We start from the raw sequence: 54,653 nt of genomic DNA on the forward strand, positions 1-54,653 counted from the left end.
ACCGACCCCGACCCCGCCGCAGCGAAAACCACCGGCCGGAAGGAACACCGGGCCTCGTGGGTGTTCGGGGCGGTTAGAACCGCCCGAAACACTCACGAGAGCCGCGGCAGGCGTAAACCGTGAGGTGGTCACCATGGCAAGCCCCGCTCCGCGCGGGCGGCCGCGCAAGCTCCCCGTCGGGGAGCAACGGGCGCGCGTGCTGCAGGCGACGGCGAAGGTCGTCGGGCAGCACGGGATGCAGGGCGCGACGATCGAGCAGATCGCGCGGGAGGCCGGCGTCTCCCGCCAGGCCGTCTACGAGCAGTTCGGCGACCGCGCGACGCTGTTCGCCGAGGTTGTCGCCGAAACCGAGGAGCGGGCCTTCGCCGCCATCGCGGGCCCGTCGGTGGCCGACCCGCAGCCCGGCCTGCGGGCCTGGGCGCGGGCCAACTACGCCAACATGGTCACCTTCGTCGCGGACAGCCCGGAGGCCTACGGGGTGCTCCGCGCGGCCGAGCGCGCGGGCGACCCCGCCCTCACCCGCCTGAGGGAGCGGCTGGCCGTCGTCTACACCGAAGCCAGCCGCAAGCGGTGGGCCGCGCACGGCATCGACTCCGGGCGCGCCGACCGCGCGCTCGTCACGCTCTTCTTCGCGATGACCGAGTCACTGGTCCAGGCCACCTGGGACGGCGCGCCGCCGGACCAGGAGGCCCTCATCGACCTGCTCACCGAGTTCACCGTCGGGGGCGTCGCCCGCCTGCAGGCCAAGGCGAGCGACGTCATCGAGCGGCTGCGCTAGACGACGGCCATCTCGGGTAGGGCGACCGAACCGACCACCCGGTTCCGCCCGCCGTGTTTGGCCGCGTAGACGGCCGCGTCGGCGGACGCCATCACCGCCTCGATGGACACCCCGTCGAGCGGGTACGCCGCGACGCCGATCGACGCCGTCTGGCGTTTGATGTCGACGGCCGCGCCTTCGTTGGTCGTGGTGCTGATGATCAGCTCGCTGACCCGTTGCCGGATCCGCTCCGCGGTGACGATGGCGTCCTCTTTGGAGGTCGCGGGCAGCAGCGCGACGAACTCCTCGCCGCCGAACCGGCCGACCAGGTCGTGCGCCCGGGTCTCCTGCTTGACGACGGCGGCGACCGCCTTGAGCACGTCGTCCCCGGCGAGGTGCCCGTAGGTGTCGTTGATCCGCTTGAAGTGGTCGAGGTCGATCATCATGGCGCCGAAGCTGCCCTGCTCACGCTCGGCGCGCGAGATCTCGCGCTGGGCGCCGTCCTGCCAGGTGGTGGCGTTGAGCAGCTGGGTCTTCTGGTCGGTGGTGGCGAGCTCCTCGAGCCGCTTGATCAGCACGGACCGCTGCAGCACGTACAGCGGCAGGATGACCAGCCCCGACAGCAGCGGCTCCTCGTTGAGCACCATCACCAGCAGCGCGCCGACGCACAAAGTGGACAGTTCGAGCAGGTTGTCGTCCATGGTGCCCAGGCACGACGCGGGGGTCGCGTTCTCGGGGTCGGCGAGGTAGAGGCCGAGACCGGTGAGCGCGGTGTTGACCGTGAAGAACGCGAGGCCGGCCAGCGTCACGGTCGCGACGCCGCTGCCGAGGGTCATGTGACCCACGACACCCCCGGCGAACGCCGACAAGATCATCGTCGTGGCGTTGGCGGCGACGCGGTGAAATTCACCCGGACGGGTGCCAGACCAACTACGGAACGCGAGATACACGTAGAGCACGAACCCGAGCGCGGCGACCAGCTGAGCCGGCAGCAGCAGGCCGGCGGGCAGCAGCCACACCGAAGTCATCGAGATGTAGGGCCCCTGGCTGAGGATGCGGCGCTGCCGCTCCAGCCGCCGGCTGACCTCCGTCTGGGTCACCGCCAAGGCTGTGAGCAGCGCAAACGTGCCAACCTGGGCGAGCGTGACCGGCACGGTCAACAGGGACACGGCCGTCCACGTGAGCATGACCGTGATGGCGGTCAGCGTGGCGATGATCCAGTCGCGGGGGCGTGTCCACAGTGCCCAGCCCCGCACGCGAGAAATCAAGTCTTGGCCGCCCTGTTCCCCCGATGTGACCATTTTTCCCCCAGCCCCTTGCGCGGATGTTCGGTGACAAAGTACTCACAGACAGTTTCAGACCGTTTGCCAGCTGTCCACAAGGGCAATCGGTGTGTACTTTTTCTTTGACACCGGAACGAGAGGTGGCCAGCGATGCGCGGCAAAGAACAGTGACCGCACAGCGCACCGCAAGGTCGCGCAGGTCGAGCCCACGCGCGGGGCATGTCAAGCATGTTCGGCGCGTGCGGCTTCTTTGTCGTTCCCTCGCTCCGGCTCGCCCGCCAGGGCCCGCGCCCACAGCGCCGCCAGCGGCAGGGTGAGCACCACTCCGACGATGCCGAATATCCCGACGGTCCCGTGCGGGCTCAGCTGATCCGCGAGCACACCGCCGATCAGCGGGCTGACGCCCATCATCGTGGTCAGTCCGGTGTTGGACAGGCCCATCACCTGCGCCCGCTGCTCGTCGGGCACGGCCAGCGTCAGTGACGCGGTCGCCTGCAGCAGGCAGACGGTCCCGAAGCCGCCGGAGACGATGAACAGCACGATCGACGCGACCGGCCCGGGGTTCAGGAAGCACAGCACCAGCGGCACCGCGCACAACGCCGAGAGCGGGGCGATCAGCTTCGGCCGCAGCCGGGCGGGGACCCAGCGCGTGTAGACGAACGTCGCGATGACACTGCCGATCGGGTCGGCCGCGAGCAGCAGGCCGATCGCCGACGGGCCACCGCCGGAGGCCGCCACGTACGGCGCCGCGATGCCCTCGTAGACCGGCAGGAGCCCCATCAGCCAGGTGAACAGCACCAGCGTGCGCAGCGGCGAGCTCGCGAACGCCGTCCGGCCGCCACCGCCGAGCGTCGCGAAGAAGGACTTGCGCTGCTCACCGCTCGCCGCGGCCGGCCGGGCGCGGACACCAAGCCGGATGAACAGGGCGGAGAGGACGAACGTCGCAGCGTCGATGACCAGCGCGACGTGCGGGTCGAGCGCGATCAGCAGCGCGCCGCCGCCGGCGAACCCGAGCAGCTGGGCGCTCTGCACGGTCATGCTGCGGATGCCCATGCCGACGACGAACCGGTCGCCTTCGAGCACCTGCGGCAGCAGCGCGAGCTGGGACGCCTTGAACGGCGGGTTCACCAGCGAGACGCCGCCGACCAGCACGCACATCAGCCAGAACGGCATCCCGGGCAGGGCGACGAGCAGGATCAGCGCGGCGCGCAGGACGTCGACCAGCACCATCACGGAGCGGCGGGGGAAGCGGTCGGCGAAGCCGGTGAGGAAGATGCCGCCGAGCAGGGACGGCGCGTAGGTCAGGGCGTACGTCAGGCCGGTCAGCGTGGCGGAGTTGGTCCCGGTGAACACCAGGATGGACAGCGCGACCCGGGCCAGCTGGTCACCGGCGATCGACAGCAGTTCCCCGAACCACAGTGCCCGGAACTCGGCGATCCCGAACACCTCGCGGAACGTGACCTGGTCCGGCGGTGCTGCCATGCGTTTTCTCCCGACCTCGTGCAGACCGCGCCCTTCTCATGACCGCCGGTGACGAGACGACCAGTCGGTCATAAGGCAGTCACGGTACGTGAGTTACCTCAGCCAGTGTCCCGTGACTGTTGGTGAATTCCTAGGTTCTTTCGCCGGTATCGAAGGTGTCACGGAGCTTTCCCGAACGGGTCAGACGATAGCCCGCAGTGTCTGACCGGTCGCCCAGGAGTCACCAATGGATCATTCCGCACCCGTTGGCGCAGGACCAGAGGCAAAAGTAGCCACCTCGCGCGGGGTGAGGTGGCTACCGGGGTGGCGGGACTAGCGCCGGTGCTTTTCGATCACTTCGATCGACGTGCGGACCTGCTCGAAGGTGGGCGGGGCCGCCCGGTTGAACACGACGGTCAGGGACCGGCGCGGGATGACCACGAACTCGACGTCGACCCCGGCCGCCTCCGAAGCGGCCTCGACGACGTCACGCCAGTGCTTCGGGTCGATCCCGTCCGGATCGGCCCATTCGTGGGCGAAGATCGCCCAGTTCCCCCTGAGCAGGGTGCCGACGACGTCCTGCGCGGTGTGGACGCGGTGCGGCGGGCCGATCTCACCGGCCAAGTCTTCCCGGCCGGGGACGTGCTGCGAAGGCCCGGGCGCCTGGGTGGACGAAGGACAAAAGCCACTCCTTTCACCGACGTGCGGGAGGCATTCGGCGCCGGTGCCGGTGCTGATTGGTCGCACCCGGAATTCCGCCCTGTGGGACGCCCTTCTCCTGCTCAGGCGCGGGCGTAGCTTCGGTTTTGTGGCCGATCTCCCGCCGTTCAGCCTCGCCGTCGTGGGCGCCGGACCCCGCGGGGTCGGCGTCCTCGAACGGCTCGGCGCGAACGCCGCGGAGCTGCTCGGCGGCCGCCGGCTCGAGGTGCACCTGATCGACCCGTTCCCGCCCGGGCCCGGCCGGGTCTGGCGCCACGACCAGTCGCCGCTGCTGCGGATGAACTCCATGCCCGAAGACGTCACGATGTTCACCGACGACTCGGTGAAGATGGCCGGCCCGGTGCTGCCCGGCCCGTCGCTGCTCGAGTGGGCGCGCCAGGTGCGGGACGGCGTGCTCGACGCCGAGGTGCCCCCGGACGTCGTCGCCGAGCTGACCGCGCTGGACAGCTTCGACTTCCCGACCCGGCGGCTGCAGAGCGCCTACCTGACCTGGGTGTACCGCAAGGTCGTCGCCGACCTGCCCGGCGAGGTCGACGTCGTCGAGCACGCGGCGCGGGCGGTGCGGGTCGACGGTGGTGCGGTGGAGCTGTCCGACGGCACGACGCTGCGCGCGGACGCCGTGGTGTTCACCGTCGGGCACCTCGACGCGGACCCGGACGAGCGGGAGCGGGAGCTGGCGGCGTTCGCCGCGGGGCACGGGCTGGCCTACTACCCGGCCGGGTACACCGCCGACGTCGACTACTCCGGCATCACCCCGGGCGAAACCGTGCTGGTGCGCGGGTTCGGGCTGGCGTTCGTCGACCTGATGCTGCTGCTGACCGAGGGCCGCGGCGGGCGGTTCGAGGAGCTGGCCGGCGGCGGCCTCCGCTACCACCCGAGCGGCGCCGAGCCGGTGCTGCACGTCGGCTCCCGGCGCGGGGTGCCCTACCACGCGAAGATCGGCTACCGGCTGCGCGGGAAACCGTTGCGGCTGCCCAGGTTCTTCGACGCGTACACGATGGACGAGCTCCCCGGCGCGGCCCTCGACTTCCGCGCGGACGTCTGGCCGCTGGTCGCCAAGGAGCTGGCCTGGGGGTTCTACAGCGAGCTGTTCACCGGGCACCCGGACCGGGTGCGGATGGACTTCGCCGTGTTCGCCGACGCCTTCGCGGACCTGGACTGGGACTCGCCGGGCATGCGCGACCTCGTCCAGCGGGCGGTGCCCGCCGAAGCGGACCGTCTCGACCTCGACCGGCTGGACCGGCCGATGGCGGGCCGCGAGTTCGGCTCGGCGGAGGAGTTCGGCAAGGAGCTGCGCGAGTACGTCGAGGCCGACCTGGCGCGGCGGGCCGACCGGGAGTTCAGCGCCGACCTGGGCGCGTTCATGGCGTTGCTGTCGGTGTACGCCCAGCTGCCCACATTGGTCCAAAAAGGACGGTTGAACGCGGCGTCGCAGGTGTCCGACATGGACGGCTGGTTCCACGGGTTCTTCTCCTACTACGCCAGCGGTCCGCCGCCGCGTCGGCTGGAGGAGCTGCTGGCTTTGCACGAAGCCGGCGTGGTCTCGTTCGCCGGCGCCGAGATGGCGGTGACGGCGGTGGACGGCGTGTTCGTGGCGTCGTCGACGAGCTACCCGGGCACGGTTTCGGCGCGGACGCTGGTCGAGGCCCGCCTGCCGGGCCCGAGCGTGACCCGCGCGGCGGACGGCCTGCTCCGGCAGCTGCGCGACGCCGGTGAGCTGGCCGAGGAGACGGTGGCCGACCCGGTGACGGGGGTTCTGCTGCCGTCGGGCCGGATCCACACGCGGGTGTCGGACTCCCGCCTGCTCGACGGGACCGGCCAGGCCCACCCGCACCGGTTCGCGGTGGGCCCCCACACGAGCGCCCGCTCGGCGGCGGCCTTCACCCGGCCGCGGACGAACGCGCTGTCGTTCCGGCAGAACGACGCCGTGGCACGGGAGATCCTGGCCCTCGTGAGTGGTAATTAGGGTTCTAACCCGAATTACCACTCACGACATCGTGGCGACCAGCTCGGCCAGCACCTGGTCCGGCGTGGGCATCGCCGCGATCTCCGCCGCCACCCCGCGCGCGATCTCGCGGGGCTTCGGGTCGTCCAGCAGCTCGCGGACCGCCGTCCCGATCGCTTCGACCGTGATCGCGTCGCCCACCAGCGCCTTCGCCAGCCCCGACCCCGACAGCGTCTCCGCGTTGGCGAACTGGTCGGCGCCCTGGGGCAGCACCAGCTGCGGCAGACCCGCGGCGAGCGTGGCGAGCACCGTGCCGGTGCCGCCGTGGTGGACCACCAGCCCCGCGTGCTTCAGCACCTCGCCCTGCGGCACGAACCCGGCGGCGTGCACCCGGTCCGGCAGCGGGCCGAGCACTGCCGGGTCGCCGGGACCGAGCGCCACCAGCACGTCGACGTCCAGCCGCGACAGCGCGGCGATCGCCCCCTGCAGGACTCCCGGGGCGCCGAAGACCACGGTGCCGAGCGTCAGGTACACAAAGCCGTCCGGCGGGAGCGGGGGCAGGGGGACGTCCGGGTCGAACGGCGTCGGGCGCATGCGGAACACCTTCGGCACCCCCGCGGTGCCGGGGTCACGGACGCTGTCGGGCCAGACGTCGACACACGCGTCACCGAGGACGGCGTTCGCGGGGGGCGCGCCCCAGAGCGGCGCCAGCCGTTCGGCCGCGACTTCCAGGATGGCCGGCGACATCGACCGCCCGATCACGACCGAGACGGCGGGGATGCCCGCGCGCCGCGCCGCGATGCCGGCGCCGACGTCGCTCATCTCGTAGACGACCAGGTCCGGACGCAGCTCGGGCAGCAGCGGGGCCAGGTCGTCGAGCAGCGAGCGCGGCAGCAGCTCGGCGAACATCGTGATGCCGACGTCGAGGAGGCCGGCGTCCTCGCCGTGCCGTTTCTTGGCTTCGGTCTCCGCCTCGCCGATGCCGATCCCGGCGCGGTGAACCTCGAAGCCGAGGTCACGCACCTGGGGCACAAACGCTTCGCCGGTGCCGAACACGACGTGGTGCCCGGCCGCGCGCGCCGCGTTCGCGAGGGGCACCAACGGGAACAGGTGGCCGTACGCCGGGCGGCACGAGAAGAGGATCCGCACCGCCCGAGCGTACCGGTCAGCCCTTCACGACCGGAGCGATTTGCTGCACCCACTGCTGCGGCGCCGACGTCCCGCCGGGCAGCGAGTTGAAGTACTCCCAGCCGTCGATCCCGCCGAAGTCCGAGTACTTCCCGATGAGGCTCCGGACCGTCGACTGCAGGGTCGACATGGCGACGTAACCACTGCAGTTCGCCGGGTTGGTCACGGTCCCGGCGACCACCTTGCTCGCGGGCACGATCCCGCGGCGGATGATGTTGTCGTAGCCGGACGTGCTGCTCAGGGAGCCCCAGCCGCAGTAGAACTGCGCGTTGAACCAGGAGATCTGCGCGCCGCGGTCGCGGTAGAGCGTGTCGTAGTTGAGGCCCGAGAGCCCGCCACCACCGCTGAGCTCGGTCGCCACCGGGGCGAGGGTGACGAGGAACGAGCTGCCGAAGTCCGCGCGCAGGGCGTCGATCAGCTTGTTCAGGGCGCCGTTGGACATGTGCTCTTCGACGTCGAGGTCGATGCCGGAGAGCGAGTACGTCCGGATGAGGTTCCGCAACAACGGGTAGTAGGTGTCGAACTGCGTTTCGAGCCGCTGGAAGCTGCCCGCCGCGGCCCCGCCGACAAAGGCGAGGACGTGCACACCCTGGCTGCGCAGGGTCGCGAGGTCCTGCCACATCCGCGTGAACTTGCTCGCGTTCGGCGGATCGTCGTTGAGGTGCACCACACTGTTCGTGTCGAGGTGGATCGCCCCGACGATGACGTCGGTGGCCCCGGCGTCCCGCAGCGGCAGCGGCGAGACGTAGGTGGAGCCGTTGTAGATGGTCTGGTAATAGACCACAACCCTGCGCCCGGCGGCGGCCGAAGCCGGCACCGCACCCGAAATCATCAGCACCAAGGCCACGAAGGCCACGCCGATCCTCCGCATGGTCCAGACCATACGTCACCGGCGGTGGTGGGAAAAGCACACACCGTCGATCCTGTCCGGTTCCTGTCTCAGCCGACCTCCTGGACCGACCGCCCGGGAATGGCGTCCAGCAGTTCCTTCGTGTACTCCGAACGCGGCTCGTGCAGCACCTGCGCGGCCGGGCCCAGCTCCACCAGCTCGCCCTCGCGCAGCACGCCGACCTGGTCCGCGAGCTGCCGGACCACCGCCAGGTCGTGGGAGATGAACAGGTACGACAGCCCCAGCTCCGCCTGCAGCTCGGCCAGCAGCCGCAGGATCTGGGCCTGCACCGAGACGTCCAGCGCGGACACCGGTTCGTCGCACACCACCAGGTCCGGCCGCAACGCCAGCGCCCGCGCGATCGCCACCCGCTGGCGTTGCCCGCCCGACAGCTCCGCCGGCTTGCGGCGCGCCATCGACGCCGGCAGCGCCACCTGCTCCAGCAGCTCGGGGACCCGGTTGCGCGGCAGCCCGAACGCCCGCAACGGCTCCGCGACGACGTCCTCGATCGAGAACTTCGGGTTCAGCGACGCGTACGGGTTCTGGTACACGATCTGCATCCGCCGCCGCAGCCGCCGCAGCTCCGGACCGGCCAACGCCGTGATGTCCCGGCCGTCGAAGGAAACCGACCCCGCCGACGGGGTCTCCAGCCGGAGCACCATCCGCGCCGTCGTCGACTTGCCCGAGCCCGACTCGCCGACCAACGCCAGCGTCTGGCCGCGGGGGACGTCGAACGAGATCCCGTCGACCGCGCGGATGCCGCCGTCGAACGTCTTCGCCAGGTCGCGCACCGAGACCAGCGGCTCGGCGGCCGGTGCGGGTGGTCGCAAGGCGCTCGTCATGCTCGGCGCCGCCGCGAGCAGCTGCCGGGTGTAGGCGTGCGTCGGCGCGCTCACCACCGAGGAACCCTGTTCGACCACCGAACCCTGCGAGAGCACCACGATCCGCGACGCACGATCGGCCGCGACGCCGAGGTCGTGCGTGATCAGCAGGATCGCCGTCCCCGACTCCGCGGCCAGCGACGTCAGGTGGTCGAGGATCCGGCGCTGCACCGTGACGTCGAGCGCGGACGTCGGCTCGTCCGCGATGATCAGCTTCGGCCGCCCGGCCAGCGCCGACGCGATCAGCACACGCTGCCGAAGACCACCGGACAGCTGGTGCGGGTACTGCCGCGCCCTTCGCGACGGGTCAGGGACGCCCGCGCGTTCGAGCAGTTCGATCGCCTGCGCGGACGCGGATCGCCGGTCCGCGAGGCCGTGGATCTTCAGCACCTCCGCGACCTGGTCGCCGACCCGGTGCACGGGGTTCAGCGAGACCGCCGGGTCCTGCGGCACCAGCGCGATCTCGCGCCCGCGCACCCCACGCCACTGCTTGTCCGACAGCGAAAGCAGGTCCCGGCCGTCGAAGGTGATCGAGCCGCCGTCGACGCGGCCGCCGCGGGGCAGCAGGCCGATCGCCGCGTGCGCCGTGGTCGACTTGCCCGAACCCGACTCACCGACGACGGCGACCACCTCGCCCGCGCCGACGTCGAAGCCGACGTCACGCACGGCCGGGACCTTCCGGTACGACACGGCCAGGTCCGCAATCCGCAGCAGGGTCATCGGTCTCCTCCGTCCAGCGCGCGGGACAGCCGGTTCGCGGCGAGGACCACCGCCGCCACCGTCAGGCCCGGGAACGTCGTCATCCACCAGGCCGTGGCCAGGAAGCTGCGGCCGCCCGCGACGAGCGAGCCCCACTCCGGCGTCGGCGGCGTCGCGCCGAACCCGAGGAAGCTCAGCGCCGACACTTCGAGCACGGCCGTGCCGAGCGTCAAAGTCGCCAGCGCGAGCACCGGGCCCGCCGCGTTCGGCAGGACGTGCCGCAGCAACACGCCGGACCAGCGCACCCCGGAAGCCCGCGCGGCTTCGACGAACACGCCGTTTCGCACTCGAAGCACCTCCGCGCGCATGACCCGCGCGAAGGCGGCGAGGTTCGCGATGCCGACGGCGATCGCGACGTTCGTCGTGCCGAAGCCCAGCGCCGTCACTAGGGCCAGCGACAGCAGGATCGGCGGGATGGCGAGGAAGACGTCGACCACCCGCATGATCGCGGTGTCGGCCCAGCCGCCGCGGAACCCGGCCAGCAGGCCGAGCGCCGAGCCCGCGACCAGCGCGACGAGCACGGCGATCGCGGTCGCCCGCAGGGAGAGCGACGCGCCGTGGATGACCCGCGCGTAGACGTCACGGCCGGTTTCGTCGGTGCCGAACAAGTGGTGCAGCGAAGGACCTTGGAGCCGCTCGGCCGGGACGCCGGTGATCGGGTCGTAGCCGGTCAGCAGGCCCGGCACGAAGGCCGCGAGCAGCACGAACGCCAGCACGGCGACGGCGATCACGAGCCCAGGCGGAGCTTTCACGTGAAAGCTCCGCTTCGAGAGGGCAAGGTCAACCACGGGCCACCTCCGGCGTCCGGGCGATGCGCGGGTCGAGCAGCGGGTACAGCAGGTCGACGCTCAGGTTGAGCACCACGAACACCAGCGCGGCCAGCACGATCACCGCCTGCACCACCGGGACGTCCTGCGCGGTGACGGCGGCCGCGGTGATCCGGCCGACGCCGTCGCGCGAGAACACCGTCTCGGTGATCACCGAACCCGCGACGAGGTTGCCCGCCACCACCCCGGCGACGGTCAGCGTCGGCACCGCCGCGTTGCGCAGCAGGTGTCCGAAGTGGACGCGCCAGCGGCTCGCGCCCTTGGCCGCCGCGATCTCCGCGTACGGCTGTTCCTGCTGCGTGGCCAGGCTCTTCGCCAGCACCTGGCCGATGATCGCGCCGGTCGGCAGCGCGAGGGTGACCGCGGGCAGGAGCACCGCCGAGAAGCCCTGTGTGCCCAGCGCCGGCAGCAGCCGCAGCCGGAACGAGAAGAACTGGATCAGCAGCAGCCCGACCCAGAACGGCGGCAGCGAGATCGCCAGCGACGGCAACGACAGCAGCGCCTGCCGCAGCCAGCGGAACCGCGTGAACGTGCCGAGGAACGCCGAGCCACCGCCGAACAGCACCGCGAACACCAGCGCCAGGCTCGTCACGGCGAGCGTCGGCGGCAACGCCGTGACGACCATGTGCGTGGCGTCGTCACCGGTCGCGACACTGCGGCCGAAGTCGCCGTGCAACGCCGCCACCAGCCGTTTCAGGTACTGGACCGGCAGGGGTGAGTCGAGGCCGTACTCCGCGCGGGCGGCGGCGAGCTGCTCGGGCGTGGCCGACGAACCCGCCTCACCGCTGGCGAGCTTCGCCGAAACGGCGTCCCCCGGCAGCAGGTAGAGGATCAGGAACGACAGCGTGAACGCCGCCCACAGCACAAAAACCGCCTGCCCGGCCCGGCGGAGGAGGTAGCGCCTCACGAGAGCCACGCGTCGAACAGCTGCAGCCGTGACGACGCCTCGAAGTCGACGGCGTGTGCTTTCGAGCTCAGCGCGACGACCTGGGTCAGCTCGAAGACCGGGATCGCGTAGGCGTGGTCGACGATCAGCTGCTGGACCTCGTCGGCCGACGGCTTGCGCTTCGCGTTGTCCACAGTGGACGACTGAGCGTCCAGCGCCACGTCCAGGGGGTTGCCCGGGGCGAGCTTGCTGCGGTTGCCCGCCTTCGTCGAGAACTGGCCGCGCAGGATGTCCGGGTCGGCGCGCGTGACGTTGTACCAGAGGAAGTCGTAGTTCCCGGCCAGCTGGATCTGCGTGGTCTCGGCCGTCGTGTGCTGCTCGATCCTCAGGTCGAAGCCGATCTTGCGCAGCTGCTGCTGCACCAGCTCCAGCACACTGCGGTTCTGGTTGAACACCGGCGAGAACACCACGGACGCGCTCAGCCGCTGCCCGTTCTTCGTGCGGATCCCGTCGGGTCCGGGTGCCCAGCCGTCGCCGTCGAGCAGCGCGGCCGCGCCCTTCCGGTCGTACGCGAGCTGCCGCGAAAGGTCGCTGTGCAACGGCGTCGCCGAGCCGAGGATGCTGGTGGCGGGTTTGTAGTTCGCCGTCAGCACGGTGTTCACGACTTCGGTGCGGTCGACGCCCTTGAGCACGGCCTGGCGCACCTTCTCGTCGGCCAGCACCCCGCGGGCGGTGTTCGCGTGCAGGTTGAACACGACGCCGGGGTTCGGCCGGATGTTCTCGGTGAAGCCGTTGCCGGCGAACTGCGGCTCGTCGACCGGCTGGATGTCGGTGGCCGCGTCGAGCTGACCGGACGCGAGGCTGCCGGTGCGGACGCCGGGCTCCGGCACGATCTTGTAGTCGATCTTGTCGAGGTAGGCCTCACCCTGGTGCTTGAACAGCGACGAGCCCCACGCGTACCCCTTGCGCTTCGCCAGGACGATCTCCTGGTTCTGCTTCAGGCTTTCGAAGACGAACGGCCCGGAGCCGATCAGGCCGTTGCCCTGGCAGCGCTGCTCCGGCGTCTTCTTGAACGCCGCGGGCGCGAGCACGCCGAGCGACATCGTCGAGCTGGCCTGCAGGAACTGGGCGCTGGGCGAGGAGAACTCGATCCGCACGGTCTGCGGGTCGACGACCGTCGACGCCTTGTACGCGGCGAGGTAGCCGTAGCCGAGCTGGGCTTTCGTGCCCAGGGCCTTGATGCCGTCGAAGCTGGTCTTCACCGCGGCGGCGTCGACCGGGCTGTTGTCGGAGAAGGTCGCGCCGGGCCGCAGGTGGAAGGTGAACGCCGTCGAATCGGCGCTGATCTCCCACTTCTCGGCCAGCCACGGCTTGATCTCGCCGGTCTTCGGGTCCTGGTCGGTCAGCGAGTCGACCAGCTGGCGCGCGACGTTGATGGACGCGTTCGTGGCGGTCTGCTGCGGGTCGACGCAGTCGGGCGCCGAGGAGATGCCGAGGCGCAGCGTGCCGCCGGGTTTCGGCGGGCCGGCGTCGGCCTGCTCGGTGCCGGCGGCGGAGCAGGCGGTCAGCAGGATCGGCAGGGCGAGCAGGGCCGCGGCGTTGCGGGCGCGGAAGAGTGGGGACACCGGACGGCCTCCAGCGGGGAGCGGTTGCGTCTTCGAGCGCGACGCTAGTTCCGCGCTGGAGGCCGTCTCACGGAGCGAACGGCGGTCCCATCACCTGGCACCGCGGGGATTCCCCCTTGACTCGGGGGCCGGGATCAGCAGCGGCCGAGCATGTCCGTCAGCGCGCTCTTCTCCGCGGTGCTGATCGTCAGCTTGAACTTGTACTTCACCGCGGTCCACATCTTCGCGTAGGTGCACCAGTAGCTGGTGAGCGGCGGCTTCCACTGGTCGGGCGACTTGTCACCCTTCTCCTGGTTGACGTTGTCCGTCACGGCGATCAGCTGCGGGTCGGTGAGGTCGTTCGCGTACGCCTGGCGCTGCGCGGTCGTCCACGCCGACGCGCCGGTGCGCCACGCGGCCGCGAGCGGCACGACGTGGTCGATGTCCACATCGGACGCGGCGGTCCAGGTCGCGCCGTCGTACGGGCTGAACCACGAGCCGGACGTCGGCGCGCAGTCGGAGCCGGCCTGCACGTTCGTGCCGTCGCGCTTCAGGACGACCTCGCGGGTGTTGCAGCCGTTGCCCTGGTCGATCCAGTGCGGGAACTTGTCCCGGCTGTAGCCGGTCTGCGAACCGTCGGCCTTGACGGTGAGGGACGCGAGCTCGGTCTTCGCCGTCGAAGCCGACGGGATGCCCGGCGGAGTGGCTTCGGCGACGCTGACCAGCGTCCCGGAGAGCACGGCGGTGGCCGCGAGAACGGTCAAGGAATGACGAACAGCACGCCTGGTTGGCATTTTGCTGCCTCCGTGTCAGATGTGGGGACAGCTAACCCTGATACACGGGAGTGGTGAGTGCAACACGTATAGGTGACATGTTGCTGCCCGTTCGTGAACGCTGCGTGTCCGCGCGCGCACGCGTGAGTGAAAGTGCCAGGTCAGACCGCCCCGCGAACCAGGCGGAGATCCTCGGTGTGCCGGTACCAGGTCCACTTGTTCACCGCGCGTTCGTGCACGACGTCGTCGCTGACCGGCCGGGTCGGGATGCAGCCGATCTGGAACGCGCGCGAGTACAGCGTGGTCGGCCGCTTGAAGATGGTCCCCTTCACCACGCGCACGGCCAGGCCGGGGCCGCCGGGGTCCGGCGTCACCTCGATCGACGCGGCCGGCCCGCGCAGCGCGACCTGCTCGTCGCAGTAGGCCACCCCGCGGACCAGCCGCAGCAGCCCGCGCCCGACGAGCACCCCGCCGACATCGTCGCGGATCAGCGGCACCGGGTCGACGTCACCGCGCAGGGCGAGCGCGAGGGCCTGCAGCGGCGACTTCGGCAGGCCCCAGAGCGCGGCGACCGACGAGTCCGGCGCCGAGGGCACGAACCCGACCGACACGCCCGAGATCGCGTCCTTCCGCAGCAGCCGCAGCACGACCGCGGCCAGGTCCGCGTCGGTGCCGGACACCACCAGGTGATCGTGTTCGCCCAGCAAGGGGTCGATTTCCGTCTTGCCCGGGCGGCTGGGCACACGGATCGATTCGACGTCATCGACTTCTTCGAAGCCGGCCGCCGAGTCACCACAGGCCACCACTAGTCCGCGCACCCGCGGGACCTCCGTTACAGTCATGCACCGGCATTTCCTCAGCGCCACCGGTGTCCGTCCGGGACACTAAACCTCACGTCGTCGAACACCTTGGAGTGTCACATGCCGGCCATCGTGCTCATCGGTGCCCAATGGGGGGACGAAGGCAAGGGCAAGGCCACCGACCTGATGGGTGACCGGGTCCAGTGGGTCGTCCGCTACCAGGGTGGCAACAACGCCGGGCACACCGTGGTGCTGCCGAACGGCGAGAACTTCGCCCTGCACCTCATCCCGTCCGGGATCCTCACGCCGGGCGTGACCAACGTCATCGGCAACGGCGTGGTCGTCGACCCGGGTGTGCTGCTCGAAGAGCTTTCGGGGCTGGAAGCGCGGGACGTCGACACGTCCAAGCTGCTGATCTCCGCCGACGCGCACCTGATCATGCCGTACCACGTGGCCATCGACAAAGTCACCGAGCGCTACCTCGGCAGCCGCAAGATCGGCACCACCGGCCGCGGCATCGGCCCGTGCTACCAGGACAAGATCGCCCGCGTCGGCGTCCGCGTGCAGGACCTGCTGGACGAGAAGATCTTCCGCCAGAAGGTCGAAGCCGCCCTGGAGTTCAAGAACCAGGTGCTGGTGAAGGTCTACAACCGCAAGGCGCTCGACGCGAACGAGGTCGCCGACGAGGTGCTGAGCGCCGGCGAGAAGTTCGCGCACCGCATCGCCGACACGCGGCTGCAGCTCAACCAGGCCCTCGAGCGCGGCGAGACGGTGCTGCTGGAGGGCTCACAGGGCACGCTCCTGGACGTCGACCACGGCACGTACCCGTTCGTGACGTCGTCGAACCCGACGTCCGGCGGCGCGAGCGCGGGGTCCGGCATCGGCCCGGGCCGGATCACCACGGTGCTCGGCATCCTCAAGGCGTACACGACCCGCGTCGGCTCCGGCCCGTTCCCGACCGAGCTGCACGACGAGTCCGGCGAGTACCTGCGCAAGCAGGGCGGCGAGTTCGGCGTCACGACGGGCCGCTCGCGGCGCACCGGCTGGTTCGACGCGGTGATCGCGCGCTACGCGGTGCGCGTCAACGGCATCACCGACTACTTCCTCACCAAACTGGACGTGCTGTCCGGCCTGGAGAAGGTGCCGGTGTGCGTCGGGTACGAGGTCGACGGCTTCCGCACGCAGGACATGCCGATGACCCAGACCGACGTCCACCACGCGATCCCGATCTACGAAGAGCACCCGGGCTGGTTCGAGGACATCTCGGCGTGCCGCACGTTCGAGGAGCTCCCGGCGAACGCGCGCGCGTACGTCGAGCGCCTGGAGGAGCTGTCGGGCGCCCGGATCTCGGCGATCGGCGTGGGCCCGGGCCGCGAGCAGACGATCGTGCGGCACCAGTTCGTCTAAGTCAGTTTCGTGCTGACCGGCGTCTCGTTGCGGAACAGGTCGAGCACCGGGCAGTGCTCGTCGACCTCACGCTTGAGGTCTTCGTAGCGCTCCCGGCTCGCCGGGCCTTCCAGTTCGACGGACACCCGCACGTCCCCGAAACCGGGGCGGGTGTTGAAGGAGAAGCCGAAGAAGCCGTGGAGGTCGAGGTCACCGTCGACGGTGACCTTGATCGAGTCGAGCGGAATGCCGCGCTTCGCCGCCCAGAACTGGTAGGTGATCACCTGGCAGGACCCGAGGGCGGCGAGCGCGAACTCGACGGGGTTGGCGGCCTGGTCGGTCCCCCCGAGCGCGGGCGGCTCGTCGACGGTGAAGCTGTGGTCGCGGACCTTCACCTCGACTTCGGTTTTCGTGCCGGGCTTCAGGGTGTGGTCAACACTGAAGGAGACGGCGGCGTTGTGCGGGTCGGCGTCGACGGCCCGGCGGGTTCCTTCGATGACGTCGGTCAGCGACATGGGTGCTCCTCGGTGATCGGCAGTTCGCCCAGGGTGGGCGAATCTCGAAGGCTTCGCTCGGGTTCTCAAGTCCTGGGAAGCCGGAAATCGATGGCCACCGGCGCTAGCTTGGGATCATGACCATCGGAGTCACGCTCCCCGCGGGCGACACCGAGTCCGCGCCGAACCTCGTCGACGAACTGCTCGCCCAGGCCCGGCAAGCCGCCGATGCCGGGCTGAAGTCCGTCTGGTTCTCGCAGCTCCCCCTCAGCCAGGACGCCATCACCGTCGCCGCGCTGGCCGGGCGGGAAGTGCCCGGGATCGAGGTCGGCACCTCCGTCGTCCCGACCTACCCGCGCCACCCGCTGCTCGTCGCCGGTGCCGCGCAGACCGCCCAAGCCGCCGCCGGTGGGCGGTTCACCCTCGGCATCGGGCTCGGCTCGAAAGGCTTCCTCGGTCCCGTCTACGGCGTTGACTACCCGCCGCCGATCCGGCACCTGCGCGAGTACCTGACCGTCCTCCGAAGCGCCTTTGCCGGGGAGGCCGTCGACTTCGACGGCGAGACCGTCCAGGCGCACGTACCCGGACCGTCCACTGTGGGCGGTGACGTCCCGGTCATCGTCGCCGCCATGGGGCCGCAGGCCTTGCGGGTCACCGCCGAGCTCGCCGACGGGACCCTGCCCTTCCTAGCCGGGCCGAGAGCGCTTTCCGAGCTGATCGTGCCGGCCATGGCGGGGAAGCGGATCATCGCCGCCGTCCCGGCCATCGTCACCGACGACCCGGACGCCGTCCGTGCGAAAGCCGTCGAGCAGATGTCCTTCTACGGCCGGATTCCGTCGTACCGCCGGATCCTCGACGCGGAAGGCGTCGGCCACGCGGCCGACCTCGCGCTCATCGGCGACGAGAAAACCGTCCTCGCAGGGCTCCAGCGTTACTACGACGCGGGCGCCACCGACGTCCTCGTCTCGCAGACCGGCCTCCGCTCCAGCGAAGAGCGACGACGGACCTGGGAGGTCGTCAGCTCAATCGGTTCGTGAGGGTCGCCGTCACCGACAGCTCCTCCAGGTCCAGCTCACGCAGCACCTTCTGCAGGATTTCGTCGTCAAGCCGGCCCGCGCGGTTCTCCTCGATCATCGCCTTGCGCTGGATGATCAGCAGCTCCTTCCGGGCCTTCGCGAACTGCGCCTGCGGGGTGCCCGGCCGGTCCTCGCCCGACAGCTTGATCGTGGCTTCGGCGAACCGGTAGCGCGTGTCGATCAGCCGCTCCAGCCGCTGCTTGAGCCGTTCGACCTTCTCGGGCGGCAGGTCCAGGGTGGCCAGCCGGTCGCGGCCGATCTCGCGAAGTCGTTCGTGCGCCGCCTTCTGCGCGACCTCGCGCGCCGCGAGCTCCTCGGCTTCGTCGCGCGACGCCTCCGAAGGGTCCTGCACCTTCAAGACCCGGATCAACGGCGGCAGTGTGAGCCCCTGGATCAGCACCGTCCCGATCGCGACGGCGAACGCGAACAGCTGGATCTCCTCACGCCCCGGTGTGTCGGCGGGGACACCGGCCGCCGCCGCGAGTGTGACGACGCCGCGCATGCCGGTCCACGAGAGCACCGCCAGTGTCCGCCACGCCGGCGCCGCGCGGCCGCGGCCGAACAGGCGCATCGCCCGGGGCAGGTAGGCGAAGACGAACACCGCCGGGACGCGCACCAGCATCGTCACCAGCAGCACGACCACCGCGACCAGCGCGAGCGTGCCGTTGTCGCGCGCCGCGTGCTGGGCGCCGTCGAGCACGAACGGGAGTTGCAGCCCCATCAGCGCGAACACCAGCGCCTCCAGCAGGACGTCGATGGACGCCCAGACGGATCTGTCCTGCATGCGTGTCGCGGGTGACGCGTACAGCGAGCGCGCGCCCAGGTAGAGGCCCGCGGCGACCACGGCGAGCACCCCCGACCCGCTGAACTCCTCGCCGAACGGGTGCAGGTGCTCGGCGGTGACGTACGCGCCGAACGGCACGATGATCCCGAACGCCGACTCGAGCAGCGGGTCGTCGAGCAGCCGCCGGATCCCCACGACGAGGGCGCCAATCGCCAGGCCGACCGCGATGCCCAGCACGGTCGCCACGCCGAACACGGCGAACCCGTGCCCGGCCGAGCCCGCGGTGCCCGCGACCGCGGCGAGCGCGACCTTGTAGAGCGTCAGCGCGGCGGCGTCGTTGACCAGGCTTTCGCCGGTCAGCACGGTCATCACCCGCCGCGGCAGGCCGAGCTTGCGCCCGATCGCCACCGCCGTCACGGCGTCCGGTGGCGCCACGACCGCGCCGAGCACCAGCGCGGAGGCGAACGGCACGTCCGGCAGCAGCAGGTGCACAACCAACGCGACGACCACGGCCGTCACCGCGACCAGCACCACGCCCAGCGCGACGATCGGCCGCAGGCTGTTCTTGAAGTGCGTCAACGAGCTTTCGAGCGACGTCGAGTAGAGCAACGGCGGCAGCACGACCGTGAGCACCAGCTCCGGCTCCAGCTCGAACCGCGGCACCCCGGGGATCAGCGCGACCCCGAGCGCGACGACCACCACCAGCAGCGGCGCGGACAGGTTGTACCGGCGGGCGAACGCCGTCAGCGCCAACGATCCGGCGAGCACGCCCATCAGCGTCAGGATCTCCACGCGCGTGATCTTCGCGCAGGGAGCGGCGTTGTGCTCGGCTTCCGGTCAGTGGAAGTGACCTGGCTTACGCCGAGTTCGCCGTGGTTGAGTGTGCGCACTACGCACACCTGTGCGGATCATGTGCACCGACGCACAACCGGAGGTTCCCCATGTCCCCTGGCGCTCGCTCCTGGGTCGTGCCCCTGGCCTGGACCGCCGTCCTGCTCGACGGGTTCGACCTGGTCGTGCTCGGCACCGTGCTGCCCGTGCTCCTCCGCGACCACGTCTGGGGCCTGACACCCGGCACGGCGTCGGTCGTCTCGACGGTCGGGCTGGCCGGGATGATGCTGGGCGGGCTGGCGATCGGCACGATCACCGACGTCATCGGCCGCCGGAAGTCGCTGATCATCTCCGTGGCACTGTTCTCGGTGTGCACGCTGCTGTGCGCGTTCGCGCCCTCGACGTTCGTCTTCGGCCTGCTGCGGTTCGTCGCCGGGCTCGGCCTCGGCGGCTGCCTGCCGACGGCCATCACGCTGGTCACGGAGTACGCGCGCCGCGGCAAGGCCGGCAGCGCGACCACGACCGTGATGACCGGCTACCACGTCGGCGCGGTGCTGACGGCGTTGCTGGGCATCGTCCTCATCTCGCCGCTGGGCTGGCGCGCGATGTTCGTCGCCGGGGCGCTGCCGGCCGTCGTGCTGATCCCGCTGATGCTGAAGTTCCTGCCGGAGTCCGAGACGTTCCAGCGGGTCCGCGAGACCGAGCGGTCGGCCGGGCACGCCGTCGCCGGCCTGTTCCGCGGCGGCCTGCTGCGCGCGACGATCGCGTTCTGGGTGACGTCGTTCATGGGCCTGCTGCTGGTGTACGGCCTGAACACCTGGCTGCCGGAGATCATGCGCCAGGCCGGGTACCCGCTCGGCGCCGCGCTGAGCCTGCTGCTGACGCTGAACGTCGGCGGCATCGTCGGGCTGCTCGTCGCGGGCCGGGTCGCCGACCGCGTCGGCATCCGCCCGTCGGCGATCGTCTGGTTCTGCCTGGGCGCGGTGTTCCTCGCGCTGCTGAGCGTGAAGCTGCCCGCGGTCGGGCTGTACGCGGCGGTGTTCCTGACCGGTTGTTTTGTGTTCAGCGCGCAGGTGCTGGTGTACGCGTACATCGGCCGCATCTACCCGGACGCGATCCGCGCGACCGGCCTCGGCTGGTCGGCGGGCATCGGCCGCATCGGCGCGATCTCCGGTCCCCTCCTGGGCGGCGCGCTGCTGACGGCGGGAATCGCGTACCCGTGGGGGTTTTACGCCTTCGCGGGAGTGGGCGCCCTGGGCGCGGCGGCGGTGACGGTGGTCCGCCCGGGCCGCCAGTCCCCGGCGCAGGAACCCGCACCCGCAAAGGAAAGCCAAGCGACTTCCTGAGTCTGCCGCAGCTGTCGTGGGGGGGGGGGGGGGGTCGCCCCCACCCCCCCCCCCCCCCCACGACAACTCGCGCCGAGCGTCAGCCGAGCTCCTTCAGCTCCCGTTCGACAGCCGCGAGCTCGGCCTCCGAGCCTTGAACCTTCGGGCCCTTGAACCACTTCCGCGCCGACACCACCCACCACAGCGCGGCGCCGCCGAGCACCACGAGGAACGCGATCGGCGTGTAGTTGAACGAATCCACCGTCACCGGGGACACCTGCGGCAGCATGAACAGCACGAAGATGATCACGACCCACGTCGTCGCGATGATCCCGACCGGCTTGCCCCAGCGCCCGAGGTGCCACGGCCCGCGCTCGAAGTCGTCACCCTGCCGCACCCGCAGGAACACCGGGATCACGTACGCCACATACAGCCCCACCACGGCGATCGACGTCACCGCCGCGTAAGCCGTCGCGCTCCACAGGTACGGCAGGGCCAGCACCAGCGCGCCGCCCGCGCCGAGCCAGACGGCGTTGGTCGGGGTCTGCGTGCGCTTGTTGATCTTGTGCCAGAAGTTCGACCCCGGGATCGCGCCGTCCCGCGCGAACGCGTAGATCATCCGCGAGTTCGCCGTCACCGACGCCATGCCGCAGAACAGCTGCGCGCCGATGCAGATCAGCAGGAGGAACTTGCCGGTGACCGCGCCGGTCGCGTCGATGAAGATCTGCGCGGGCGGGACGCCGGTGGCGGAGCCGACCGCGCCGTCGTAGTCCTGGATCGCGAACGTCAGGCCGATCAGCAGGATCCAGCCCGCGACGAGCGAAACCACGATCGACATCACGATGCCGCGCGGCCCGGCCGTCGCCGCGCTCTTCGTCTCCTCCGTCATGTGCGCCGACGCGTCGTAGCCGGTCAGCGTGTACTGCGCCACCAGAAGACCCAGCGCGAAGACGTAGAACGCCGAGCCCCAGCCCGTCTGGTTCACAAAACTGCCGAAGACGAACGACGCGTCCTGGTGCTTGGCCGGCACGAAGATGAGCACGCCGACGATCACCAGCACGCCGATGAGGTGCCACCACACGCTGACGTTGTTGAGGATCGCCACGATCCGGACGCCGAAGGTGTTCAGCAGGCCGTGCACCACGAGGATGATCGCGAGCAGCAGGATCGTGTGCCCCGGCGTCGCCGAAAAGCCCCACTGCAGGTCGAGGAACGCGTTGAGGAACAGCGCCGCGCCGAAGTCGATGCCCGCGGTGACGGCGATCTGCCCGACGAGGTTGAACCAGCCGGTGAACCACGACCACGCGGGGCCGTTCTTCCGCGCCAGCCGCGCCGCCCAGTAGTACAGGCCGCCCGCGGTCGGGTAGCTGGAGCAGACCTCGGCCATGCCCAGGCCGACCAGGATGACGAAGATCCCGACCAGCGGCCAGCCCCAGATCATCGCGGCCGGGCCGCCCGTCTTCATGCCGAAGCCGTAGAGCGTCAGGCAGCCGGACAGGATCGAGATGATGGTGAACGAGACGGCGAAGTTCGAGAACCCCGACATCGTCCGCTTGAGCTCCTGCGCGTAGCCCAGCTGGTGCAAGCGTGCGGAGTCGTCATCGTGGTCGGGAGTGGTCTGCTGGTCGGAAACATCCATCGGGCACCTCTTGAAAGGTATGCGGCCAGACCATTGAATCCGCCGAAGTTAGCCCTGGTGAGCGAGGGGTGTCAAGCCTTCGTCAAGAACTCGTCCAGCCACCGGAGCAGCGGCCCGCCGCCGCGGTGGTCGTTCGAGATCAGGGTGGCCGTGATGCCGCCGGAGTGCGTGCTCCAGAACGTGACGCCGGGGTCGCCGCCGTCGAGGTGCACCGCGCCCGGCCGCGGCAGCCAGAACCCCAGCCCGTAGCCCGGAGCGTGCGGGCGCAGCATCCGGTTCACCCACTGGCCGGGCACGATCCGGCCGTCGAGGAACGCGGGCCAGAACTTCCGGATGTCCGGCGCGGTGCTGTAGATCCCGCCGTCGCCGAAGCCCCGGACCGGCACGCTGAACACGTTGGTGCGGCCGTCTTCCAGGTAGCCGGTGGCGGTCCGGCCGGGCAGCGCGTCCGACCGGAGGAACGCCGTGTCGGCCATCCCGGCGGGCTCGCAGACGCGCTCGCGCACGAGGTCGGGGAATGGTCTGCCCGCGACCCGTTCGGCGAGCAGGGAAAGGACGGCGAAGGCGCCGTTGTTGTACCTGAACTCCGCGCCGGGCGGAGTCCGCTGCGGAAAACCCGCGAGCGCGGCGAGGTAGTCGGCGGACGTGGCGAGCAGCGGGTCCGCCGGCGGGTCCACCTCTTCGTCGTAGTAGTCGCCGATGCCGGACGTGTGCGTCAGCAGGTGCTCGACCGTGACGGCGTCGTCGATCAACGGCAGGTCGGCGCCCAGCACCGACCGGGCGGTCGTCTCGAGCGAAAGCCGCCCGTCGGCGACCAGTCCGACGACGACCAGCGCGGTGAACCCCTTGATGCCGCTGGCGATCGCGAACCGCGTGTCGACGGTGTTCTCGACGCGGTGGCCGATGTGCGCGTACCCGCGTGCCTCGGACACCAGCGTCTCGTCGCCGCGGGTCACGAGCACCACGCCGGAGAACTCCGTGAGGGGCGCCTTCATGGACGAAAGAGTCCCCGAAGGCGCCCCTCACGGCAACGCGATTACCGGCCCAGGAACGCGTGCAGCGACTCCAGCGCGGTGTCCGCCTGGTCGGCGAAGAAGCCGTCGACGCCCGCCTTGAAGAACGCCTCCTCCTCGGCGAACACGTTGCCGTAGGCGTCCGGCTCCGCCGAGGAGCGCAGGTTCGCCGGCAGGAACGGGTTCTCGTTCCGGAACGTGTACGGCTGCACCTTGAGACCGGCCTTGTGCGCGTCGGCGACGATCGCGGTCGGCTTGGTCAGGTTCCCGGCGGCGTCCAGCGGGATGATCTGCGCCTTGTCCGGCCCGAGGTACTTCGCGTACTTCGCGACCTCGCGCAGGCCCTGCGGCGTGACGAGGTCCGCGTACGTCCGCTTGTCGCCCTTCGCGACGAAGTCCGCCGGAGCGCCCGAAGCCGACGTCAGCTGCAGCAGCGGCGTCCGGACCTGCTTGTGCAGCGCGACCAGGTTCGACACCTCGAACGACTGGATGATCGCCGGCGCGTCCGGGCGGTCGAGGCCGTTCTTCTTGAGGGCCGAAACCAGCTTCGGCTCGACCGGGTTGCCGATCGACTGGAAGAACGTCGAGTGCTTGACCTCGGGGTAGGTGCCGAGCGTCCGGTGCAGTTCCTTGCCGAGCCGCTTGGTCAGGTCGAGCACCTCCTGGAAGGTGGCGATCCGGTAGCGGCCGTTGTAGAGCGTGTTGTGCGGCCGGTTGACCGGGATCCGCTCGACCGCGCGCAGCGTCTTCAGCTCGGCGAGGGTGAAGTCCTGGGTGAACCAGCCGGTCGTCGAGACGCCGTCGATCACCAGGGTCTTCTTGCGGTTCGCGAACTCGGGGTGGTTCGCGACGTCGGTCGTGCCGCCGATCTCCGGCTCATGCCGGGCGACGAGCTGGCCGTCCTTGGTCGGCACGAGGTCGACGTCGACCCAGTTCACGCCCATCCGGTAGGCGAGCTCGTACGAGGCGAGGGTGTGCTCCGGCCGGTAGCCGGGCGCCCCGCGGTGTCCGATGATCACGGGGTCATCGTGGCCCCGCCCGTGCGCGGCCGTCTCGGCGGACCCGCTTTCGGAGGGCGCCGCGGCCGCGCTCGCCGACCCGATCGCGACGCCGGTGACGCTCAGCAACGCCAGCCCGGCCAGTGCCAGTACACCGACACGTTTGCGCTTCATCTGGTGACCTCTTTTCACACAGGGTTGTCCCTGACTACTCGCGCCACCCTTGATGCCGCAAGCGTCGCGCGGTCCAACCTGGGCGGACGGGCCGGTAAACGACACGTGGCCACCCGTTCCGGGGACGGCGAAATGTCCGGGCCGAACCCCGCCGGATACCCTGTGCGGTGTGCGCGTACTGGTAATCGGGTCCGGCGCCCGCGAGCATGCACTCGTCCTCGCGGCGTCCGGCGACCCCACGGTCACCGCGCTGGCCTGCGCGCCCGGCAACGCCGGGACGGCCGCGATGGCCGAGCAGCTCGGCGTCGACGCGGCGGACCCGGAAGCGGTCACCGCCCTCGCGAAGAGCTGGCAGGCCGACCTGGTGGTGGTCGGGCCCGAGGTCCCGCTCGTCGCCGGCGTCGCCGACGCCGTCCGCAAGGCGGGCATCGCCTGCTTCGGCCCGTCGGCCGCGGCGGCCCGCATCGAAGGCTCGAAGGCGTTCGCGAAGGACGTCATGGCCGCGGCGGACGTGCCGACCGCGCGCAGCGAGGTGGTCGACAACCCGGCCCGCCTCGACGCCGCGCTCAACCGCTTCGGCCCGACGTGGGTGGTCAAGGACGACGGCCTCGCCGCGGGCAAGGGCGTGGTCGTCACGACCGACTACGACGTCGCGCGCAAGCACGCGATCATGCTGCTCGACGGCGGCCACCCGGTCCTCCTGGAGTCCTTTTTGGACGGCCCGGAGGCCTCGCTGTTCTGCTTCGTCGACGGCCACACCGTCGTCCCGCTGCTGCCCGCGCAGGACTTCAAGCGGGTCGGCGACGACGACGCGGGCCCGAACACCGGCGGCATGGGCGCCTACGCGCCGCTGCCCTGGGCCCCCGAGAACCTGGTCGACGAGCTGGTCGAGAAGGTCGTCCAGCCGGTCGCCGACGAGCTGGTCGCGCGCGACGCGTCGTTCTCCGGCCTGCTCTACGCCGGGCTGGCGCTGACGTCCGAGGGCCCGCAGGTCATCGAGTTCAACTGCCGCTTCGGCGACCCGGAGACGCAGGTCGTGCTGGCGCTGCTGCGCACGCCGATCGCCGGGCTGATGCACGCCACCGCCACCGGCAAGCTCGCCGAGCACCCGCCGCTGGAGTGGTCCGGCGGCGCCGCGGTCACCGTCGTGATCGCCGCCGACGGGTACCCGGGCAAGCCGCGCACCGGCGACGTCATCACCGGGGCCGAGCTCGAAGGGGTCCTGCACGCCGGCACGCGCCGCCGTGACGACGGCGCCGTGGTCTCCTCCGGCGGCCGGGTCCTCTCGGTCGTCGGCACCGGCAAGACGCTCAAGTCGGCACGCCGGCACGCGTACGAAACCGTGGAAAAGGTGCACCTCGCGGGCTCGCACCACCGCACGGACATCGCGCTGAAGGCGGCGAACGGCGAGGTCGGCGTCTCGGCGGCGAAACAGCGCGTCTGACCGGGAACCGGCGGGGGACGAAGTTCGTCCAATCTCAGCCTGCTGTCACACCCGGGTTGGTAGCCTCGACGGGAGTCGGCCGGTCACTGTCCGTATGACGTCAGGGGAGCGCATGTCAGGACCCTCGTACGACCTCACCTCGGCCGTCCCGGTGGCGCCGGCGGCCGCGGACGTCCTGGTCCACCCGGACAAGCTCCTGGACGTCGCCCGGATCGTCGAAGAGCAGACCAACGCCCTCGAAGACCAGCTGCTGACCCGGCTCGGCGAGCTGCGGATCGACGCGCCGTCGGCCGACGTGGTCAGCACCCAGTCGATCGAGGCCTGGAACTCCCTGATCGCCGACGGCGACCGCTCCTACGCCGGGCAGGTCCGCCAGTACGTCGCGGGCCTCAAGCAGCTCGTCTCGCAGCTGCGTGACGCCGCCAAGGACTACCAGGTCAGCGACGAGGAGAAGGCGGCGGTGTTCGGTGACCGCGGCAAGCACGGTGCGTAACCGGACGCTGGGGATCACCGGGGGCGTGCTCGCGACGGCGGCGCTCGCCGGCTGCTCGGCGGGCGCCGACGGCACGCCCTACCCGGTCGAGACGGCCGCGACAGCGGCGTCCCAGAGCGCGAAGGCGGCCCAGCTGCCCCAGCGCCCGGCCGACCTGACCCTGCAGGGGGTCAACCTGTGCGAGGTGTTCCCGCAGGTCGAGCTCGACTCGATGAAGATCACCAGCGCACCTCGGGAAGCCGCGCCCCAGGACGGCCCGACGTGCGTGTTCGACGCCGACGGCGCCGAGCCGGTGCACTCCTACCACGTGCGGGCGGTGTCGGCGGACCTCGGCGAGTGGATCACCGGGTCCCGCAAGAAGAACAGCATGACCACCGTGCCGAAGACCATCGGCGGGTACCCGGCGCTGACGAACTACCGCGCGGCCGGCGACCCCGCCGACTGCGAGACGCTCGTCGGCGTCGCCCGCGGCCAGACCCTGGCCGTCCAGACGTTCGCCATCACCCGCGGCAAGCTCACGCAGCCGCAGCTGTGCGACATGTCGGCGCACGCCGCCGACGTGGCGCTGCAGTCCTTGAAAGCACGCAACTAGGGAGGGCGCGTGGAATTCTCCGAGCTCGCGGCCGGGATCCGGAACCACCGCTTCGACGGCTGGACCAACACCGCGATCGCCGACCAGATCACGCGGATGGTCAACGGCGACGGCACCGGCAGCATCGGGACCGCCGTCGACGCGCTGAAGGCCGTCGCGACCGCGCTCGCCCACACCGACCAGACGCTGCGCGCGCAACTGCTCAAGCTGGGTGTCGAGTGGCAGAGCCAGGCCGGCGGCGCGGCGAGCCAGGTGCTCACCGAGCAGGCCGGGTTCTCCCAGGACGCGACGACGAAGGTCGCGCACGCCGCGGAGATGGTCTTCGAGCAGGGTGAGTCGTTCAACCGCACCAAGTACAAGCTGCCGGACGCCGAAACGGTCCGGAAGGGCGCGGGCGGCTACACGCTCACCGACGGCCTGCTGCTGAGCCTGATCGGCTTCGAGACCGACCACGCGCGGCAGGTCGAAGCGGCCAACAACGCCAAGGCGCAGGCCACGCAGGCCCTGAACGAGTACGCGCAGGACAGCGGCGCCAACCTGCTTTCGACGCAGTCGCTGTCGGACCCCGAGTCGCTGAAGCTGGCCGCGCCGGGCGTGACGCCGGGAGTGCTCGACGTCGCCGCCGCGTCGGTCGGGGTGACCCCGGACGGCGAGGTGAAACCGGCTTCGGACAAGGTCCGGTCGGTGCGCGTCGAGCCGCCCGTGGTGCAGCCGGTGTCGCACCAGGTCCACGCCGACCCACCGACCCCGGTCTACGGCGTCGCGGCGCAGCAGCCGGCCCGCCCGGTCGCGCAGCCGCCCCGCCAGACCGGCTCGGTGACCGCCCCGGCCGCCCAGCACACGACGCCGTCGGGCTCGACCACCACGCCTTCGGGCGTGCGGCCGCCGACCACGGCCACGCCCGGCCCCGGCTGGGTCAACTCCCCGGGCCGCGGCCCGTCCGGCGACCCCTCGGGCGGCGGCCGCTTCACCCCCGGCCCGGGTGGCGGGGGCGGCGGCGACCCGTTCGTCCCGCCGGGTGCGCCCGGCGCGCTCCCGCCCGGCTCGGCGCCGGCGACGGCCCCGATCAAGTCGCTCGGCGGTGGTGGCTCGACCGGTGGTGGCTCGACCGGCATCGGCGGCTCCCTCGGCGGCGCCGACCGCGGCGCGGACGGGCTGCTGGCCAAGGGCCGCACGGTCGGCGCGCTCCAGCAACCCCCGCTGCCGCCCGGCCAGTTCACGGCCGAACGCGGTTTCGTGGCGAAGCCCGGTGCGACGCCGGGTGAGATCGGCGCGGGCGCGGCGGCGGTCGGCGCGGGCGCGGCCGGCGGCGCGCTGAGCGGCGACAAGGACCGCCAGCGGCGCGAACGCGGCCAGGCCAAGGGCCCGGTGCGGCCGTTGCCGGTCGGCGAGCTCCCCGAGGAGGAGGCCGCGGCGCTGCGGAAGTCGGAGCAGATCAGCCCGAAGCAGGAGCGCGGCGCGACGAAGTTCCTGTCGGAGGCCGCGCCGCAGGAGGACGACGCCGAGCACGTCCGCCGCTTCGGCGTCGACGACCAGGATCTGTTCGCCGACCAGCGGATGGTTTCGCCCGACGTGCTCGGTGACCACGGCGAGGATGTGCGCTGACGGTGTCGCTGGTCCTGTCCGCGTCCGAGTTCGACGTGCTCTGGGAGTCGTTCGAACTACCGCGCCGGCACGTCGCGCTGGACGTGCCGAGTGCGGGAACCACCCGCACGGAACGCCGTGAGGTGGTCGAGGCGGCCTGGGCGTCGCTGACCGAGCGGCGCCTGGCCCGCAACGGCCGGGTGTCCGGCGAGGTGGCCGACATGCTGCACCTGCTGGCCCGCCCGCAGTCGGCGGTCGACGTCTGGGTGTGGGCGGAGCGCGAGATCCGCGGCCGCGCGGTGAGCGTCCGCAGCCAGGCGGTGCTGGCGGTGGTCGACAACGCCGAGGTCTGGCTGATCCCGGCCACCGAGGACGGCCTCCCGGAGGCGGCGGTCTCGGTCGCCGGAGATCTGGCCCCGGGCATCGGCCAGACGGTCAGCATCCCGTACGACGTCCTCCGCGCGGCGGACGCGGCGGCGAAGGGCGACCCGAAGGCGATGGTGACGGCGCTGGAAGACCGTGGCGTCGTGCTGTTCCAGGCCCAGGAGCTGTCGGGAATGCTGCTGGGCCAGGAGGCCCGCGGCCAGTTCGGCGCGGAGCGCACGGGCCGCGACGGCATGGCCCACCGGGCCAACCGGGTGGTGGCGTTCTTCGACACGGACGCGGGCCGCTACCTGTTCCAGGTGGAGACCGACCGCGACGGCCGCGAGTGGGCCACCGTCACCCCGGCGGACAACACCCTGCTGGCGACCCGGATCCGCGAACTGATGGCGGAGGCCTGAGCTACTTCACCGGCGGCAGCCGGGACATCACCTCGCCGACGAACTTTTCGGCCGCCGCGCAGACGCCCGTGGTGTCCGGCGGCTGCGGGTCGGGGGTGAAGACGAGGCTGAACTCCTCGGTGACGTACGCGTCGACCTTCCGGTGCGTCCAGGTGATCGTGCACCGGCGGGTTCCCCCGTCGCGGTTGTCGAGCTGCTCGTAGGCCTTCGTGCCGGCCAGGTCGACCGCACGCCGGCCGTCGACGCTGAGGTCCTGGCCCGTGCCGCCGCGCTCGGGAACCGCTCGGCCGTTCCGCCGGCGATCTCCTTCAGGATCACCGAAATCGCCTCTCGGGGGGTCTCGCACGCATCACCGGACGAGCGTCGCGCGGTGGCCGTGATCGACTTGTCCGGCGCGGTCGGGGGTTGTAGAGGCTGAGGTCCACAGTGGTGCTGCGGGTCCGGTCCGCCGTCTCGTCGAACGACAGGGAGCACTGGTCGAGCAGGCCCCCGCTGCGGTCGGCCGGTTTGACCCGGCCGGTGCCCGGCATCGAGCACCCGACCGGTCCTGGTTCGCCGCCACAAGAGCCACCGTCGCTCCGGCAACGGCCACCACGGCAACGGCGACCGCCACCAGCGGCCAGCGGCGTTTCTTCGCCGCCTTCGGCGGTGGCGGTTGCGGGAGCGCCAGAACGTGACCGACCTGCGCCTTCTGGCCACCGATCAGGTCGACCCGCCGCCGAACGGCGCCCGGCCCGTCGCAGCCATCACGAGCAGCGCGCCCAGGGAGAAGACGTCACTCGCGGGGGTGACGGTCCGGCCGTCGGCCTGCTCGGGGACATGAATCCGGGTGAGCCGATGATCGAGCCGGTGTGCGTCGGTTCGGAGTCACCTTCGGCCGCGCGGGCGATGCCGAAGTCGATGAGCAGGACGTTCCTCGGCTTGAGGTCCCGGTGGACCACGCCGGCCCGGTGGATTTCGGTGAGCGCCGACGCGAGCCCGACGGCGAGGATCCGCATGGCCGCCGGAGGCAGCGGGCCCGCCTCCTCGACGGCTTCCTTTTGACGGCCACGAGCCGGCCGTCGGGCGACACCCCCAGCAGCACGCGGCCCATGCCGCCTTCATGATCGGTTTCCTCCCCGCCGGACATGCTACAAAGCGTGTCCGGCGCCCGCTGGGGTGGAAGTTGACGGAGATCCGCACGCGCGAGCACGGGAAAGTCATAAAGTAAGCGCGGGAACCGTTCCGGTCATGACGACGTCTGATCGGGCGGATGCAAGTTTGCGAAGGGGATGACGAACCGTGCCTGTCTACGACCCGGACTCGATGGCCATCGCGGCACGCCAGGTGGAGCAGCTCAAGGACGAGTTCGAGAAGTCGAAGAAGCACCTGACCGGCGTCGACGACGAGAAGGAAAGCCCCTTCGGCACCATGGGCGGTTCGCAGGACGTGCACGGCGCGGTCGGCGAGTTCAAGCAGGGCGTGCACACCGAGTTCGACGCGGCCGGAAAGCTGATGGAGGCGACCGGGTTCGTGCTGCGGAAAGCCGCCGGCCTGATCGCCGAAACCGACCAGGTCGGTGCGAGCGACCTCAAGCTGCACGAGCACGGGAACCAGTGAGCGGGCACCGGACGGCCTCCGCGGGCCGGGATGAAAAGGGGGCGGAACCGTGGCGGGGCTGATCGACTTCCCACCGAACTGGCCGGACATCGAGGCCAAGCAGAAGCAGGTCGACGGAATCAAGCCGGAGTCGATCGAAAAGGCGGCCCAGCAGTTCAAGACCGCCGCGACGCAGGCCGGTGACCACAGCGCGGCGATGAAGTCGGCCACCGACTCGCTGTCCGCCGGTGTGTGGAAGGGCCCGGCCGCGGACGCGTTCGTCGGCTACGTAAAGCAGATCACCACCGCGGGCGACAAGGTGCAGACGCACCTCACCGACGTCGGCAACGACCTCAGCCAGCTTTCTTCGCAGCTCGGCGACATCAAGCGCAATGTGCACGACGCCTTCGAGAGCGCACGGACGGCGATCCAGACGAGGATCGACACCGATACGCCGAAGGCCCGGGCCGCGATGAACGCCGAAGCGGAGTACGCGCGCGGTGACAAGTCAGGCCCGCCGCCGCCTTCGTCGAAGGCGATCGTCGACGCGGCCAACACGTTCAACCAGCAGCAGGCGACCACCGCGCTGGGCAAGATCGACCCCTTGATGAAGACGGCCGAAGACCTCGTCAAGCAGTCCCAGACGTTGATGAAGACGCAGATCGAGGGAGGCTACTCGAAGGTTCCCCTGCCCACCAGCGACGGCACGGTCCCGCAGAGCACCGGCGGCATCCACAGCAACGGCTCCTCCCACCACGGCGGCGGTGGCGGAGGAGGCGGCGGTGGTGGTGGCGGAGGCGGTGGCCTCGGCCCCAGCGGCGGCCCCCCGTCGTCGCCGCCGCCGGGGAACGTCCAGCAGTGGATCCAGGAGGCCATCAAGGCGCTCCAGGCCGCCGGTGTGCCCGTGACCGACGCCGACATCCCGAACATCTGGGCGATCATCCAGCACGAGTCGGGCGGGAATCCCAACGCCATCAACAACTGGGACTCGAACGCGGCCGCGGGGCACCCGTCCAAGGGGCTCATGCAGTGCATCGACTCGACGTTCAACGCGCACAAGCTGCCCGGCCACGACAACATCTACAACCCGGTCGACAACATCATCGCGGGTGTCCGGTACTCCTACGACCGCTACGGCGGCCTCGGCAACGTGCCCGGCATCAAGGCCATGGCCCACGGCGGCGCCTACCAGGGGTACTGACTCCCGCGGCCAACTAGCCTGGCCGCATGGCCGACCTCGAGGCGGGTCCCGCGCTGCGGGCCGGTGTGCCGCCGTTCCACGTCATGGACGTCCTTTCCGCGGCGGGCGCGCGGCAGCGCAGTCACGGCGATCTGGTGTCGCTCGCCGCCGGGCAGCCGTCCGCGCCGGCGCCGGAAGCCGTGCTCGAGGCGGCCCGGGAAGCGCTGGGCAAGCGCACCCTCGGCTACACCGAGCAGCTCGGCATCCCCGAGCTGCGCGAGGCCGTCGCCGGGCACTACCTGCGGAAGTACGGTCTCGACGTCAGCGCGCAGGACGTCGTGCTGACCACCGGGTCCTCCGGCGGGTTCCTGCTCGCCTTCCTCAGCGCCTTCGACCCCGGCGCGAAGGTCGCGATGGCCCGGCCCGGCTACCCCGCCTACCGCAACCTGCTGTCCGTGCTGGGCTGCGAGGTCGTCGAGTTCGCCACCGGCGCCGAGACGAACTTCCAGCCCACCGTCGCCCTGCTCGAAGAGCTCGGTCCGATCGACGGCCTGATCGTCGCCAGCCCGAGCAACCCCACCGGCACCGTGCTGCCGCCCGGGGAGCTCGCCGCCATCACCGGCTGGTGCGCGTCACACGGCGTCCAGCTGATCAGCGACGAGATCTACCACGGCATCTCCTACGGCGCCGAGCTCGACTGCGCGTGGCAGTACGGCCGCGAGCCGATGGTGCTGGGCAGCTTCTCGAAGTACTTCGCGATGACCGGCTGGCGGCTCGGCTGGATGCTCGTGCCGCAGCGCCTCCACCGCGCGGTCGACGTCCTGACCGGCAACTTCACCATCTGCCCGCCCGCGGTTTCGCAGTACGCCGCGCTCGCCGCCTTCACCCCGGAGGCGTACGCGGAGGCCGACGCGCACGTCGAGCACTACCGCGCCAACCGCGACCGGCTCTTCGCCGGACTGAAGCGCATCGGCCTCGACAAGCTCGCGCCCGCCGACGGCGCCTTCTACGCGTACGCCGACGTCAGCGCGTACACCGAGGACAGCCTGAGCTGGTGCCGGCGCCTGCTCGCCGACACCGGGCTCGCCATCACGCCCGGCGTCGACTTCGACCCGGTCGACGGCGGGAAGTTCGTCCGGTTCTCCTTCGCGGGCAGCGCCGAGGACATCGACGAAGGCGTCCGCCGGCTCGGGGGGTGGCTCCGCCAGGGGGAACCCTGATTTAACCCCGAACGTTGGCCTGACGAGGGGAGTTTCCCCGGCCGAGGTGCCACAGTGGAGGCACGGGCCGAGGGGCCACGGGAGCAATCGGAGGAAGCCATGTTCTGGAAGATCGTCGGCGGCCTGATCGTCGCCTGGGTGGCGTTCATGGTGCTGGGCGCCGTGATCGGCTTCGTGTTCAAGGCCGTCCTGTGGATCGCCATCATCGGCGGCATCGCGTTCCTGGGCGCCGCCGGCTACCGCGCGATCAGCGGCAAGAAGGACCCCCGGCGCATCAACCGCTACTGAGTCTCACGGGACCCGCGCCACGCCGCACAGCGACGTCCAGTTGACCGGTGTCAGCGGCGTCAGGCGCGGCCCGTCCGGCCACCACAGGTGGGGCGCGGTCAACCCGGGCTCGAGCAGTTCGAGGCCGTCGAAGAACGACGCGATCTCGGCGCGCGTGCGGTAGAGCGTGTCGAGCCCGGTGCCGCTGAACCGCTCCTGCAGGGACGCCGCGACGCCGGCCGCTTCGGAGCCGTCGCCGGGGTTGTGCTGGTGCAGCAGGACCAGGTACGAACCCGGCGCCATCGCGCCGACGTAGGACTTGACCACCTGCCGCGCCTGCTGGAGGTCCGTGATGTGGTGGACGATCGCGCACAGCACGAGCCCGACCGGGCGGCTGAAGTCGAGGTGCCGCTTCACGTCGGCCAGCGTCTCGGCCGGGCGCAGGAGGTCGTTGCCCACGATGTGCGTGAAGTCGTTGTCGACCAGCACGGCCCGGCTGTGCGCCTGCACCACCGGGTCGTTGTCGACGTAGACGACGTGTGCCTCCGGGTTGTACTTCTGCGCCACCTGGTGGGTGTTCTCCACCGTCGGGAAGCCGGAGCCGAGGTCGAGGAACTGGTCGACTCCGAGCCGTTCGGTCAGGTACCGGACGGCGCGCACCAGCCACTGCCGCACTTCCTGCGCCATGGCCGGCGCCTCCGGCGCGACCTCCAGAATCTGCCGCAGCACCGCGCGGTCGACCTCGTAGTTGTCCTGCCCGCCCATGAGCGCGTCGTGGACACGGGCGATGCTCGGCCGGTCGAAGTCGACGCGGGCCGACGGTCGTTCGCTCGTCGCCATGGGGGCCACCTGCCGCGGAAGTCGGGTCCGGGTCAGCCTAGGCCAACCGGGATCACGGCGGGTAGGCGGACGTGCGGTGTGGGTGAGCTCAGCCCAGCCAGGCCTGCGCCGCTTCGGCGCCGTTCCACAGCTGGGCCTTGAGCCCGACGGCGCGTGCGCCGTCCACATTGGACTGCCGGTCGTCGAAGAACAGGCAGTCGGAGGGCTCGGCGCCGAGCTCGTCGAGCAGCAGGCGGAAGATCTTGGCGTCCGGTTTCACGCACCGGACGTCGCCGGAGAACAGCGTCACGCGGAAGTGCCGGATCCACTCCTGGGCGCGGGCCCATTCGCCGAACACCGACGGCGCGTTGGAGAGCAGCGCCAGTGCCGCGCCCGCTTCCGAGAGCGCTTCGAGCAGCGCCTCCGAAGACGGTTCCAGGTGACCCCAGCCGTCGACGTCGACGCGGGTCAGCTCGGCCGACAGCGTCTCGTCGACCGGCACGCCCAGCGCGTCGCCGACCGTCTGCCAGTACTCCAGCGGCGTGCTGCCGGCGTCGTAGGCGAGCCGGTGGTCCCAATAGGCCTTCTCGAACTCCGGCAGCGGCGCGCCCAGCCGGGCGGCCAGGTCCGGGCGAGCCGTGCTCGGCTTGCTCAGCACGTCGCCGTAGTCGAACACGATCCAGTTCACGGTGCCCCCAGGTCGTTTCAGGCGCCGGTCTTGATCCGGCGCAAGGCTTCTTCGATGTCGGCCGCGCTCAGGTCGCGGTGGGTGACGAACCGGACCCGGCCCGCCATCGGCACGGCCCGGACGCCCAGCGAGTCGAGCCAGGCCAGCGCGGTCGGGATGTCGGGCACCTCGGCGAGCACGATGTTCGTGTCGGGGGTGTTGACCGGCCAGCCGTGCTCGCGCAGGCCCTCGGCGAGCCGCCGGGCGTTCTCGTGGGAGTCCGCGAGGTCGGGGATCCGGTCCAGCGCGACCAGGCAGGCCGCGGCCAGGACCCCGCCCTGCCGGACACCGCCGCCGAGCATCTGCCGCATCCGGCGGGCGCGCTCGACGAAGGTTTTGCTCCCCGCCACGACCGAGCCGACCGGCGCGCCGAGGCCCTTGCTGAAGCAGGCCGAGACGCTGTCGACACCGACGGTCAACGCGGCGGGCGGCACCTCCAGCGCGACCGCGGCCTGCCACAGCCGGGCGCCGTCGAGGTGCACCGTCAGACCGGCTTCCTTCGCGACGGACAGCAGCTGGGCGTGCTCGTCGGGCGGCGTCACCGCGCCGCCGGCCGCGTTGTGCGTGTTCTCCAGGCACAACAGCGATGTCCGTAAAGTGAAGTATGGCCCGGGTTGTCCGATCGCGGCTGCGAGGGCGTCCAGCGAGGGGCGGCCCGGGCCCCCGTCGTGCTCCAGCGGGTCCGGCATCCCGCCGGCCAGCCAGGCCGCCGAACCCAGCTCGTTGGACAGCACGTGCGCGCCGCGCGTCGCGAGGAACCGGTCACCGCGCTGCAGGTGCAGGCTCAGCGCGACGAGGTTCGCCATCGTGCCGCTCGGCACCCACAGCGCCGCCGGCATGCCCAGCACGTCCGCGGCCCGCTCCTCCAGCGCCTGGACCGTCGGGTCGCGCTCGAGGACGTTGTCACCGACCTCCGCGGACGCCATCGCCGCGCGCATCGTGTCATCCGGACGGGTGACGGTGTCGGATCGGAAGTCCAGCGGCGGCAGCGTGAAGGTCACGGAGTGATCACATCACACCCACCTCGCGGGGATCAATGAGCCCTTGAGTGGTCGAACCCGGGCGGTCCGTGCAACCGTGGACGCCCCTGATTCCGTCCTACCCACCGACGACAACAGAGCGGAGCACGACTGCGCGTGGACCAGCGCGACGAGCAGGAGTTCGCGGAGTACTTCGCCGCCAGGCGGGACGCCGTGCGCCGGACCGCGTACATGCTCTGCGGTGACTGGCACCGGGCGGACGACCTCGCGCAGACGGCGTTCGTCGCGCTGCACCGGAGGTGGAAGAAGATCAGGGATCGCGCGGCGACCGACGCATACGTCCGCACGACGCTCGTCCGGGCGTCGATCGACGAGTCGCGACGTCCGTGGCGGCGCGAATGGCAGACCGAGACGCTGCCGGAGCCGGCCGACGACTCGCCCGGTCTCGACGACCTCGTCGCGACCAGGGAAGACCTGCTCGCGGCGTTGAAGGAAGTGCCGCCCAAGCAGCGGGCGGTGCTGGTCATGCGGTTCTTCGAAGGACTCGACGTGACCAGCGCGGCGCAGGCGCTGGGCTGCAGCGAAGGCAACGTGAAGAGCCAGACCGCACGCGGGCTGGCGAACCTCAAGCAGGTGCTGGAACGGGAGGTGGAGACCAATGGATGAGCAGGAGCTGCGCTCGTTGTTCTCCGCCGCGCCCGGGGACGCGCCGTCGCCGACCTTCAGCCAGGACGACGTCGTCCGCGAGTCCCGGCGCCAGACCCTGCGGCGCCGCAACCGGATCACCGCCGGGGTCAGCGCCGCGGCGCTCGTCGTGATCGGGTTCGGTGCTTACGGAGTGCTGTCCGGGGGTACCCCTGAGTCGATGACCGCGGCCAAGGACAACGCCGTGTCGGCGCAGTCCGCGCCCGGCTCGGGGCAACCCGGGGTGGACCCGGCACGTCCTGAGGTCGGTGGGGAGTCACCGAACTTCTCTTCCACGCCGCCCCAGCAGGGGGGCAGCGGGGACGGGAAGACCGGCCAACTGGCCGAAGGCGCCTCCGGGTGCGAAGAGGTGGACGGGGAGCTCGCCATTGCCCTCGCTGGCGAGCTCCCCGCCCACTCCGCCGTTTCCCAGGCTGTCCCGGGCGGCGCCTGTTCGACGGCGTCGCGGTCCGCGGGGTTCCCGGTCCCGGGCGGCGAAGTGTCCGCGGCGGTGTACCCGAAGGGCATTCCGGTGGTCTTCAAGTCCCAGCCGGCCGGCGCGGTGACCGCGCAGGTGCCCACGGCGTCCGGTGGGGCGCTGGTGCTGGTGAGCGTGCCTTCCGCCGGGGCGACGGCGCCGTACGCCGGGCAGGTCGGCGAGTTCGCGCGCGCTCTCGCGCCCCGCTTCTGAGCCCGGGTCCGCCCGGTTGGCAGAATGACCGGTCATGACCGCTGCGACCACCGCCAAGGGGGAGCGACGGCGCGCCGCGCTCGTCGAGGCCGCCGCGAAACTGCTCGTCGAGGGCGGGTTCGACGCCGTGCGGCACCGGGCGGTGGCCGAGCGCGCGGGCCTGCCGCTCGCGTCCACGACGTACTACTTCGACTCGCTGGAAGACCTGGTCACGGCGGCCGTCGAGCGCCATTCGAACGCCGAGCTGGCGGCGGGCCGCGCCCGGCTGGAGGAGCTCGCGACCCGCAACCGCGGGGTGCAGGCGACCGTCGAGCTGGTGCTGGAGATGCTGCTCGGGCCGGAGAGCGGTGACCCGGAGGCCGACGCCGAGGCGGTGCTCCTGCGGTACGAGCGGCTGGTCGCGACCGGCCGCCGTCCGTACCTGCGGCCGTTGATGCGCACGCTGTCGGTCCAGCTCAACGAGCTGCTTACCGAGATCTTCGCCCGCTCGGGCACGCCGGTGAGCGAGGCCGAGCTCGAGCGGCTGGTGGCCCTGGTCGACGGAGCCGTCGTCAACGCGCTGATCGCGGTCGACCCGGAGCCGCGCGCGGCGGCCGCCCGGATGCTGCAGACCGCCCTCGAACCGGCCGGTCAGGACCGCGTGCGCTGAGCCTTCGCCAGGTCGTCGCGTGACTTCGTGACCAGGGCGAGCATCGCCTGCTCGGCGGCGGCCGGGTCACCCGCGACGATCGCGTCGAACACCTTCCGGTGGCTCGGGACCGGGTCCTCCGCCGCCGACGCGCCGTGCACCAGCTTGTCGCGCTCGGCCAGCCCGATCGCGATGACCCGTTCCATCCGCATCAGGAAGTTGTTGTGGGTGGCGGTCATCAACCGCCGGTGGAAGGCCAGGTCGGCCTGGACGCTCGCCTCGGCGTCGTCGCCGGCCGCCGCCATGTCGGTCAGCGCCTCGCGCAGGGAGTCGAGGTCCTCCTCGGACGCGCGTTCGGCGGCGATCCGCGCCGCGGCGGGTTCGACGACCGCGCGGACCTCGGTGAGCTCGTCGAGCAGGCCCGGGTCGTCGGCGGCCGCGGTCTGCCAGCGCATGACGTCGGCGTCGAGCATGTTCCACTTCTCGCGCGGCTGGACGAACGTGCCGCGCTTCTGCCGCGCGTCGATCATCCCCTTCGCGGCCAGCACCTTCAGCGCCTCGCGCAACGCGGTCAGGCTGATGTCGAGCTCTTCGCGCAGCGCGGGCAGGTCGAGGACGGTGCCCTCGCCCCACTCGTCGGAGAGGATCCGGCTGGCCAGTGCCTCCACGGTCTGGCCGTGCAACCCGCGTGGCCGGTGTTCGGTCAATGGAGGGGCCCTCTCAGCTGGCGGACTGGCGGAAGGACATCCTACGCTGCCCGCTTAGTCATCATAAATTATGAATACATCTTGACAGCGGCGTCGCCCGGTTGCACTCTTTGGCAGCAGTCACGCCCGTGCGGGCACCACGACAGTGCACATGACAAAGGGGTCACGACATGACGAGTGCAGGCCTGTCCCGCCGTCGTTTCCTGCGCAACGCGAGCCTCGCCGGGCTGGGCGCGATCGGGTCGTCCAGCTTCCTCGCCGCCTGCGCCACTTCCGCGTCCAACGGTCCGGTGAAGCAGGCCGCCGGCGCGGTCACCGTCCAGTCGAACCTCTCTTCGCCCGAAGCGAAGAAGGCGATCGAGGCGCTGGCCAAGGCGTTCGGCGAGAAGGGCGGCGCGACGGCGACGGTGAACACCGTGGCGTCGGAGACCTTCCGCACCCAGCTCCCCAGCTACCTCACCGCGGCCAACCCGCCGGACACCTTCACCTGGTACCCGGGTTCGCTGCTGTCGGGCTACGCGCGCAAGGGCCTGCTGCTCGACGTCGGCGACGTCTGGCAGACCATGGGCAACTACAGCCCGGCCTTCCGGACCCTCTCCGGCGACGGCGCCGGGCACCAGGTCTTCGTCCCGACGTCGTACTACTGGTGGGGCTTCTTCTATCGGAAGTCGAATTTCGCGAAGTGGGGCGTGCAGCCGCCGACCAACTGGAGCGAGTTCCTCGCCCTCTGCGAAACGTTGAAGGCCAAGGGAATCGCGCCGATCGGCATGGGCGCCGGCGGCACCACGCCGTGGACCGCGTCGGCCTGGTTCGACTACCTGAACATCCGGATCAACGGCGCGCCGTTCCACCGCGAGCTGCTGGCCGGCAAGCAGCGCTTCGACGACCCGCGCGTCAAGAAGATCTTCGACCCGTGGCGCCAGGCGCTGCCCTACACCGACCCGAACGGCACCGCGATCGCGTTCCAGGACGCCACGACCGTGCTGCTCCAGGGCCGCACCGGGATGATCCTGACCGGCACCTTCTTCGCCGACGCCGCCCCGAAGGACGCCCTCGACGACCTCGACTTCTTCCAGTTCCCGATCCTCGACCCGGCGGTGCCGGTGGCCGAGGAGGGCCCGACCGACGGCTTCTTCGCCAGCGCGCGCACCCCGCACGTCGCCGAGGTCAAGGAGTGGTTCAAGTACGCCGCGACGGCCGAGGCGCAGGAGCTCTACATCAAGAACTCCTCCGGCACGGTCCTGCCGACCAACCCGGACGCCAAGGACAACGGCACGCCGTTGGTCCAAAAGGGACGGAAGCTGCTCGCCGACGCCAAGGAGATCACGCAGTTCTTCAACCGCGACTCCTCCGACGCGCTGCAGCCGACCGCCGACGCGGCGCTGATCCGGTTCATCCAGAAGCCGAACGAGCTCGACTCGATCCTGGCCGACTGGCAGACCGCCGCGCAGAAGGTCTGGCAGTCCTGAGATGGCGGTGCTGACCGCGGAACGGCCGAAGACGGCGGCGCGCGCCCCGAAGCGCCGCCGCCGGATCTCACCGGTGCTGCTGGCGTTCGTCCTGGTGCCCCTCGTGGTCGAGGGGTTCTGGGTGTTCTGGCCGGCGCTGCAGGGGTTCTACCTGTCGCTGACGAACTGGGACGGCGTCTCCGCACCCGAGTTCGTCGGCCTCGGGAACTTCGCCGAGATGTTCTCCGACGACATCTTCGGCACGGCGGCGCTGGACACGGTGATCTGGATCGTGCTCTTCGGCGGCCTCTCGGCCGTCGGCGGGCTAGCGCTGGCGACGTTGCTGCAGAAGGAACGCCGTGGTGTCGGCTTCTACCGCGCGGCGTTGTTCACACCGGTGGTGTTCTCACTGGTCGCGACGTCGCTGATCTGGCAGGTGATCTACCAGCCGGACGGCGTGGTCAACAAGGTGCTCGGCGCGATCGGGCTCGGCAGCTGGCAGCACTCGTGGCTCGCCGACCCGAAGACCGCGCTGTACGCGGTGCTCGTCCCCGCGCTGTGGCGGCAGCTCGGGTACGTGATGGTGCTGTACCTGGCCGGGCTCAAGGGCATCGACCCGGTGCTGTACGAGGCGGCCAAACTGGACGGCGCCACGGCGTGGCAGCAGTTCCGCAACGTCACCTGGCCGCAGCTGCGCAGCGTCAACTCCGTGGTCCTGTCGGTGATCATCATCGACTCGCTGCGCTCGTTCGACGTCGTGTGGTCGATGACCAAGGGCGGGCCGTACCACTCGTCCGAGCTGCTCAGCACGTACATGTACGCGACGGCGTTCCAGTCGTTGCGGCTCGGGTACGCGTCCGCGCTGGCCGTGGTGATCTTCGTGCTGGCCTTCGGCGTGATCGTGACCTATCTCGTGCGCGCTTTCCGGGAGGACTCGTGAGGAAGACGCGGACCGCGGGCTTCCACCTGCTCGCGGGTGGACTCTCGGTGCTGTGGCTGCTGCCGATCGCGCTGGTGCTCACCACGAGCGTCCGGTCCTTTTCGGACATCGCCTCGAACGGCCTCGGCGCGCTGCCGGCGTCGTTCTCCCTCGACGGCTTCGGCCAGGCGTGGGGTGAGGGCGGCGGCGGGCATGCGATGCTCAACAGCCTGATCGTGACGATCCCGACCGTGCTGCTGTCCCTGCTGCTCAGCGCGGCCGCGGCGTTCGCGCTGAGCCGCTACCAGATCCCGTTGCGGCGCACGATCATTCTCGTGATGCTGTCGGGCAACCTGCTGCCGCCGCAGATCCTGCTGGTGCCGGTGGCGAAGCTGTCGGAGCTGCTCGGCATCTACGACACGCTGACGGCGCTGATCATCGTGCAGGTCGGCTTCGGCCTCGGGTTCTACACGTTTGTGCTGCAGGGGTTCATGCGGTCGATCCCGGACGAGATCCAGCAGGCGGCGCTGATCGACGGCGCCGGCGTGGTCCAGATCTTCGCGCGGATCATCCTGCCGATGACCCGCCCGGCGCTGGCGGCGCTCGGCGCGCTCGCCTTCACCTGGACGTTCAACGACCTGCTGTGGTCGATCACCGTGCTGCGCACCGGCACGGTGATGCCGGTGACACCGGCGCTGCTCGGCCTGCAGGGCCAGTACGTGTCCAACTGGAACGTGATCGCGGCGGGCTCGGTCATCGCGGCCGTGCCGACCGTCGCCGTGTTCCTCCGGTTCCAGAAGCACTTCATCTCGGGCCTGGCGATCGGGGCGATCAAGTGACGTGGACAGTGACCATGAAGTCCACTTCGTACACTGTGGCGCTGGACCCGTCGTCCCGCTGGGCCGAACTCGTGGCGTGGGGCCCCCACGGGATCGAGGACGGCCCGTCGGTCTTCACGAACGCGGGCTCGGTGCACTTCATCACCGAGGCGGACGCGGCGCCGGTCGAGTACGCGCCGCTGGGCCTGCGCCCGTTCTCCGGCGCGGACGTCGCGGTGCGCGGCGGCTCGTGGTGGCGCTTCGACGGCGCGTCCACGGATCCGGACCTGCGCTTGTCCTTTGTGGACGAGCTGACCGGGCTGCGTGCGGTGCTCTGCTACCGCGGCTCGGCCGAGACGGACGTGCTGACCCGCTGGGTCGAGTTCACGAACGCGGGCTCGTCGGTCCTGGAGTTCGACCGCCTCGGCTCGGCGGGCGTGTGCATTCCCACGTCCGGCGCGGCCCGGCTGACGTACCTGACCGGTCAGTGGTCGCAGGAGTTCACCCGGCAGTCGCTCGAGCTGGCCGCCGGCGGGTTCCGGATGGAGAGCCGCTTCGGCGTGCCGGGGCACGCGCACGTACCGTGGCTGGCGGTGCAGGACGCCGTCGGCGGTCCCGCTTACGGCGTCTCCTTGGCGTGGCCGGGTTCGTGGTCCATCGAGGCCGATGTCGAGCCTTCCGGCCTGACGCGCGTCCGAGCGGGCCGGTTGCCTTCGCCGGGGCCGGTGCTTCTCGAACCCGGAGCTTCTCTGGTGACACCCGCGCTCGCGCTGGCGTCCAGTGTGGATGGTTTGGCCGGCCTGGCGTCGGTGTGGCACGACCACGACCGCGTGCTGGCGGGTTCCCGCTGGCGGCGGCCGCGTCCGGTGCTCTACAACTCGTGGGAAGCCACGGGCTTCGACGTCCGGAGCGCACACCAGCTGGAGCTGGCGAAGCGGGCGGCCGACATCGGTGTTGAGCTGTTCGTCGTCGACGACGGCTGGTTCGTGGGCCGCGACGACGACACCGGCGGCCTCGGTGACTGGACCCCGGCGGAGGAGTCGTTCGGCGAGTTCGTCGACTCGGTGCGTGAGCTGGGCCTGGAGTTCGGGCTGTGGGTCGAGCCGGAGGCGGTGAGCCCGAAGTCGCAGCTGTACGCGTCGCACCCGGACTGGGTGTACCGCATCGACGGCCGCCCGGCGACGTTGATCCGCAACCAGCTGCTGCTGGACCTGGGGCTGCCCGACGTCGTCTCGTTCATCAAGTCCACTTTGGACTCACTGCTGTCGACGTACCCGATCTCGTATCTCAAGTGGGACATGAACCGCCCGCCGACGGAACGTGGTCGTCCAGGATCCCCCTCTGCGGACCTGGACGCCGAGCACGTCGCGGGGTACCTGTCGGTGCTGGACCACCTGCGTGCTCGTCATCCGCACGTCACGATCGAGGCCTGCGCCGGTGGTGGCGGCCGCACGGACCTGGCGACGGTCGCGCGCACCGACGTCGTCTGGCCGAGCGACAACACGGGCCCGCTCGATCGCCTCGCCATCCAGGACGGCTTCCTGCTGATGCACGCGCCGCACCTGATGAGCTCCTGGGTGACGGACTCCCCGGGGGTGTTCGACCCGCGCCCGCGGTCCCTGCGCTTCCGGTTCGTCACGGCCATGGCGGGCGTGCTGGGCATCGGCGCGGACCTGTCCCAGTGGACGTCCTCGCAGCACACCGAGGCGGCGTCGCTGATCGCGGTCTACAAGTCGATCCGCGACGTCATCCACCACGGCGACGCCCGGGTCCTGCACGGGCCCTCCGAACCGACGGCGGCGACCCAGTACACGTCCGAGGACGGCGACACGGTGGTCGTCCTGGCGTGGAGCACGGGCGCGCTGACCGGCGCGCCGCTGGTCCCGGGCCGCTCCTCGCGGGTGCGGCTGGACGTGTCTCCCCAATCGTCCTATGTGGACGAATCGGGAGCCCGCTGCTCAGGCTCGCACCTGAAGCACGCGGGCCTCCCGTTCGACTGGACGGCGGAGCACGACGCCGACGTCGTCGTCCTACGCCGGCTCGAGTAGCAGCTTCGCGGCCACCGCGGTTCCGTCGGTGCGGACCGCGGTGGCCACCTCGGCGGCCTTGGCCCGCGCGGCCAGGGCCGTCCCGAGCGCCGTCGTCAGGGACTCCGTTGTCGGCGCCGGACTGTCGTGCGCGACGCCGATGCCCAGCTCCGCGACACGGCTCGCCCAGTAGGGCTGGTCGGTGGCCTGCGGGACCACGACCTGCGGCACGCCGGCGCGCGCCGCCGTGGTGGTGGTGCCGGCGCCACCGTGATGCACGACGGCGGCGGTGCGCGGGAAGAGCGCCTGGTGGTTGACCTCGTCGACGGCGAAGACGTCGTCACCGGCCACCGTCAGGCCGGCCCAGCCGCGCTTGAGCACCAGGCGACGGCCGTGCGCCCGCACCGCCGCGACAGCGACCTCGGCGACGTCCGCGGCGGCGTGCATCGGCATGCTCCCGAAACCGACGTACACCGGAGGCTCGCCGGCGTCGAGGAACGCCGCCAGGTCGTCTGGCAGCGGGCGTTCGTCGGGGACGGTCCACGCGCCGGTCTGGACGACGTCGAGGTCGGCCGTGGGCTGCCACGGGTCGAGGACCGGATCGGTCGCCAGCCACGGCCGCTTGCCGATGACGTACTCACGGACGTCGTCCACTTCGGACAGCCCGTGCGCGGTCCGGCTGGTGTTGAGGCCCGGGCCGAACAAGACGTTCATGCTCTCGCGGTCGAGGTCCCACAACGCCCGGTTGTCGCTGACGCCCGCCGGGTGCGGCCGCCCGGGGTAGGCCAGCGGCGCGTGGTGCGGCGACGGCAGGGTGACCTTCTGGAAGGCGACGTAGAACGAGCGGACCCCGGCCAGCTCGGCGACGGAAAGCGCCCCGGCGGCGGTCGGCATCATGCCGGTGGCGACCACGACGTCGCAGCCCGCGACAGCCTCGGGCATGACGTCGAACTGCGCGGCGATCAGTTGCGCGGCCCGCTCGGGCAGCGAAGACGGCGGCGGCGCGGCCTTGGTCAAGGCCTTCGCGGACGGCCCGACGGCGACAAGCGGAACGTCGATCGAGGCGAGCCGCGCCACGAAGTCGTCGTCCGGCGGCGCGCAGACCGTGACCTCGGCGCCCAGCTCCCGCAACCGCACGGCGAAGGCGACCAACGGCTCGACGTCCCCGCGCGACCCGTAGGTGGACAGCAGAACACGCATGGTGAATCCCCCTGTTTCTCGTCAGGACGGTGATTCTGCTGGAGCCAGGGGGGCTTGCCGCAAGCCCGGGGGTGCGCTATACGTTGAGTACGAGGGAGGTCGTGGTGTCCGCAGTGGACTGGCACGCCGTTCCCGGACCACCCGGCTGGTACGAGCCGGACAGCGTCGGGCCCGCGTTGCGCGACCTGGCGGCGGCCACGTCGGTGCTCGAGGCCTCGGCGCCCAGCTCGGTGCTGGCCAACACCGGGCTCCTCCACGAGCACAGCGGCACGGTCTACCCCGCGGCGGTGTTCGCGGCGCCGGCCCTGCTGGACATCGTCGAACACGGGCACCCGGTCGTCCGGGTGATCGCCGCGGACCTGCTGACACACGCCATGGAGCTCCGCCCGTCCGAAGACCACCCGCGCGTCGCCGCGGCTCCCCTCTGCTGCGGGGTCGCGGCGCAGGTCCGGGCCCGCCGGCCCGCGCTCACCGGGTGGCCCGTGCTCCGGAAGGAGGCGGACCGGCACTGGCGGTTCGACGTCCGGGAGGTCCTGGCCGACGGCGCCGACACGGTCGCGTTCGGCACCCTGGGCGGCCGGCTTCCGCCCGGCGTCCACAGCGCCGGGCGGCACGGCGGCGCACCGGTGGCCGTCCGCCTGGAGGACGGCGACCTGCGTGTGCTCGGCGCCGTCGTGGAAGCCGGCGAGCTGCTCTTCCCCGCGGAATGCGGCTCAGGGCAGTGAGACCGGCAGGACAAACGTCGGCGAGCCCGTCGGGAAACGGCGCAGCTCCGCGTCACCCGACGCCGTCAGCGTGAACGCCGTGACCGCGTCCTCCGACTGGGCCGCCACGTAACAAGTCCCGTCCACCAGGGCGAAGTGCCGCGGGTTCGCGCCACACGGCTGGTCCGCCACGGCCACCGCGTCGTCGAGGGCGAACTCCGTCACGCAGTCCGGACCACGGTTCGACACGTACAGGCGCGTCTCGGTCAGCTCCAGGTGGGCCACCAGGTTGGGCGTCACGGAAGAAAGCGTCGACGGCGTCACCGACACCACCTCGAACGCGCCCGGCGACGTCTCCCGGACGGTCACGAGCGTCCCGGCCAGCTCGCCGACCACGTACGCCAGGTCGGTGCCCGGCCGCCGGACCAGCTGGCGCGGGCCCGTGCCCGGCGGCAGGGAGGACACCGCCAGCGGCTCGAGGGAGCCGTCGGATCGGAGCGTGTAGCTGCGGATCTCGTCCGTGCCCAGGTCGACCGCGCTCACGATGCCGTCGCCGGCGACCGCCATGTGGACGTGCGCCGCCTCCTGACGGTCCGCGTCCGGGCCGGTGCCGGTGTGCTGGACCAGCGCCGTCCGCGCCTCGATCGAGCCCGACGAGGACAGTGAGAACACCGCCAGGCTGCCGCCGGTGTAGTTGGCGCACAGCAGGAACCGGCCGTCCGGGGTCACCGCCAGGTGACACGGGTGCGCGCCGCCCGTCTCGGCCGTGCCCAGCACCGAAAGCGCACCCGAGCCGTCGAAGGAGAGCGCCGTCACCGCGCCGGTGGCCGTCTCGTTTGCCGCGTACAGCACCGGCAGCGACGGGTGCCGCGTCAGCCACGACGGTGACTCCATCGGCAGCGAGGCGATCTCCGTCAGCTCGCCCGAAGCCGACCGCGAGAACGTCGTGATCCCGGTGCCGTTCCCCGCTTCTCCGGTGTAGCACCCGACGAAGACCAGCTCAGCCATGCGCGCTCCTCAGCAGCTTCTCGACCCGGGCGGAGATCTCCGCGGTGGTGCCGCGGGTCAGCGCCGAGCCGATCCCGCAAGCGACCGCGCCCGCCGAGAGCCAGCGTGGCACGTCTTCGGGCGCGATGCCGCCGGTGGGTACCAGCGGCGCCTGCGGCAGCGCCGCCCGGACGTCCTTCACCCAGGACGGGCTCAGCGCGGAAGCCGGGAACACCTTCACCGCGTCGGCGCCTTCTTCCAGCGCGTGGACGATCTCGGTCACCGAACCGGCGCCCGGGAAGGCCGCCGCGCCGTACCGGTGAGCGGTGCGGATCACCGCGCTGTCCACCGACGGTGACACGAGGAACCGCGCGCCCGCGCGGATCGCGAGGACCGCCGACGCTTCGTCGAGCACCGTGCCGGCCCCGATCGTCGCGTCCGGATAGGCCGCGGTGAGCCCCGAGATCGCGTCCAGCGCGCCGGGGTTGGTCAGCGGCAGCTCGATCGAGCGCAGCCCGGCTTCGAGCGCCGCGCGGGCCGCCTCCACCGCGGACTCCGCGTCGTGCGTGCGCACGATCCCGACCACGCCCTGACGCAGCGCGTTCGCCGTGATCTCCCAGCGATAGGTCATCGGTCCACCTCCGTGCCGATCAGTGCCTTGGTGAGTTCCCCGCGGTCCGGAAGGCCTTCGAGGTCGGTCCGCGTGCCGACGACCAGCGCCGCGCAGGCCGCGCCCGCGCGCAGCGCCTCGGCCGGCTCGGCGCCGCGCAGCCACGCCGAGAGGTATCCGGACGTCAGCGCGTCACCCGCGCCGACCGGGTCGACGACCCGCGTGACCAGGCTCGGCTGCGACCACGAGCCGTCCGCGGTCACGGCCCGCGCGACCTTGTCCCGCTGCTTGACGACAACCGTCTGCGCCCGGCCCGCGAGCAGCGCGTCCGGCGTCTGCCCGAGCAGCTCGAGCTCGTCCTCGCCGGCGAAGACGAGATCCGCCCTGGTCAGCAACGGCCCGACGGTCTCGCGCCACCGGTCCGGCTTGCCGAGCTTCACCCGGACGTTCGGGTCGAAGGACACCCACGCGCCCGAAGCTCGTGCGAGCGTGAAGAGCGCTTCGACGGCTTCGCGTGCTCCGTCCGACAGCATCGCCGTGATGCCGGAGACGTGCACGAGCCGCGCGCCGTCGAGACCCGCTTCGCGGACGAAGGCGGCGGAGAGGCGCGAAGCCGCGGAGCCGCTTCGGTGGTACTCGACGGTCCCGGTGTCCCGGATCAGGAAGCCGGTGTACGCGTCCGGATCAACCTCGACGCGCGAGACGTCGACGTCGTTCGCACGCAGGGTCGCGAGCACGTGCGCGCCGGACGGGTCGTCGCCGACCCGGCTCAGCCAGCGGACGCGGTGCCCGAGCCGCGCCAGGCCGACCGCGACGTTCGTCTCGGCGCCGGCGACGGACGAGGTGAAGGTGTGCGCGCGTCGCAGCGCGACGCCGGGCTCGGCGAGCAGCAGCCGCATCGCCTCGCCGAGAGTGACGACTTCGGTGTTCATCGGGGAGAGCATAGCGCGTGAAATCTTAATTTAGGATTTATTCTTGACGGAGGATCGCGCTCCCCGGCATGCTGCTCCCGGCTCGGCTCGACGCTGTTTCATCGGAGAAGGGTGTCCGGCAACATGCTCAAGAGATCCCTAGCGGTCGTAGCGGCGGCGGCAGCCGCGCTCACCGCCATCGCGATCCCCGCACAGGCAACACCGGCCGTGGACCAAGGCGCGCCCGACTACTACGACAGCGGGGTCGCGAAGACCCCGTACATGGGCTGGAACACCTACTACGGCCTCGGCGCGCCCAGCGAGGCGTCGGTGAAGTCCGTCGCGGACTTCCTCGTCTCCAGCGGCCTGCGCGACGCCGGCTACCGGTACGTCTGGATCGACGGCGGCTGGACCGCCCCGGACCCGCGCGACGCGCACGGCAACCTCCTCGCGGACAGCGCGAAGTTCCCCAGCGGACTGTCCACTTTGGTCAACTACTTGCACGGCAAGGGACTCAAGGCCGGCATCTACACCGACGCGGGCGCCTCCGACGGCAAGAACTGCGCGGCCGGCTCCGGCGGCCACTACGAGCAGGACACCAAGCGCTTCGCGAGCTGGAAGTTCGACGCCGTCAAGGTCGACTTCCTCTGCGGCATCGCCCAGGACCTCAAGCCCGCCGACGCGTTCACGCAGTTCAGCAAGGCCCTCGCCAAGGCGGGCCGGCCGATGGTGCTGAACGTCTGCAACCCGGTCACCGACGAGTGGGGCACCCCGCACGGACCCGACCAGGTCGCCGGCATCGCCTACAGCTACGGCCCGCTGGTCGCCGACTCCTGGCGCACCAGCACGGACATCGCGTTCGGCACGCCGTACGAGGGGATCTGGAAGGACGTCCTGCGCAACATGGACGCCAACGCCGCGCACCCCGAGGCGAACGGGCCGGGGCACTACAACGACCCCGACTACCTGATCCCGATGCGCAAGACCGAGCAGGGCACCTACGAGCTCAACGAGGAGGAGTCGACCACCCAGCTCGTCATGTGGGCGGAGATGGCCTCCCCGCTGATCATCGGCTCGGACCCGCGCACGCTCCCGGCGTCGATGATCGGCACGTTGAAGAACCCGGAGATCGTGGGGGTCAACCAGGACCGCCTCGGCACCCAGGGTGTCCGCGTCGCGACGACCGGCACCACCGACACCTACAGCAAGGTCCTCTCCCGCGACGGCGACCGCGCCGTGGTGCTGCTCAACCGCGGTGAGGCGCCGACGCAGATGACGCTGAACCTCGCCGACGCCGGGCTCAAGGGCCGGGTGTCCGTCCGGGACCTGCGCGCCCGCGCCGACCGCGGCACCGCGACCGGCTCGTACACCGTCACTGTGCCCGCGCACGGCACGGCTTTCCTCCGCCTGCACGGCACCGACCTCGTCCCGGGTGACGACCTCGGCGGCACCGCGTCCGCCAGCCCGGCGATCGTCCGCACCGGCGGCAAGACGGTGACGTTCTTCCGCGACCAGAACGGCTCCCTGCAGGTCAAGGGCCTCGACGGGCCGCGTCAGGTCGGCGGCAAGTTCCTCGGCCAGCCCGCCGCGGTCGCCACGTCCACCGGCATCGACGTCTACGTCCGCGGGCTCGACAACGCCCTCTACCAGCGGAGCTACTCGAAGCGCTGGAGCGACTGGAAGCGGCTCGGCGGCACGCTCACCGACTCGCCGTCCGTGACCACCGACGGGACGGTCTTCGCGCGCGGCGCCGACGGCCAGGTCTGGCAGCGGACCAGCGCCGGTCAGTGGTCCGGTCTCGGCGCGCCCGGTGGCAAGTCGATCTACGGCCGGCCCGGCGCGGCGACGTCCACCGGCGGCACGGTCGTCGCGGTCCGCACGGCGGACGACAGCGTCTGGGCCCGTACGAAGACCGGCGACACCTGGTCGGACTGGACGGGCATCGGCGGCACGGTCAGCAGCAGCCCCACACTGGTCGCCGTCGGCGCGAAGGTCGCGCTCACCGCGTCCGCGAGCGACTACTCGCTGTGGGCCAACGACTGGTCCGGCTCCTGGGAGGGCTGGTTCAAGCGGCCGGAGTACCCGAGCGGGAGCATCGTGGGAACCCTCGGCGCCGCGTCCGACGGCGCGTCGCTGTGGTTCGCCGCCCGCGGACCGGACGACCATGTCCACCTAGCGAAGTTCTGACGAAGGAGCAGGCGATGTCCACGCGTACGGCGGTGGTGACCGGAGCGGCGTCCGGGATCGGGCTGGCAACGGCCCGGAAGCTGCTCGACGACGGCTACCGCGTGCTCGGCGTGGACATCGCCGAACTCCCCGACGGCGTCGTCCCGATCCGGGGCGACGTCGCCGACGAGGCGACCTGGGCGGACATCGGTGCGGTGGACGCCCTGGTCGGCAACGCCTACGTGCCCAGCACCGGGCCACTGCACGAGCTCGGCCTCGACGGGTGGCGCCGCCAGCTCGACGTCAACCTCACCGGCACCTACCTCGCTCTGAAGGCCTGCCTGCCCTCGCTGCGGACCCGCGGCGGCGCGGTCGTGCTCGTCTCCTCGGTGCACGCGCACTTCGGCCTGCCGGGCCACCCCGCGTACGCCGCGAGCAAGGGCGCGCAGGTCGCGCTGGCCCGGCAGCTGGCCGTGGAGTACGCCCCCGACGTGCGGGTCAACTCCGTGCTGCCCGGGCCGGTGCTCACCGAGGCCTGGAACCGCATCTCGCCGGAGGACCGCGAACGCAGCGCCCGCGCGACGCCGGTGGGGCGCCTCGGGCGGCCGTCCGAGGTCGCGGACGTGATCGCCTTCCTGCTTTCGGACGCTGCGTCGTTCGTCACCGGGGCCGAGCTGACCGTCGACGGTGGCTGGTCCGCCGCCAAGGATTCCGCGTAGATGGGGGACAACGGGTGAAGATCACCGGCATTGAAACGTTTCTGGTCGCGCCGCGCTGGCTGTTCCTCAAGGTCAGCACCGACGAGGGGATCAGCGGCTGGGGCGAGCCCGTGGTCGAGGGCCGCGCGGAGACCGTGCGCGCCGCCGTGCACGAGATGTCCGAGCTGCTCATCGGCCAGGACCCGCTGCGCATCGAGGACCACTGGCAGGTGCTGCGCCGCGGCGGCTTCTACCGCGGCGGCCCGGTGCTCTCCAGCGCGCTGTCCGGCTTCGACCACGCGCTGTGGGACATCGCCGGCAAGGTCCGCAACGCGCCGGTGCACGAGCTGCTCGGCGGCCCGGTCCGCGACCGCGTCCGCGTCTACAGCTGGGTCGGCGGCGACCGCCCGGCCGGCATCCGCGAGGCCGTCACCGCGCAGGTCGAGGCCGGGTTCACGGCGGTGAAGATGAACGTCGCCGGACCGCTGACGGCGATCGCGTCCCCCGCCGAGGCCGAGGCGGCGGTGGCCCGCGCGTGGGAAGCCCGTGAGGCGCTCGGCCCGCACCGCGACCTCGCGATCGACTTCCACGGCCGCGTCTCACCCGCGATGGCCCGCCGCCTGGTCAAGCTCCTCGAAGACGTCCAGCCGATGTTCGTCGAGGAGCCGATCCTCCCGGAGACCCAAGGCGACGCGCTGCGCAAGGTCGTCGAGGCGTCCACCGTGCCGGTCGCGGTCGGCGAGCGGCTCTACTCGCGCTGGGAGTTCAAGCCGGTGCTCGACGCCGGGGTCGCCGTCCTGCAGCCGGACCCGTCCCACGCCGGCGGCATCTCCGAGCTGCGGCGCATCGGCGCGCTGGCCGAGATGTACGGCGCGTCGCTGGCGCCGCACTGCCCGCTCGGCCCGATCTCGCTGGCCGCGTCCCTGCAGGTCGCGTTCGCCACGCCGAACTTCCTGATCCAGGAGCAGAGCGTCGGCATGCATTACCACGAGGGCCAGGAGCACCAGTACCTCGTGGACTCCTCGATCTTCGCGTTCCGGGACGGGTACGCGGCCCGCCCGCTCGGGCCCGGCCTCGGCATCGAGGTCGACGAGGCCGCCGTCCGCCGCGCCGACGAGATCGGCCACGCGTGGCGCTCGCCGGTCTGGCGCCACGACGACGGCGGTCTCGCCGAATGGTGACCTGGCTGGAGCGCGGCGACCTGCGGCTCGGCCTGGTCCCGGAGCTGGGCGGCCGCCTGTTGTCGGTGCGGTACCAGGGCCGCGAGCTGCTGTGGCGGAACCCGGCCCTGCTCGGCGACGACCTGCGCGGCGCCTACGCCCCCAACTCCGGCCGGATGGGCGACTGGGTCAACTACGGCGGCGACAAGACGTGGCCCGCCCCGCAGGGCTGGGACGGCCCCGGCCAGTGGCCCGGCCCGCCCGACCCGGTGCTCGACTCGGGCCCGTACACCGCCGTGGCCGACGGCGACACGGTGACCATGACCAGCGCACCGGACCCGCGAACCGGCCTGCGGCTGACCCGCGCCGTCACGATCCTCGACGACGGGTACGAGCTGCGGCTGTCCGCGGAGAACACCAGCCCACACCCGGTCCGCTGGGCCCTGTGGAACGTCACCCAGCTGCCCGGCGGCGGAACCGTGACCGCCGGCCTCCGGCGGCCCGACGTCGTCGCGCTGGTCGCCGGAACCGGCACCCCGGAGTACACAGTGGACGGTGACCGCCTGGTCGTGCCGCCCCAGGACGTCGTCGGCAAGCTGGGCGTCCCGGGAACGGCGGGCTGGGTGACGTACGGGCCGCTGACGCTCGCGTTCGACGTCGACCCCGCGGGTGAGTACCCGGACGAGGGCTCGCCGCTCGAGATCTGGCTGGAGCACCCGCTTCCCGAGCCGCTGGCGTCGCTCGGCGACCTCGACCCGCCGGCGCGGATCGTCGAGCTGGAGGTCCTCGGCCCGCTGACGACGCTCGCGCCCGGCGCGGTCACGAGCTTGCCGATCCGCGCCACGGTGGGCCCGTTTCTGGTTTCATGACGCGTGACCTTCACAGGCAGAACCCTTGTCGCGGCGGCGTTCGCGCTGGCGATCGCGGCCACGGTCCCAGCCACCGCGCACGCGGCTGACACTCCGGCCCCTGGACTGCCGGTTCGTCCCGGCGGCCTGTCATCCGGTCGTCCGACGGCCAGGTCACGCAGATGGTGCAGACCAAGGACATCGCGTACCACGCCGCCAACTGGACGATGAACGAGCACTCGATCGGCATCGAGCACGAGGGCATCGCCGCGCAGGGCGGCACCTGGTACACCGAGCAGATGTACCGCGCTTCCGCGGACCTGGTGCGCTACCTAGCGGCGAAGTACCAGATCCCGCTGGACCGCCAGCACATCCTGGGGCACGAAGACGTCTCGCGGGAACGCACGCTGAACTTCTCGGCCGCGCACTGGGACCCGGGCCCGTACTGGGACTGGGCGCACTACATGGACCTGCTCGGCGCGCCGATCCGGGCCACCGGCGGACCGGCGAGCCAGGCCGTCACGATCAACCCGGACTACACGACCAACCAGCCCGCGATGACCAGCTGCGACAAGACCGGCGTCTGCACGCCGCTGCCCGCCCACGGCGCGAACTTCGTCCCCCTGCACACCGCGCCGGACGCGAACTCACCGCTGGTCACCGACCCGGTGGTGCACCAGGACGGCTCATCCGGCACAACGGCGATCGACGACTGGGGCGACAAGGCCGTCGCCGGCCGGACGTACGCGCTCGCCGGCCAGCAGGGTGACTGGACCGCCATCTGGTACGGCGGCCAGGAGGCCTGGTTCGCCAACCCGGGCCACTGCGTGGCGGTGCCCGCCCGAGCCGAGCGGGTGACCGCGCCCACCGGCGTCACGTCGGTGCCGCTGTACGGCCGCGCCTTCCCGGAGCAGCCGGAATACCCGGCGGAGATCCCGTTCAGCTCGCTGTGGACGGTCGCGCCGATCCCCTGGACGCTCCCGGCGGGCCAGAGCTACGTCGTGACCGGCACGTTCCAGGCGGAGAACTACTACGCCCGCTTCGACCCGGCGAACGTGCCCGCCAACCACACGCTCGTGACCGGCGCCACGAAGTACGTCCAGCTCTCCTACAATCACCGGGTCGTCTACGCGAAGGCGTCCGACGTCCGGGTCCTGCCGTAGTACCCGCTGGTGGGGGGGGGGGGGGGGGGAGGGAGGGGCGGGGGGGGGGGGGGGTTGCGGTGGGGAAAGAGGGCACTCTGGAAAGGCTCGCATCCTAGCTCGCTCCGCATGGGGGTATGTAGGCT

52 protein-coding genes and 1 pseudogene are annotated in these 54,653 nt (G+C 71.2%); 27 read left to right on the forward strand and 26 right to left on the reverse strand.

The features are described from left to right. Positions 1-133 precede the first annotated feature (133 nt). Complete coding sequence (locus tag ACZ63E_RS02185; RefSeq protein WP_465312891.1) at positions 134-778, forward strand: TetR/AcrR family transcriptional regulator; 645 nt, start codon at positions 134-136, stop codon at positions 776-778. Here the strand turns inward: ACZ63E_RS02185 and ACZ63E_RS02190 are convergent. From ACZ63E_RS02190 to ACZ63E_RS02200, 3 genes are all read right to left on the reverse strand, one after another. Further along, the gene (locus tag ACZ63E_RS02190) at positions 775-1,944 is read right to left on the reverse strand and encodes a sensor domain-containing diguanylate cyclase (protein WP_465313117.1); all 1,170 of its coding nucleotides are present in this window, start codon (positions 1,942-1,944) and stop codon (positions 775-777) included. The genes ACZ63E_RS02185 and ACZ63E_RS02190 overlap by 4 nt on opposite strands. A 318-nt stretch (positions 1,945-2,262) precedes the next feature. Further along, on the reverse strand, positions 2,263-3,522 hold the full coding sequence (locus tag ACZ63E_RS02195; protein WP_465333609.1) for an MFS transporter: 1,260 nt from the start codon (positions 3,520-3,522) through the stop codon (positions 2,263-2,265). A 312-nt stretch (positions 3,523-3,834) separates the two neighbouring features. Continuing rightward, positions 3,835-4,125 (reverse strand): hypothetical protein, encoded by a 291-nt coding sequence (locus ACZ63E_RS02200; protein WP_465333610.1) that lies wholly within the window; start codon positions 4,123-4,125, stop codon positions 3,835-3,837. 184 nt (positions 4,126-4,309) lie between these two features. Between ACZ63E_RS02200 and ACZ63E_RS02205 the strand changes: the two genes are divergently transcribed. Further along, positions 4,310-6,187 carry an FAD/NAD(P)-binding protein gene (locus ACZ63E_RS02205; protein ID WP_465333612.1) on the forward strand — a complete coding sequence of 626 codons (1,878 nt, stop codon included), beginning with the start codon at positions 4,310-4,312 and terminating at the stop codon, positions 6,185-6,187. Positions 6,188-6,208: 21 nt separating this feature from the next. Here ACZ63E_RS02205 and ACZ63E_RS02210 read toward each other — a convergent pair whose 3' ends face one another. The 8 genes from ACZ63E_RS02210 to ACZ63E_RS02245 all read right to left on the reverse strand — a co-directional run bounded on the left by ACZ63E_RS02210 (position 6,209) and on the right by ACZ63E_RS02245 (position 14,779). Next, the gene (locus ACZ63E_RS02210) at positions 6,209-7,315 is read right to left on the reverse strand and encodes a glycosyltransferase (RefSeq protein WP_465333614.1); all 1,107 of its coding nucleotides are present in this window, start codon (positions 7,313-7,315) and stop codon (positions 6,209-6,211) included. A 16-nt stretch (positions 7,316-7,331) separates the two neighbouring features. Continuing rightward, positions 7,332-8,225 carry a glycosyl hydrolase family 18 protein gene (locus ACZ63E_RS02215; protein WP_465333616.1) on the reverse strand — a complete coding sequence of 298 codons (894 nt, stop codon included), beginning with the start codon at positions 8,223-8,225 and terminating at the stop codon, positions 7,332-7,334. Between the two features lie 68 nt (positions 8,226-8,293). Next, positions 8,294-9,844 carry a dipeptide ABC transporter ATP-binding protein gene (locus ACZ63E_RS02220; protein WP_465333618.1) on the reverse strand — a complete coding sequence of 517 codons (1,551 nt, stop codon included), beginning with the start codon at positions 9,842-9,844 and terminating at the stop codon, positions 8,294-8,296. Then, entirely contained in the window at positions 9,841-10,635 is a 795-nt protein-coding gene (locus ACZ63E_RS02225) for an ABC transporter permease (protein ID WP_465333620.1), read from the reverse strand. Before ACZ63E_RS02225 ends, ACZ63E_RS02220 begins: the two co-directional genes overlap by 4 nt. A 28-nt stretch (positions 10,636-10,663) precedes the next feature. Then, positions 10,664-11,617, reverse strand: coding sequence for an ABC transporter permease (locus tag ACZ63E_RS02230; RefSeq protein WP_465334355.1), 954 nt, complete (start codon positions 11,615-11,617; stop codon positions 10,664-10,666). Then, positions 11,614-13,221 carry an ABC transporter substrate-binding protein gene (locus ACZ63E_RS02235; protein WP_465333621.1) on the reverse strand — a complete coding sequence of 536 codons (1,608 nt, stop codon included), beginning with the start codon at positions 13,219-13,221 and terminating at the stop codon, positions 11,614-11,616. The genes ACZ63E_RS02230 and ACZ63E_RS02235 overlap by 4 nt, the downstream gene beginning before the upstream one ends. A gap of 134 nt (positions 13,222-13,355) precedes the next feature. Then, positions 13,356-13,994: an HNH endonuclease family protein gene (locus tag ACZ63E_RS02240; protein WP_465333622.1), complete on the reverse strand. Its 639-nt coding sequence runs from the start codon at positions 13,992-13,994 to the stop codon at positions 13,356-13,358. 140 nt (positions 13,995-14,134) lie between these two features. Next, positions 14,135-14,779: a hypothetical protein gene (locus tag ACZ63E_RS02245; protein ID WP_465334356.1), complete on the reverse strand. Its 645-nt coding sequence runs from the start codon at positions 14,777-14,779 to the stop codon at positions 14,135-14,137. 114 nt (positions 14,780-14,893) lie between these two features. On the opposite strand from ACZ63E_RS02245, the gene ACZ63E_RS02250 reads away from it, so the two are divergent. Then, positions 14,894-16,180, forward strand: a complete 1,287-nt coding sequence (locus tag ACZ63E_RS02250; RefSeq protein WP_465312901.1) for an adenylosuccinate synthase — start codon at positions 14,894-14,896, stop codon at positions 16,178-16,180. Here the strand turns inward: ACZ63E_RS02250 and ACZ63E_RS02255 are convergent. Continuing rightward, on the reverse strand, positions 16,177-16,674 hold the full coding sequence (locus ACZ63E_RS02255) for an OsmC family protein (RefSeq protein ID WP_465333624.1): 498 nt from the start codon (positions 16,672-16,674) through the stop codon (positions 16,177-16,179). The genes ACZ63E_RS02250 and ACZ63E_RS02255 overlap by 4 nt on opposite strands. 116 nt (positions 16,675-16,790) lie before the next feature. Here ACZ63E_RS02255 and ACZ63E_RS02260 point away from each other — a divergent pair, with 116 nt between their 5' ends. Next, the gene (locus tag ACZ63E_RS02260; protein ID WP_465333626.1) at positions 16,791-17,690 is read left to right on the forward strand and encodes a TIGR03564 family F420-dependent LLM class oxidoreductase; all 900 of its coding nucleotides are present in this window, start codon (positions 16,791-16,793) and stop codon (positions 17,688-17,690) included. On the opposite strand, the gene ACZ63E_RS02265 is transcribed toward ACZ63E_RS02260, so the two are convergent. Then, positions 17,671-19,305 (reverse strand): cation:proton antiporter, encoded by a 1,635-nt coding sequence (locus ACZ63E_RS02265; protein WP_465333628.1) that lies wholly within the window; start codon positions 19,303-19,305, stop codon positions 17,671-17,673. The two genes, ACZ63E_RS02260 and ACZ63E_RS02265, sit on opposite strands and share 20 nt — an antisense overlap. Positions 19,306-19,454: 149 nt before the next feature. Here ACZ63E_RS02265 and ACZ63E_RS02270 point away from each other — a divergent pair, with 149 nt between their 5' ends. After that, positions 19,455-20,690 (forward strand): MFS transporter, encoded by a 1,236-nt coding sequence (locus ACZ63E_RS02270; RefSeq protein WP_465333630.1) that lies wholly within the window; start codon positions 19,455-19,457, stop codon positions 20,688-20,690. A 79-nt stretch (positions 20,691-20,769) separates the two neighbouring features. Here ACZ63E_RS02270 and ACZ63E_RS02275 read toward each other — a convergent pair whose 3' ends face one another. The 3 genes from ACZ63E_RS02275 to ACZ63E_RS02285 all read right to left on the reverse strand — a co-directional run bounded on the left by ACZ63E_RS02275 (position 20,770) and on the right by ACZ63E_RS02285 (position 24,493). Beyond that, positions 20,770-22,308, reverse strand: a complete 1,539-nt coding sequence (locus ACZ63E_RS02275) for an amino acid permease (RefSeq protein ID WP_465333632.1) — start codon at positions 22,306-22,308, stop codon at positions 20,770-20,772. A gap of 71 nt (positions 22,309-22,379) precedes the next feature. Further along, positions 22,380-23,303 (reverse strand): serine hydrolase domain-containing protein, encoded by a 924-nt coding sequence (locus ACZ63E_RS02280; protein ID WP_465333634.1) that lies wholly within the window; start codon positions 23,301-23,303, stop codon positions 22,380-22,382. Between the two features lie 41 nt (positions 23,304-23,344). Beyond that, positions 23,345-24,493 carry a glycerophosphodiester phosphodiesterase gene (locus tag ACZ63E_RS02285; protein WP_465333636.1) on the reverse strand — a complete coding sequence of 383 codons (1,149 nt, stop codon included), beginning with the start codon at positions 24,491-24,493 and terminating at the stop codon, positions 23,345-23,347. 169 nt (positions 24,494-24,662) lie between these two features. Here ACZ63E_RS02285 and purD point away from each other — a divergent pair, with 169 nt between their 5' ends. From purD to ACZ63E_RS02310, 5 genes are all read left to right on the forward strand, one after another. Continuing rightward, positions 24,663-25,937 carry a phosphoribosylamine--glycine ligase gene (gene purD, locus ACZ63E_RS02290; RefSeq protein WP_465333638.1) on the forward strand — a complete coding sequence of 425 codons (1,275 nt, stop codon included), beginning with the start codon at positions 24,663-24,665 and terminating at the stop codon, positions 25,935-25,937. A 112-nt stretch (positions 25,938-26,049) separates the two neighbouring features. Next, complete coding sequence (locus ACZ63E_RS02295; protein WP_465312910.1) at positions 26,050-26,430, forward strand: hypothetical protein; 381 nt, start codon at positions 26,050-26,052, stop codon at positions 26,428-26,430. A 25-nt stretch (positions 26,431-26,455) separates the two neighbouring features. Beyond that, positions 26,456-27,022: a DUF3558 domain-containing protein gene (locus ACZ63E_RS02300; protein WP_465334357.1), complete on the forward strand. Its 567-nt coding sequence runs from the start codon at positions 26,456-26,458 to the stop codon at positions 27,020-27,022. 9 nt (positions 27,023-27,031) lie between these two features. Continuing rightward, the gene (locus ACZ63E_RS02305) at positions 27,032-28,627 is read left to right on the forward strand and encodes a hypothetical protein (RefSeq protein WP_465333639.1); all 1,596 of its coding nucleotides are present in this window, start codon (positions 27,032-27,034) and stop codon (positions 28,625-28,627) included. A gap of 2 nt (positions 28,628-28,629) precedes the next feature. Continuing rightward, positions 28,630-29,388 carry an ESX secretion-associated protein EspG gene (locus tag ACZ63E_RS02310; RefSeq protein ID WP_465333640.1) on the forward strand — a complete coding sequence of 253 codons (759 nt, stop codon included), beginning with the start codon at positions 28,630-28,632 and terminating at the stop codon, positions 29,386-29,388. Position 29,389: 1 nt separating this feature from the next. Here the strand turns inward: ACZ63E_RS02310 and ACZ63E_RS02315 are convergent, their stop codons facing one another. Together ACZ63E_RS02315 and ACZ63E_RS02320 are read right to left on the reverse strand one after the other, a co-directional pair. Continuing rightward, on the reverse strand, positions 29,390-29,734 hold the full coding sequence (locus tag ACZ63E_RS02315; RefSeq protein ID WP_465333641.1) for a hypothetical protein: 345 nt from the start codon (positions 29,732-29,734) through the stop codon (positions 29,390-29,392). A 359-nt stretch (positions 29,735-30,093) separates the two neighbouring features. Further along, positions 30,094-30,517, reverse strand: a pseudogene (locus ACZ63E_RS02320) (protein kinase domain-containing protein); the annotation flags it as partial. Positions 30,518-30,669: 152 nt separating this feature from the next. Here ACZ63E_RS02320 and ACZ63E_RS02325 point away from each other — a divergent pair. From ACZ63E_RS02325 to ACZ63E_RS02340, 4 genes are all read left to right on the forward strand, one after another. Further along, positions 30,670-30,987: a hypothetical protein gene (locus tag ACZ63E_RS02325; protein WP_465333643.1), complete on the forward strand. Its 318-nt coding sequence runs from the start codon at positions 30,670-30,672 to the stop codon at positions 30,985-30,987. A gap of 58 nt (positions 30,988-31,045) precedes the next feature. Then, entirely contained in the window at positions 31,046-32,167 is a 1,122-nt protein-coding gene (locus ACZ63E_RS02330; protein WP_465334359.1) for a transglycosylase SLT domain-containing protein, read from the forward strand. Positions 32,168-32,193: 26 nt separating this feature from the next. After that, entirely contained in the window at positions 32,194-33,366 is a 1,173-nt protein-coding gene (locus tag ACZ63E_RS02335; RefSeq protein ID WP_465333644.1) for a pyridoxal phosphate-dependent aminotransferase, read from the forward strand. Between the two features lie 99 nt (positions 33,367-33,465). Continuing rightward, positions 33,466-33,654: a hypothetical protein gene (locus ACZ63E_RS02340; RefSeq protein ID WP_364610651.1), complete on the forward strand. Its 189-nt coding sequence runs from the start codon at positions 33,466-33,468 to the stop codon at positions 33,652-33,654. Positions 33,655-33,657: 3 nt separating this feature from the next. On the opposite strand, the gene ACZ63E_RS02345 is transcribed toward ACZ63E_RS02340, so the two are convergent. The 3 genes from ACZ63E_RS02345 to ACZ63E_RS02355 all read right to left on the reverse strand — a co-directional run bounded on the left by ACZ63E_RS02345 (position 33,658) and on the right by ACZ63E_RS02355 (position 36,180). Beyond that, complete coding sequence (locus ACZ63E_RS02345) at positions 33,658-34,473, reverse strand: SAM-dependent methyltransferase (protein WP_465333645.1); 816 nt, start codon at positions 34,471-34,473, stop codon at positions 33,658-33,660. Positions 34,474-34,561: 88 nt separating this feature from the next. Beyond that, positions 34,562-35,140, reverse strand: a complete 579-nt coding sequence (locus ACZ63E_RS02350) for an HAD family hydrolase (protein WP_465333647.1) — start codon at positions 35,138-35,140, stop codon at positions 34,562-34,564. A gap of 17 nt (positions 35,141-35,157) precedes the next feature. Beyond that, the gene (locus ACZ63E_RS02355) at positions 35,158-36,180 is read right to left on the reverse strand and encodes a threonine aldolase family protein (RefSeq protein ID WP_465333649.1); all 1,023 of its coding nucleotides are present in this window, start codon (positions 36,178-36,180) and stop codon (positions 35,158-35,160) included. A gap of 135 nt (positions 36,181-36,315) precedes the next feature. On the opposite strand from ACZ63E_RS02355, the gene ACZ63E_RS02360 reads away from it, so the two are divergent. Genes ACZ63E_RS02360 through ACZ63E_RS02370 form a run of 3 tightly spaced genes read left to right on the forward strand, consistent with a single transcriptional unit; the run spans position 36,316 to position 38,183 of the window. Next, the gene (locus ACZ63E_RS02360; protein WP_465312917.1) at positions 36,316-36,825 is read left to right on the forward strand and encodes a SigE family RNA polymerase sigma factor; all 510 of its coding nucleotides are present in this window, start codon (positions 36,316-36,318) and stop codon (positions 36,823-36,825) included. Then, positions 36,818-37,534, forward strand: coding sequence for a hypothetical protein (locus ACZ63E_RS02365; RefSeq protein WP_465333650.1), 717 nt, complete (start codon positions 36,818-36,820; stop codon positions 37,532-37,534). The genes ACZ63E_RS02360 and ACZ63E_RS02365 overlap by 8 nt, the downstream gene beginning before the upstream one ends. Positions 37,535-37,568: 34 nt before the next feature. Then, a complete protein-coding gene (locus ACZ63E_RS02370) occupies positions 37,569-38,183 on the forward strand; it encodes a TetR/AcrR family transcriptional regulator (RefSeq protein WP_465333652.1) in 615 nt (204 codons plus the stop codon). On the opposite strand, the gene ACZ63E_RS02375 is transcribed toward ACZ63E_RS02370, so the two are convergent. Beyond that, positions 38,165-38,869, reverse strand: a complete 705-nt coding sequence (locus ACZ63E_RS02375; RefSeq protein WP_465312920.1) for a FadR/GntR family transcriptional regulator — start codon at positions 38,867-38,869, stop codon at positions 38,165-38,167. The genes ACZ63E_RS02370 and ACZ63E_RS02375 overlap by 19 nt on opposite strands. 170 nt (positions 38,870-39,039) lie before the next feature. On the opposite strand from ACZ63E_RS02375, the gene ACZ63E_RS02380 reads away from it, so the two are divergent. From ACZ63E_RS02380 to ACZ63E_RS02395, 4 genes are read left to right on the forward strand one after another with little or no spacing between them, the layout of a single operon-like run. Continuing rightward, positions 39,040-40,338 (forward strand): ABC transporter substrate-binding protein, encoded by a 1,299-nt coding sequence (locus ACZ63E_RS02380; RefSeq protein ID WP_465333654.1) that lies wholly within the window; start codon positions 39,040-39,042, stop codon positions 40,336-40,338. Position 40,339: 1 nt separating this feature from the next. Then, positions 40,340-41,257 carry a carbohydrate ABC transporter permease gene (locus ACZ63E_RS02385; protein ID WP_465333656.1) on the forward strand — a complete coding sequence of 306 codons (918 nt, stop codon included), beginning with the start codon at positions 40,340-40,342 and terminating at the stop codon, positions 41,255-41,257. Further along, positions 41,254-42,075, forward strand: a complete 822-nt coding sequence (locus ACZ63E_RS02390; protein ID WP_465312923.1) for a carbohydrate ABC transporter permease — start codon at positions 41,254-41,256, stop codon at positions 42,073-42,075. The genes ACZ63E_RS02385 and ACZ63E_RS02390 overlap by 4 nt, the downstream gene beginning before the upstream one ends. Before the next feature lie 14 nt (positions 42,076-42,089). After that, a complete protein-coding gene (locus tag ACZ63E_RS02395; protein WP_465333658.1) occupies positions 42,090-44,102 on the forward strand; it encodes an alpha-galactosidase in 2,013 nt (670 codons plus the stop codon). Here the strand turns inward: ACZ63E_RS02395 and ACZ63E_RS02400 are convergent. Then, on the reverse strand, positions 44,085-45,281 hold the full coding sequence (locus ACZ63E_RS02400; protein ID WP_465333660.1) for a glycosyltransferase: 1,197 nt from the start codon (positions 45,279-45,281) through the stop codon (positions 44,085-44,087). The two genes, ACZ63E_RS02395 and ACZ63E_RS02400, sit on opposite strands and share 18 nt — an antisense overlap. Before the next feature lie 104 nt (positions 45,282-45,385). On the opposite strand from ACZ63E_RS02400, the gene ACZ63E_RS02405 reads away from it, so the two are divergent. Continuing rightward, the gene (locus ACZ63E_RS02405) at positions 45,386-46,006 is read left to right on the forward strand and encodes a hypothetical protein (protein WP_465333662.1); all 621 of its coding nucleotides are present in this window, start codon (positions 45,386-45,388) and stop codon (positions 46,004-46,006) included. On the opposite strand, the gene ACZ63E_RS02410 is transcribed toward ACZ63E_RS02405, so the two are convergent. The 3 genes from ACZ63E_RS02410 to ACZ63E_RS02420 are packed head-to-tail and all read right to left on the reverse strand — an operon-like array spanning position 45,995 to position 48,514. Next, a complete protein-coding gene (locus ACZ63E_RS02410; protein WP_465333663.1) occupies positions 45,995-46,993 on the reverse strand; it encodes a lactonase family protein in 999 nt (332 codons plus the stop codon). The two genes, ACZ63E_RS02405 and ACZ63E_RS02410, sit on opposite strands and share 12 nt — an antisense overlap. Next, positions 46,986-47,603 (reverse strand): bifunctional 4-hydroxy-2-oxoglutarate aldolase/2-dehydro-3-deoxy-phosphogluconate aldolase, encoded by a 618-nt coding sequence (locus ACZ63E_RS02415; RefSeq protein WP_465333664.1) that lies wholly within the window; start codon positions 47,601-47,603, stop codon positions 46,986-46,988. Before ACZ63E_RS02415 ends, ACZ63E_RS02410 begins: the two co-directional genes overlap by 8 nt. After that, a complete protein-coding gene (locus ACZ63E_RS02420; protein ID WP_465333665.1) occupies positions 47,600-48,514 on the reverse strand; it encodes a sugar kinase in 915 nt (304 codons plus the stop codon). Before ACZ63E_RS02420 ends, ACZ63E_RS02415 begins: the two co-directional genes overlap by 4 nt. Positions 48,515-48,637: 123 nt before the next feature. Here ACZ63E_RS02420 and ACZ63E_RS02425 point away from each other — a divergent pair, with 123 nt between their 5' ends. The 5 genes from ACZ63E_RS02425 to ACZ63E_RS02445 all read left to right on the forward strand — a co-directional run bounded on the left by ACZ63E_RS02425 (position 48,638) and on the right by ACZ63E_RS02445 (position 54,528). Next, positions 48,638-50,680, forward strand: a complete 2,043-nt coding sequence (locus tag ACZ63E_RS02425; RefSeq protein WP_465333667.1) for a DUF8189 domain-containing protein — start codon at positions 48,638-48,640, stop codon at positions 50,678-50,680. A gap of 14 nt (positions 50,681-50,694) precedes the next feature. Continuing rightward, positions 50,695-51,378, forward strand: coding sequence for an SDR family NAD(P)-dependent oxidoreductase (locus ACZ63E_RS02430; protein WP_465333668.1), 684 nt, complete (start codon positions 50,695-50,697; stop codon positions 51,376-51,378). A gap of 14 nt (positions 51,379-51,392) precedes the next feature. After that, positions 51,393-52,538, forward strand: a complete 1,146-nt coding sequence (dgoD, locus tag ACZ63E_RS02435) for a galactonate dehydratase (protein WP_465312932.1) — start codon at positions 51,393-51,395, stop codon at positions 52,536-52,538. After that, on the forward strand, positions 52,532-53,386 hold the full coding sequence (locus tag ACZ63E_RS02440; protein WP_465333669.1) for a DUF4380 domain-containing protein: 855 nt from the start codon (positions 52,532-52,534) through the stop codon (positions 53,384-53,386). Before dgoD ends, ACZ63E_RS02440 begins: the two co-directional genes overlap by 7 nt. Positions 53,387-53,547: 161 nt before the next feature. After that, entirely contained in the window at positions 53,548-54,528 is a 981-nt protein-coding gene (locus tag ACZ63E_RS02445) for an N-acetylmuramoyl-L-alanine amidase (protein ID WP_465333671.1), read from the forward strand. Positions 54,529-54,653 lie beyond the last annotated feature (125 nt).

The organism is Amycolatopsis sp. NPDC104819, assembly GCF_055583145.1.

Excerpts from the sequence above, each read along its gene's own strand:
- ACZ63E_RS02400 (WP_465333660.1), bottom strand. The coding sequence starts at position 45,281 with ATGCGTGTTCTGCTGTCCACCTACGGGTCGCGCGGGGACGTCGAGCCG.
- ACZ63E_RS02425 (WP_465333667.1), top strand. The coding sequence starts at position 48,638 with ATGCTCAAGAGATCCCTAGCGGTCGTAGCGGCGGCGGCAGCCGCGCTC.
- ACZ63E_RS02420 (WP_465333665.1), bottom strand. The coding sequence starts at position 48,514 with ATGAACACCGAAGTCGTCACTCTCGGCGAGGCGATGCGGCTGCTGCTC.
- ACZ63E_RS02445 (WP_465333671.1), top strand. The coding sequence starts at position 53,548 with ATGGTGCAGACCAAGGACATCGCGTACCACGCCGCCAACTGGACGATG.
- ACZ63E_RS02215 (WP_465333616.1), bottom strand. The coding sequence starts at position 8,225 with ATGCGGAGGATCGGCGTGGCCTTCGTGGCCTTGGTGCTGATGATTTCG.
- ACZ63E_RS02190 (WP_465313117.1), bottom strand. The coding sequence starts at position 1,944 with ATGCTCACGTGGACGGCCGTGTCCCTGTTGACCGTGCCGGTCACGCTC.
- ACZ63E_RS02240 (WP_465333622.1), bottom strand. The coding sequence starts at position 13,994 with ATGCCAACCAGGCGTGCTGTTCGTCATTCCTTGACCGTTCTCGCGGCC.
- ACZ63E_RS02220 (WP_465333618.1), bottom strand. The coding sequence starts at position 9,844 with ATGACCCTGCTGCGGATTGCGGACCTGGCCGTGTCGTACCGGAAGGTC.
- ACZ63E_RS02440 (WP_465333669.1), top strand. The coding sequence starts at position 52,532 with ATGGTGACCTGGCTGGAGCGCGGCGACCTGCGGCTCGGCCTGGTCCCG.
- ACZ63E_RS02260 (WP_465333626.1), top strand. The coding sequence starts at position 16,791 with ATGACCATCGGAGTCACGCTCCCCGCGGGCGACACCGAGTCCGCGCCG.
- ACZ63E_RS02335 (WP_465333644.1), top strand. The coding sequence starts at position 32,194 with ATGGCCGACCTCGAGGCGGGTCCCGCGCTGCGGGCCGGTGTGCCGCCG.
- ACZ63E_RS02195 (WP_465333609.1), bottom strand. The coding sequence starts at position 3,522 with ATGGCAGCACCGCCGGACCAGGTCACGTTCCGCGAGGTGTTCGGGATC.
- ACZ63E_RS02285 (WP_465333636.1), bottom strand. The coding sequence starts at position 24,493 with ATGAAGCGCAAACGTGTCGGTGTACTGGCACTGGCCGGGCTGGCGTTG.
- ACZ63E_RS02365 (WP_465333650.1), top strand. The coding sequence starts at position 36,818 with ATGGATGAGCAGGAGCTGCGCTCGTTGTTCTCCGCCGCGCCCGGGGAC.
- ACZ63E_RS02410 (WP_465333663.1), bottom strand. The coding sequence starts at position 46,993 with ATGGCTGAGCTGGTCTTCGTCGGGTGCTACACCGGAGAAGCGGGGAAC.
- ACZ63E_RS02380 (WP_465333654.1), top strand. The coding sequence starts at position 39,040 with ATGACGAGTGCAGGCCTGTCCCGCCGTCGTTTCCTGCGCAACGCGAGC.
- ACZ63E_RS02345 (WP_465333645.1), bottom strand. The coding sequence starts at position 34,473 with ATGGCGACGAGCGAACGACCGTCGGCCCGCGTCGACTTCGACCGGCCG.
- ACZ63E_RS02415 (WP_465333664.1), bottom strand. The coding sequence starts at position 47,603 with ATGACCTATCGCTGGGAGATCACGGCGAACGCGCTGCGTCAGGGCGTG.
- ACZ63E_RS02395 (WP_465333658.1), top strand. The coding sequence starts at position 42,090 with ATGAAGTCCACTTCGTACACTGTGGCGCTGGACCCGTCGTCCCGCTGG.
- ACZ63E_RS02430 (WP_465333668.1), top strand. The coding sequence starts at position 50,695 with ATGTCCACGCGTACGGCGGTGGTGACCGGAGCGGCGTCCGGGATCGGG.
- ACZ63E_RS02275 (WP_465333632.1), bottom strand. The coding sequence starts at position 22,308 with ATGGATGTTTCCGACCAGCAGACCACTCCCGACCACGATGACGACTCC.
- ACZ63E_RS02340 (WP_364610651.1), top strand. The coding sequence starts at position 33,466 with ATGTTCTGGAAGATCGTCGGCGGCCTGATCGTCGCCTGGGTGGCGTTC.
- ACZ63E_RS02250 (WP_465312901.1), top strand. The coding sequence starts at position 14,894 with ATGCCGGCCATCGTGCTCATCGGTGCCCAATGGGGGGACGAAGGCAAG.
- ACZ63E_RS02370 (WP_465333652.1), top strand. The coding sequence starts at position 37,569 with ATGACCGCTGCGACCACCGCCAAGGGGGAGCGACGGCGCGCCGCGCTC.
- ACZ63E_RS02280 (WP_465333634.1), bottom strand. The coding sequence starts at position 23,303 with ATGAAGGCGCCCCTCACGGAGTTCTCCGGCGTGGTGCTCGTGACCCGC.
- ACZ63E_RS02185 (WP_465312891.1), top strand. The coding sequence starts at position 134 with ATGGCAAGCCCCGCTCCGCGCGGGCGGCCGCGCAAGCTCCCCGTCGGG.
- ACZ63E_RS02255 (WP_465333624.1), bottom strand. The coding sequence starts at position 16,674 with ATGTCGCTGACCGACGTCATCGAAGGAACCCGCCGGGCCGTCGACGCC.
- ACZ63E_RS02385 (WP_465333656.1), top strand. The coding sequence starts at position 40,340 with ATGGCGGTGCTGACCGCGGAACGGCCGAAGACGGCGGCGCGCGCCCCG.
- ACZ63E_RS02270 (WP_465333630.1), top strand. The coding sequence starts at position 19,455 with ATGTCCCCTGGCGCTCGCTCCTGGGTCGTGCCCCTGGCCTGGACCGCC.
- ACZ63E_RS02295 (WP_465312910.1), top strand. The coding sequence starts at position 26,050 with ATGTCAGGACCCTCGTACGACCTCACCTCGGCCGTCCCGGTGGCGCCG.